At 60.2% G+C, this 56,835-nt stretch carries 51 protein-coding genes and 2 pseudogenes (2 of these 53 only partly in view); 18 read left to right on the top strand and 35 right to left on the bottom strand.

What is annotated here, in order from left to right; all coding sequences use genetic code 11:
• Positions 1 to 253 carry the final stretch of an SDR family NAD(P)-dependent oxidoreductase gene (locus WBQ96_RS08250; protein WP_336549074.1) on the top strand. It extends 707 nt beyond the left edge of the window, so 253 of the gene's 960 nt are visible here — the last part of the coding sequence; the start codon falls outside the window, past its left edge; the stop codon is at positions 251 to 253.
• Between the two features lie 21 nt (positions 254 to 274).
• Here the strand turns inward: WBQ96_RS08250 and WBQ96_RS08255 are convergent, their stop codons facing one another.
• The 11 genes from WBQ96_RS08255 to WBQ96_RS08305 form a co-directional block, all read right to left on the bottom strand.
• Positions 275 to 1,123 carry an SDR family NAD(P)-dependent oxidoreductase gene (locus tag WBQ96_RS08255; RefSeq protein ID WP_336549076.1) on the bottom strand — a complete coding sequence of 283 codons (849 nt, stop codon included), beginning with the start codon at positions 1,121 to 1,123 and terminating at the stop codon, positions 275 to 277.
• A 41-nt stretch (positions 1,124 to 1,164) separates the two neighbouring features.
• Complete coding sequence (locus tag WBQ96_RS08260; protein WP_336549078.1) at positions 1,165 to 2,406, bottom strand: cytochrome P450; 1,242 nt, start codon at positions 2,404 to 2,406, stop codon at positions 1,165 to 1,167.
• Positions 2,407 to 2,425: 19 nt separating this feature from the next.
• The gene (locus WBQ96_RS08265) at positions 2,426 to 2,761 is read right to left on the bottom strand and encodes a 2Fe-2S iron-sulfur cluster-binding protein (protein WP_336549080.1); all 336 of its coding nucleotides are present in this window, start codon (positions 2,759 to 2,761) and stop codon (positions 2,426 to 2,428) included.
• A gap of 41 nt (positions 2,762 to 2,802) precedes the next feature.
• A complete protein-coding gene (locus WBQ96_RS08270; RefSeq protein ID WP_336549081.1) occupies positions 2,803 to 3,576 on the bottom strand; it encodes an enoyl-CoA hydratase/isomerase family protein in 774 nt (257 codons plus the stop codon).
• A gap of 87 nt (positions 3,577 to 3,663) precedes the next feature.
• A complete protein-coding gene (locus tag WBQ96_RS08275; protein ID WP_336549083.1) occupies positions 3,664 to 4,785 on the bottom strand; it encodes an ABC transporter substrate-binding protein in 1,122 nt (373 codons plus the stop codon).
• A 91-nt stretch (positions 4,786 to 4,876) separates the two neighbouring features.
• Positions 4,877 to 5,593, bottom strand: coding sequence for an ABC transporter ATP-binding protein (locus WBQ96_RS08280; protein WP_165119330.1), 717 nt, complete (start codon positions 5,591 to 5,593; stop codon positions 4,877 to 4,879).
• On the bottom strand, positions 5,580 to 6,350 hold the full coding sequence (locus tag WBQ96_RS08285; protein ID WP_165119329.1) for an ABC transporter ATP-binding protein: 771 nt from the start codon (positions 6,348 to 6,350) through the stop codon (positions 5,580 to 5,582). Before WBQ96_RS08285 ends, WBQ96_RS08280 begins: the two co-directional genes overlap by 14 nt.
• Positions 6,331 to 7,215 (bottom strand): branched-chain amino acid ABC transporter permease, encoded by an 885-nt coding sequence (locus tag WBQ96_RS08290; RefSeq protein WP_165119328.1) that lies wholly within the window; start codon positions 7,213 to 7,215, stop codon positions 6,331 to 6,333. The genes WBQ96_RS08285 and WBQ96_RS08290 overlap by 20 nt, the downstream gene beginning before the upstream one ends.
• The gene (locus WBQ96_RS08295) at positions 7,212 to 8,111 is read right to left on the bottom strand and encodes a branched-chain amino acid ABC transporter permease (protein WP_165119327.1); all 900 of its coding nucleotides are present in this window, start codon (positions 8,109 to 8,111) and stop codon (positions 7,212 to 7,214) included. Before WBQ96_RS08295 ends, WBQ96_RS08290 begins: the two co-directional genes overlap by 4 nt.
• A gap of 302 nt (positions 8,112 to 8,413) precedes the next feature.
• Positions 8,414 to 9,319: a LysR substrate-binding domain-containing protein gene (locus WBQ96_RS08300; protein WP_281354001.1), complete on the bottom strand. Its 906-nt coding sequence runs from the start codon at positions 9,317 to 9,319 to the stop codon at positions 8,414 to 8,416.
• 282 nt (positions 9,320 to 9,601) lie between these two features.
• On the bottom strand, positions 9,602 to 11,671 hold the full coding sequence (locus tag WBQ96_RS08305; protein WP_336549089.1) for an oxidoreductase: 2,070 nt from the start codon (positions 11,669 to 11,671) through the stop codon (positions 9,602 to 9,604).
• Positions 11,672 to 11,929: 258 nt separating this feature from the next.
• On the opposite strand from WBQ96_RS08305, the gene argE reads away from it, so the two are divergent.
• From argE to WBQ96_RS08320, 3 genes and pseudogenes are all read left to right on the top strand, one after another.
• A complete protein-coding gene (gene argE / locus WBQ96_RS08310; RefSeq protein ID WP_336549091.1) occupies positions 11,930 to 13,087 on the top strand; it encodes an acetylornithine deacetylase in 1,158 nt (385 codons plus the stop codon).
• Positions 13,088 to 13,155: 68 nt separating this feature from the next.
• A pseudogene (locus WBQ96_RS08315) lies at positions 13,156 to 13,245 on the top strand (IS6 family transposase); the annotation flags it as partial.
• Between the two features lie 201 nt (positions 13,246 to 13,446).
• Positions 13,447 to 14,478 carry a hydroxyacid dehydrogenase gene (locus WBQ96_RS08320; RefSeq protein ID WP_336549094.1) on the top strand — a complete coding sequence of 344 codons (1,032 nt, stop codon included), beginning with the start codon at positions 13,447 to 13,449 and terminating at the stop codon, positions 14,476 to 14,478.
• Positions 14,479 to 14,480: 2 nt separating this feature from the next.
• On the opposite strand, the gene WBQ96_RS08325 is transcribed toward WBQ96_RS08320, so the two are convergent.
• Positions 14,481 to 15,479 (bottom strand): ABC transporter permease, encoded by a 999-nt coding sequence (locus WBQ96_RS08325; RefSeq protein ID WP_336549096.1) that lies wholly within the window; start codon positions 15,477 to 15,479, stop codon positions 14,481 to 14,483.
• Between the two features lie 42 nt (positions 15,480 to 15,521).
• On the bottom strand, positions 15,522 to 16,262 hold the full coding sequence (locus WBQ96_RS08330) for an ATP-binding cassette domain-containing protein (RefSeq protein ID WP_336549098.1): 741 nt from the start codon (positions 16,260 to 16,262) through the stop codon (positions 15,522 to 15,524).
• Positions 16,263 to 16,788: 526 nt separating this feature from the next.
• Between WBQ96_RS08330 and WBQ96_RS08335 the strand changes: the two genes are divergently transcribed.
• A complete protein-coding gene (locus WBQ96_RS08335) occupies positions 16,789 to 17,775 on the top strand; it encodes a substrate-binding domain-containing protein (RefSeq protein WP_165119320.1) in 987 nt (328 codons plus the stop codon).
• Between the two features lie 76 nt (positions 17,776 to 17,851).
• Here the strand turns inward: WBQ96_RS08335 and WBQ96_RS08340 are convergent, their stop codons facing one another.
• On the bottom strand, positions 17,852 to 18,778 hold the full coding sequence (locus tag WBQ96_RS08340) for an NAD(P)-dependent oxidoreductase (RefSeq protein WP_165119319.1): 927 nt from the start codon (positions 18,776 to 18,778) through the stop codon (positions 17,852 to 17,854).
• A 150-nt stretch (positions 18,779 to 18,928) separates the two neighbouring features.
• Here WBQ96_RS08340 and WBQ96_RS08345 point away from each other — a divergent pair, with 150 nt between their 5' ends.
• Both WBQ96_RS08345 and WBQ96_RS08350 read left to right on the top strand, forming a co-directional pair.
• Positions 18,929 to 19,825, top strand: a complete 897-nt coding sequence (locus tag WBQ96_RS08345; protein ID WP_336549102.1) for an NAD-dependent epimerase/dehydratase family protein — start codon at positions 18,929 to 18,931, stop codon at positions 19,823 to 19,825.
• A gap of 66 nt (positions 19,826 to 19,891) precedes the next feature.
• Positions 19,892 to 20,674, top strand: coding sequence for a FadR/GntR family transcriptional regulator (locus WBQ96_RS08350; RefSeq protein WP_336549103.1), 783 nt, complete (start codon positions 19,892 to 19,894; stop codon positions 20,672 to 20,674).
• Between the two features lie 131 nt (positions 20,675 to 20,805).
• Here WBQ96_RS08350 and WBQ96_RS08355 read toward each other — a convergent pair whose 3' ends face one another.
• The 5 genes from WBQ96_RS08355 to WBQ96_RS08375 are packed head-to-tail and all read right to left on the bottom strand — an operon-like array spanning position 20,806 to position 24,937.
• On the bottom strand, positions 20,806 to 21,510 hold the full coding sequence (locus WBQ96_RS08355) for a fumarylacetoacetate hydrolase family protein (RefSeq protein WP_336549104.1): 705 nt from the start codon (positions 21,508 to 21,510) through the stop codon (positions 20,806 to 20,808).
• Positions 21,510 to 22,262, bottom strand: coding sequence for an ABC transporter permease (locus tag WBQ96_RS08360; RefSeq protein ID WP_336549106.1), 753 nt, complete (start codon positions 22,260 to 22,262; stop codon positions 21,510 to 21,512). The genes WBQ96_RS08355 and WBQ96_RS08360 overlap by 1 nt, the downstream gene beginning before the upstream one ends.
• A 9-nt stretch (positions 22,263 to 22,271) precedes the next feature.
• Positions 22,272 to 23,072 (bottom strand): ABC transporter ATP-binding protein, encoded by an 801-nt coding sequence (locus WBQ96_RS08365; protein WP_336549108.1) that lies wholly within the window; start codon positions 23,070 to 23,072, stop codon positions 22,272 to 22,274.
• A gap of 1 nt (position 23,073) precedes the next feature.
• A complete protein-coding gene (locus WBQ96_RS08370; protein ID WP_336549111.1) occupies positions 23,074 to 23,907 on the bottom strand; it encodes an ABC transporter permease in 834 nt (277 codons plus the stop codon).
• A gap of 10 nt (positions 23,908 to 23,917) precedes the next feature.
• On the bottom strand, positions 23,918 to 24,937 hold the full coding sequence (locus WBQ96_RS08375; protein WP_336549118.1) for an ABC transporter substrate-binding protein: 1,020 nt from the start codon (positions 24,935 to 24,937) through the stop codon (positions 23,918 to 23,920).
• A 252-nt stretch (positions 24,938 to 25,189) separates the two neighbouring features.
• On the opposite strand from WBQ96_RS08375, the gene WBQ96_RS08380 reads away from it, so the two are divergent.
• Positions 25,190 to 25,873 (top strand): FadR/GntR family transcriptional regulator, encoded by a 684-nt coding sequence (locus WBQ96_RS08380; protein ID WP_165119312.1) that lies wholly within the window; start codon positions 25,190 to 25,192, stop codon positions 25,871 to 25,873.
• Between the two features lie 28 nt (positions 25,874 to 25,901).
• Here WBQ96_RS08380 and WBQ96_RS08385 read toward each other — a convergent pair whose 3' ends face one another.
• Entirely contained in the window at positions 25,902 to 26,876 is a 975-nt protein-coding gene (locus WBQ96_RS08385; RefSeq protein ID WP_165119311.1) for a LysR family transcriptional regulator, read from the bottom strand.
• Between the two features lie 259 nt (positions 26,877 to 27,135).
• On the opposite strand from WBQ96_RS08385, the gene chvE reads away from it, so the two are divergent.
• The 9 genes from chvE (at position 27,136) to WBQ96_RS08430 (ending at position 35,580) form a co-directional block, all read left to right on the top strand.
• Positions 27,136 to 28,203, top strand: a complete 1,068-nt coding sequence (gene chvE, locus WBQ96_RS08390; protein WP_091911137.1) for a multiple monosaccharide ABC transporter substrate-binding protein — start codon at positions 27,136 to 27,138, stop codon at positions 28,201 to 28,203.
• Between the two features lie 121 nt (positions 28,204 to 28,324).
• A complete protein-coding gene (gene mmsA, locus WBQ96_RS08395; RefSeq protein ID WP_165119310.1) occupies positions 28,325 to 29,878 on the top strand; it encodes a multiple monosaccharide ABC transporter ATP-binding protein in 1,554 nt (517 codons plus the stop codon).
• A complete protein-coding gene (gene mmsB, locus WBQ96_RS08400; RefSeq protein WP_165119309.1) occupies positions 29,875 to 31,128 on the top strand; it encodes a multiple monosaccharide ABC transporter permease in 1,254 nt (417 codons plus the stop codon). Before mmsA ends, mmsB begins: the two co-directional genes overlap by 4 nt.
• 213 nt (positions 31,129 to 31,341) lie before the next feature.
• Entirely contained in the window at positions 31,342 to 32,328 is a 987-nt protein-coding gene (araD1, locus tag WBQ96_RS08405) for an AraD1 family protein (protein WP_165119308.1), read from the top strand.
• 10 nt (positions 32,329 to 32,338) lie between these two features.
• Complete coding sequence (locus WBQ96_RS08410; protein ID WP_165119307.1) at positions 32,339 to 33,100, top strand: SDR family NAD(P)-dependent oxidoreductase; 762 nt, start codon at positions 32,339 to 32,341, stop codon at positions 33,098 to 33,100.
• Positions 33,101 to 33,337: 237 nt separating this feature from the next.
• A complete protein-coding gene (locus WBQ96_RS08415; RefSeq protein ID WP_165119306.1) occupies positions 33,338 to 33,592 on the top strand; it encodes a DUF982 domain-containing protein in 255 nt (84 codons plus the stop codon).
• A 56-nt stretch (positions 33,593 to 33,648) separates the two neighbouring features.
• A complete protein-coding gene (locus tag WBQ96_RS08420; protein WP_336549123.1) occupies positions 33,649 to 33,894 on the top strand; it encodes a DUF982 domain-containing protein in 246 nt (81 codons plus the stop codon).
• 243 nt (positions 33,895 to 34,137) lie between these two features.
• Positions 34,138 to 34,440 (top strand): DUF982 domain-containing protein, encoded by a 303-nt coding sequence (locus tag WBQ96_RS08425; RefSeq protein WP_336549125.1) that lies wholly within the window; start codon positions 34,138 to 34,140, stop codon positions 34,438 to 34,440.
• Positions 34,441 to 34,872: 432 nt separating this feature from the next.
• On the top strand, positions 34,873 to 35,580 hold the full coding sequence (locus WBQ96_RS08430; protein WP_336549129.1) for a Crp/Fnr family transcriptional regulator: 708 nt from the start codon (positions 34,873 to 34,875) through the stop codon (positions 35,578 to 35,580).
• 12 nt (positions 35,581 to 35,592) lie between these two features.
• Here WBQ96_RS08430 and WBQ96_RS08435 read toward each other — a convergent pair whose 3' ends face one another.
• Positions 35,593 to 39,768, bottom strand: coding sequence for a cytochrome P450 (locus WBQ96_RS08435; protein ID WP_336549131.1), 4,176 nt, complete (start codon positions 39,766 to 39,768; stop codon positions 35,593 to 35,595).
• A 108-nt stretch (positions 39,769 to 39,876) separates the two neighbouring features.
• Complete coding sequence (locus WBQ96_RS08440; RefSeq protein WP_336549133.1) at positions 39,877 to 41,643, bottom strand: adenylate/guanylate cyclase domain-containing protein; 1,767 nt, start codon at positions 41,641 to 41,643, stop codon at positions 39,877 to 39,879.
• 594 nt (positions 41,644 to 42,237) lie between these two features.
• Here WBQ96_RS08440 and WBQ96_RS08445 point away from each other — a divergent pair.
• Positions 42,238 to 42,681, top strand: a complete 444-nt coding sequence (locus WBQ96_RS08445) for a response regulator transcription factor (RefSeq protein ID WP_312857893.1) — start codon at positions 42,238 to 42,240, stop codon at positions 42,679 to 42,681.
• A gap of 140 nt (positions 42,682 to 42,821) precedes the next feature.
• Here WBQ96_RS08445 and WBQ96_RS28290 read toward each other — a convergent pair whose 3' ends face one another.
• From WBQ96_RS28290 to WBQ96_RS08505, 13 genes and pseudogenes are all read right to left on the bottom strand, one after another.
• Positions 42,822 to 43,064, bottom strand: a complete 243-nt coding sequence (locus WBQ96_RS28290; protein WP_376767728.1) for a TOBE domain-containing protein — start codon at positions 43,062 to 43,064, stop codon at positions 42,822 to 42,824.
• Between the two features lie 116 nt (positions 43,065 to 43,180).
• Positions 43,181 to 43,907: pseudogene (locus WBQ96_RS08450) on the bottom strand (ABC transporter ATP-binding protein); the annotation flags it as partial.
• On the bottom strand, positions 43,904 to 44,704 hold the full coding sequence (locus WBQ96_RS08455) for an ABC transporter permease (RefSeq protein WP_336549138.1): 801 nt from the start codon (positions 44,702 to 44,704) through the stop codon (positions 43,904 to 43,906). The pseudogene WBQ96_RS08450 and the gene WBQ96_RS08455, both read right to left, overlap by 4 nt.
• A gap of 4 nt (positions 44,705 to 44,708) precedes the next feature.
• Positions 44,709 to 45,581: an ABC transporter permease gene (locus WBQ96_RS08460; protein WP_336549140.1), complete on the bottom strand. Its 873-nt coding sequence runs from the start codon at positions 45,579 to 45,581 to the stop codon at positions 44,709 to 44,711.
• A gap of 98 nt (positions 45,582 to 45,679) precedes the next feature.
• The gene (locus tag WBQ96_RS08465) at positions 45,680 to 46,690 is read right to left on the bottom strand and encodes an ABC transporter substrate-binding protein (RefSeq protein ID WP_336549142.1); all 1,011 of its coding nucleotides are present in this window, start codon (positions 46,688 to 46,690) and stop codon (positions 45,680 to 45,682) included.
• Positions 46,691 to 46,759: 69 nt separating this feature from the next.
• On the bottom strand, positions 46,760 to 48,223 hold the full coding sequence (locus WBQ96_RS08470; protein ID WP_336549144.1) for an aldehyde dehydrogenase: 1,464 nt from the start codon (positions 48,221 to 48,223) through the stop codon (positions 46,760 to 46,762).
• A gap of 4 nt (positions 48,224 to 48,227) precedes the next feature.
• On the bottom strand, positions 48,228 to 49,268 hold the full coding sequence (locus tag WBQ96_RS08475) for an LLM class flavin-dependent oxidoreductase (RefSeq protein WP_336549146.1): 1,041 nt from the start codon (positions 49,266 to 49,268) through the stop codon (positions 48,228 to 48,230).
• On the bottom strand, positions 49,265 to 50,200 hold the full coding sequence (locus tag WBQ96_RS08480) for a flavin reductase (protein WP_336549148.1): 936 nt from the start codon (positions 50,198 to 50,200) through the stop codon (positions 49,265 to 49,267). The genes WBQ96_RS08475 and WBQ96_RS08480 overlap by 4 nt, the downstream gene beginning before the upstream one ends.
• Positions 50,200 to 51,000 (bottom strand): alpha/beta fold hydrolase, encoded by an 801-nt coding sequence (locus WBQ96_RS08485; protein ID WP_336549522.1) that lies wholly within the window; start codon positions 50,998 to 51,000, stop codon positions 50,200 to 50,202. Before WBQ96_RS08485 ends, WBQ96_RS08480 begins: the two co-directional genes overlap by 1 nt.
• Positions 50,975 to 51,577 (bottom strand): amino acid synthesis family protein, encoded by a 603-nt coding sequence (locus tag WBQ96_RS08490; RefSeq protein WP_336549149.1) that lies wholly within the window; start codon positions 51,575 to 51,577, stop codon positions 50,975 to 50,977. The genes WBQ96_RS08485 and WBQ96_RS08490 overlap by 26 nt, the downstream gene beginning before the upstream one ends.
• A 123-nt stretch (positions 51,578 to 51,700) precedes the next feature.
• Positions 51,701 to 52,387: a GntR family transcriptional regulator gene (locus WBQ96_RS08495; protein ID WP_336549151.1), complete on the bottom strand. Its 687-nt coding sequence runs from the start codon at positions 52,385 to 52,387 to the stop codon at positions 51,701 to 51,703.
• A 205-nt stretch (positions 52,388 to 52,592) separates the two neighbouring features.
• The gene (locus tag WBQ96_RS08500; RefSeq protein ID WP_336549153.1) at positions 52,593 to 55,781 is read right to left on the bottom strand and encodes an efflux RND transporter permease subunit; all 3,189 of its coding nucleotides are present in this window, start codon (positions 55,779 to 55,781) and stop codon (positions 52,593 to 52,595) included.
• Between the two features lie 230 nt (positions 55,782 to 56,011).
• Positions 56,012 to 56,835: the 3' portion of an efflux RND transporter periplasmic adaptor subunit gene (locus WBQ96_RS08505; protein WP_336549154.1), read on the bottom strand. Its footprint extends 394 nt past the window's final position; only the last 824 of its 1,218 coding nucleotides appear in the window; its start codon lies beyond the right edge, outside the window; the stop codon is at positions 56,012 to 56,014.

Raw genomic sequence — 56,835 nt, forward strand, 5'->3', positions numbered from 1 at the left:
TTACCTCGCCAGCGAGGAATGCGCCGTCACCGGCGAATGCATCTCCGCGCAGGCCGGACGCTATGCGCGTGTCCATCGCGGCCTCAATGCAGGCTGGATGGCGGACCGGATCGAGGGTATCGGGCCCGAGGCCGTGCGGGATCACATAGCGGAGATCGTCTCTCCGGGCGGCGAAGAAGAAATGAAGTCCATGACGGATGAGTTCCGTTCCGTCAGAAACCGGGTCTACACGCGCGAAGGCAAACCCCTCTGAAGGACAACCATCGCCGGTCATTCATCGACCGACGATGGTCTCTGCCATGACGATCGGCATGACCGCAGTCGTGCCACCGTCCACCGGCAGCGTGTGGGCGGTAACGTAGCCGGCCTCGTCGCTGGCAAGGAACAGCACGGCATAGGCGACGTGCCAGCCGGTGCCTTCCGTTCCGAGCAGGCTCGCGCGGGCCCGCTTTTGCCGGATGGCGTCGCTTCCAGCCCCGTCCCAACCCTTGAAGTTTAGCCCCATCGGGATCGCGACATGGCCGGGCGCGACATTGTTCACGCGGATACCGAACCGGCCATATTCAAAGGCTTGCGCCTTCGTCATCGCGATCATGCCGCCCTTCGACGCCGAATAGGCGATGCCGCCGCCAGCCACCATACCGGCGACCGAGGAGACGTGCACAATCGAACCGGCGCCTGCCGACTTCATGCCCGGCACGACGGCGTCCGACATCAGCTTGGCCCCCTTGAGGTTGATGTCCATAATCCGATCCCAGAGGGATTCGAGATTCTCCTGCTCGCCGGGAGCAATGGCGGCATTGTTGACGAGAATATCTACCGTCCCGAAAGATTCGGTCGCCCGGCGGATAGCCGCGGCACATTGATCGGCCTTCGTGATGTCGGTGACGGCAACGATCGCAGTGCCGCCCTGTTGCTCGATGACACGCAACGTATTGTGCGCCCGCTCTTCGTCGATATCGACCAGCACCACCTTCGCGCCCTTGGCCGCAAAGAGAATGGAGATATCCGCACCGGTGCCAAACAATGCGCCGGCCGAGCCCGCGCCGGTCACTACCGCAACCTTGTCCTTCAGCCGCTCATCGCGCGCAATGAGCGGCAGGTCGATAGTCTGTTCGTTCATGTCGGCCATCCTCATGCCACGCGTTTACGCCGACGGGCGCCTCAAGCGACTGCCCGCAACGGAAGCGCCGTCAGCGTCCGCAACGTGTTGATGCGCCGGTATTCGACAGGTCCGCTTCCGACGAACTCCAGCCGGTCCATGCGCGCAACGACGGCGCGGATCAGGGCCTCGGCCTCGTAGCGCGCGACCAGGAGGCCAATACATTTGTGCGCACCGTGGCCGAACGCCAGATGTTCGTTGACGGCGGCGCGCGACGGATCGAAGCGATCGGCTTGCGGCCACTTGCGCGGATCGCGGTTCGCGGCCTCCATGAAGATCGCCACCTTACGGTCGCCATCGAGGCGATAGCCGCCGAAGTCGCAGCCGTCGGGAACCGTGACCCGGTGCGAGACGCGGAACGGCGAAACGTGGCGGAGCGCCTCGTCAAAAGCATTCAGCGCCTTGTCGGGATTCTGCTTGATGTAGTTCCAGGCCGTCTCATCCTGCGACAGGGACAAGAGAGCGCCGTTGATGCCGGCGATCGTCGTGTCGAAGCCGCCGCGAAAGAGAACGCGAACGAAGCCAAGCGCCGTTCCCGGTTCGAATATGCCAGCATCCTCGGCCTCGTAGAGTTGCGCGCCCATGCCGCCCGGCTGCATGTTCTCCTTGCGGAAGGACCTCTCGAAATCCGGGAGATAGGGAGAGACCCGCTCCAGCGCGCCGCGATAAAGGTCGTTCATCGGCCCGTTCGCGTTGAAGTTCAGGTCACCGAACAGTAGCACGGTCTCTGGATTGATCTTGATGCCGACCGTTTCAGGAAACACGTCGAGGATGAAGGGCTCGACCAGTTCATGAACGCCGTCGAAGGTTCCCCGGGCGATTACCCTGTCCACATAAGCGTTGGCTTTTTCCTCGAAGCGGCCGCGATAGCTTCGCATGGCGGCCGGAGACAATATCTTCATTATGCTGGAGCGAACGCGACGGTGCACTTCCGGCTCGACTTCCATAAGGGGGTTCTTGTCGCGCAGAGACTCCGGCTTGCGGATGTCCGTCAATCCGACCCCGGCCGTGCAGAGAAAACGGCTGTCGTCGGAGAACGCCTCCTGAGCCTCGCTGAACCGGCCAACGGCATAGCATCCGTATTTCCGGAGCCATGCGACCGGCCCGGCTTCCCGCAGGATCTCGTCGAACGGATAGGGATTGTCGATCACATCGACCGCATAGGGGTCGATGTCCAGAACCGGGATGCGGGGATCGCCGGGACGCTCTTCATTGTCCGGCGCCTGATTGACTGCCATGTTCATTGGCTCTCTCCTCAAATATCTATGCAAGCGCGCTCACGGTAGGCACGCGCAATACGATCCCGTCCAGTTCACGCCTCGCCCGGATCTGACAGGACAGGCGCGAGCTCGGTTCGGCAGGGGCTTCGGCAAAATCCAGCATGTCGGCCTCGGTGCCAGATTTCTCTTCCAACGGCACGGGCGTTTCCTCGACGACGACATGACAGGTCGCGCAGGCAAGAGCGCCCCCGCAGTCTCCGATGACACCGGGGACGCTGTTGTAAACCGCTGCTTCCATCAGGGAATGACCAAGTGGCACGTCTGCGATGGTCCGCGTTCCGTCGCTGCCGATCCAGGTCACGGAGATCGTTTCTGTCATATCTCAATCCTCGTCATATCACCGGCCCATCGGGGGCTCGTTCATTTGTCGTCCAGTTCGACTGGCACTTCTCCGCGATGAGGTCTGTTCGAATAGGCGGCGCCCTGAAGGGCCAGTCCCATGGCCAGGCCGTCCTCTATCGCCTTGCGCAAGGGCCGGATCAGGGCGGTGCGGGTGTTGCGAGCAACGACCGAAGGCTTTGCCGCCAAACGACGGGCATGGACGAAGGCGCGCTCCAGGAGTTCTTCCGGCGGATGGATTTCGGCTACCATCCCAACGTCCAGCGCTTCCTGCGCCGACAGGATCTGCTCCCCCATCAGAAGGTAGCGGCTGCGGTTGGGACCGAGCAGCGCCGACCAGATGATGTGGGTGCCGTCGCCGGGCACGACGTTGCGGGGCAGATGGGCGGAATCTCCGAACGTCGCGGTCGGCGAGGCGAGGACGATGTCGCTCATCAGTGCGATTTCCGCGTGGATTGTGCAACGCCCGTGAACCGCTGCGATAACTGGAATTTCGAGGTCGAGCATGGCCCGGAAGTAGCGTTTCGCTTCCCAGGTCATTACGTCCCAGCTGATCCCCCGGAAACTCGGCAGGTCGATCGAGTTGATCCAGTTGTCGCCGGTTGCGCTGAGGACGAGCACGCGGTTGGCGCGGTCCATATCGAGGTCGTGCATGACCTCGCTGATGGCGCGGTGGCCTTCCGCCGACCAGATCCACTCACCGCCATTCGTATGAAAGCGGAGGTGAACGACGCCGTCATCGCGAGAAAGCGCGAATTCGGGATATTTGGCACTGTAGTCTGAAAACTGGGTCATCGGCTCGAACCTGCTTGTATTTCCGGACGGCAGTTCAGCACTGCCGTCCTATCTGATCAACGATCGGCGCGGGGCCGACCGGCAGCATCACTGCGCGTTGACGAAACTGCCGTCTTTGACCTTGATGATGGCCGCGTCGTATTCTGGAAGGCGGTCGGTGATCGACATGGTGCCCTTTGCACCGAGGATCGTCGGTACGTCCTTGACGTTGCGGATCGCATCCAGGAGCGTCTCTCGGGTCGCAGACGAACCCGCTTGCTTCAGGCCATAGGCAATCAGCTTCATCTGGGCATAGCCTACGGCCGACCAGTTTTCGGCGGGCGACTCGAAAGCAGCCTCATAATCGGTCGAAAACTTCTTGCCTTCCTCATTGACGCCACCCGGCACGAAATCGGCAGAGACCACGACATTCTCGACGGCGGCGCCACCGACCTTCATAAGCTGCTGGTTGGCAAAGCCCGCTCCGGCGAAAATCTGCGTTGCCGGGTCCATGCCGGCCTGCAGCGCCTGGGTGATCAGGTTTGCCCCGCCGGGCGCCGTCATCGAGATATGGAGGCAATCTGGCGCGAGGGCGGTGATTTTCGTGGCGAGGGCGGAGAAGTCCGTATCCTGCAGCGAGACTGCCTCCTCACCGATAAACTCGATGCCCTGCTTCTCGGCATATTCGCGGAATGTCTTGTACTGCGCGATAAAGCCCGGATTGTCATTGGCATAGATGATCAGACAGCGCTTCGGCTTTGCAACATCCGTAACGTACCGGGCCAGCGAGATGGTGTGGCTGTCGTCGGAAGATGTGATCTTCACCGAGTACGGCCCCGGCTTCAGGAGGTCCACCGAGTAGACCATGCCCATCAGCGGCACCTTCAACTCGTTGGCGAGCGGTGCGATCGAATGGGAAACATAACCGGTCGCCGTACCTATTATGGCGATGCTTCCCGATGCATTGGCCTGGTTCACCAGAAGAGCTGCCTGCCCGCGGTCACTGCCGTTGTCGAGCTGGACGAGCTTGATCTTGTCTTCGCCAAGATACCCGGACGCATTGATCTCGTCGGCAGCCAGCTTCATGCCGCGCGAAAGGGGAACGCCCTGCGAAGCGAGGCTACCGGTTAATTCCGTAATCGACGTAATCAGAAATTCTGCAGCAGTCGCCGTCTGGGACGCAAGCGTCCCGGCGACGACAGTCATAGCGGCAAGCATTGGTAATTTCATGGTCGACTCCTCCCATTTGCCCCTTCCCGCCTTTGCGGGACTAGGGTTGCATTTCGGCCCGCTTGCTCCCGACGGGCCATGTCGTCCTCGTTCAGGCCGTTGCAGGCTCCTGGCCGAGATAATGCTGGATCAGGCTGTCATCCGTCGCGAGATCGGCGCTTGCGCCCTGATGCACGACCTGTCCCTGGTCAATGACATAGCCGCGCTGGGTCACTTCCAGCGCGCGATGAACATTCTGCTCGATCAGCAGGATCGACAGGCCACGCGAATGAAGCTGCACAAGGGCCGAAAAGACATGATCCGCCATCAGCGGGGAAAGTCCGAGGCTGGGCTCGTCCAGAAGCAGCACCTTCGGCGCACCCATCAGAGCCCGGCCGATAGCCAGCATCTGCTGTTCGCCGCCGGACATGGTGCCGGCGGGCTGCTTCAGCCGTTCCTCGAGCCGGGGAAAAAGCTTCAAGATGCCTTCGATATCGAAGTCCGGCGTCCGGCCATGCCTGGCCAGCGCGCCCAGGCGGAGATTCTCGTGGACCGTCAGGTCGGGCAGTATCTGTCGGCCTTCCGGAACCTGCAACAATCCCGAACGGGCGATGACATGGGCCGGCTTCCCCTCGAGCTGATGGCCGTCCAGCGCAACCGTTCCCGATGTCGGACGAATGATACCGGAGATAGCATTGAGCAGAGTGGATTTGCCCGCGCCGTTCGCGCCTATAACAGCAACGAACTCGCCGCCGGCAACGTCGATGCTGACCCCGCGCAGCGCCCGGATTCCCGAATAGCCGGCGACGAGGTTCTCAACCTTGAGCATGCTTGTCTCCGAGGTAGGCAGCAACGACTTTCGGGTCCTGCATGACGGCACCGGGGCGGCCTTCGCTGATCATCCGGCCCGACGCCATGACATAGACGTGCTCGCACATACGGGTGACAAACCGGACATTGTGCTCGATCATAAGGAGGCCTATGCCGGATGCGGCCAGCTCCTGATAAAGGTCGCCGAGTTCGCCCGCCTCGACATCGTTCATGCCGGCAACCGGCTCGTCGAGAAGTAGTATCTTCGGGTCCGTCGCAACGGCTCTCGCCATTTCCACGCGCCTCTGGTGGCCGTAGGACAGGTTGCCTGCGGGCATATCCGCATAACGCAGCAGCCCGAACCGCTGGAGCAGCTCCGCGCTCTTCGCACGAATGTCCGCCGTCTCGCGACGCGCGGCCCCAAGGCCCAAAAGACCCGAGACGAACGAGGCCTTCTCGTGGCGGTGGAACCCGATCATGACATTGTCGAGGACCGTCGCTTCGGCCAGCAGCCGGATATTCTGGAACGTCCGCGAAATACCGTGACGGGCGATGGCGTCGGGCTCCGCCGTAGTCAGGTCGCTGTCCCCGAGACAGACCCGACCGTCGGTGAGACTGAGGGTGCCAGTGATCAGGTTGATGACCGTGGTCTTGCCGGCGCCATTCGGGCCGATCAGGCCGGTGATCTTCCCAACAGGGGTGGACAGCGTGATATCCGAGACGGCCCGGAGACCGCCGAAGGATTTGGAGACACCCTCAAGACGCAGAGCGGACATGTGTGCCTCCCTCTACCAAGTTGCCCTGCCGCTTCCTGCGCTTGAGGGACAAGATGAAGGTGTCGGCAAGGCCGAGCGGAAGGAAGATCATGACGGCAATCATGACAATCCCGGTAACGATCGGCCGGTACTCTGCCAGTCCCCGCGAAAGCTCGGGAAGAAGCGTCAGAAAAGCGACGCCGACCACCGGGCCCCAGGCGGAACGCCGGCCACCCACCACGATATAGCCGAGAACCATGATGACGAAGGTGAAGGAAAAGCTGCTGGGCGTCAGCGTATAGGTATTCAGCGACTGAAGTCCGCCGAACAGTCCGGCAATCGCGCCCGAAATCGTGAAGGCGAGAGCGTGATAGCGACGGATCGACACACCGAGAACCGCCGCAACCGTCTCCTCCTGCTGGATCGCATCAAACGCACGGCCGATGCCCGATCGCTGCATCGCAAACATGACGTATCCGGTGATGATAGCGGCGGCGAGCAGCGTGCCCGTTCCGACGGACTTCGGAATGCTGTTGATCCCGAGCCCCCCGCCGGTGATGGACGTTGCGAACAACATCACAGCGATGACGACCTGTACGAAGGCAAGCGTCGCTATGGCCTGGTAGATGCCCCGGAGCCGCGCCAGCGGCAGGGAAAGACACCATCCGGCAGCCGTTCCGAACAGCAGTGATGCCGCGATCGCCGCGGGGGCCGGCCATCCGTAGGTCGTGACCAGGATTGCCGAGCAATAGGCGCCGAGCGACGCAAATCCTGCTGTTGCAACCGAGAAGACGCCGGCGCGAAGCACGACCTGCTGGCTGAAGGCAAACCCAAGGGCCAGGAGGAAAATGTCGGCAAGCGGGAGGTACTGACTGAAATAGTTCATGCGCGACGTCCCACTATGCTGATCGCTGCGGCACTTCCCATCAGGCCGGACGGCTTGACGAGCAACACAAGGAACAGCAAGGAGTAGAGGATAATGTCGGGCGCCCCCGGCGGGAGGTAGACGACACAGAGGGTCTGGGCGACCCCGAAGAAAATCGCCGCCATGACGCAGCCGGGAATGCTGCCAAGCCCACCGAGAACGATGATGACGAAAGCCTTAAGCATGTAAGGCTCGCCCATGTGGGCGCTGATCGAATTGAACGACAGTGCGATCAGGACGCCGGCGATCCCCGCCATCACGCCGGAAATGAAAAAGGTCTGGAGATAGACCGCATCCGGATTGACGCCCATGAGCCTGGCGGCCTTCTCGCTGGATGCGACAGCGCGCAGCTTGAGGCCAACCGGAGTCCGGTAGAGATAATACATCAGGAACAGAAGCATCGCGCCGACCGTCAGCAGCACCGCGATCTGCAGGAAGGATATTCTCAGCCCGAGCAGATTGAAGAACACATTCGGGAAGGTTCCAAAGGGAAAGCGTACCGTCTGAGCGTCGGTCAGCTTGTGGCCGATATTGATGATGACGATGTCGGCACCGAGTGTCGTGATCAGCGCGGCGAACTCCATCACATGAGGCGGGAACCGACGCAGGCGGCGAAGCGCCACGATCTCGATGAGGCCGGAAACGACCCCGCCCGCGAGCGCGGCAGCAACCGCTGCGACCCATATCGAGACACCCGAGGTGACAAGGTAATAGGCAAAGAGTGCGGACACCATGAACACGCCGCCATGGGCGAGGTTCAGGACCCGGTGAACACTGAAAACAAGCGTGAAGCCCAGCGCGAACAACGCGTAAATGGACCCGGTGATTACACCATTCAAAATCTGCTGGGCAATCATTTGGACAATATGACCTCCTCCAGGTCGCGACGCCGTTTCCGTCGGGCGCTTTAATTATGAAAGAACCCGACCTCGGATCACTCGCCTCCGCGGTAATCCGGATCATGATTTTGGTATAATATATGATAGGAAAATGTCAAACGAAAATCGTTTAAATATTATTGTGAACTTCTGAGGTCTTACGGGCTGAAGCTGTCGTGGCAGCGGGCGACAGGCGCGGCAATATCCGCTCCGAACGGGCGCGTGAAGCTGGCTGCCGCTCTCTTGACAAGGTCGATCTGTCCGATCGACGATCTGGATGATTACAGGCGAGCCCGCAGGATGGCCGGCCCCTCGGCGAGAATGTAGTCGCGGAAGCGTTGGGCCGTCACCGACAGCGCGCTCTCATTGTAGATGGCCTGAACCTCGATATCGACGCTACGTTTAACCGGCCTTGCGATCAGACGACCATCGGCGTCATCCAGCGGCGCAAAGGGGTTAACAAGGGCAATGCCCATTCCATTGGCTACAAGGGCACAGACCGCATGATGCGACGTGGCCTCGACATGCAGGTTGCGGTCGACTTTGGCACGGTCAAACAGGCCGTCGATGAGGAAACGCAAAGCCTGACCGCGCGGAAAGCTGACAAAGGGCTCCTGATGGAAATCCTTCAGTTCGAGCACGCTCTTGGCCGCCAGCCGGTGATCCCGGGGCATGACGCAATGCGCCTGATGGGAGGCGAGCGCCACGGCCGTCAAGTCTGATTTCGCGACCGCCTGAATGGCAAAGCCGATATCGGCCCGACCGGACGAGACCCAATCGATGACCTGCTCGTGCGCCTGAATGTGGTAGGCGATCGCAACGCCGGGATGCCGTCGCTTGAACTCAGCGACCATGGCCGGCAGGAAACCGGATGCGTGCGAATTCGTCGCCGAGACAGTCAGCCGGCCCGTTTGCAGCGTGCTGATGGCGTTGATCTGCTGCCGCAGTTCTTCCAGTCCGGTGAAGAGCTTGTCGACCTGCTCGAACAGCAGCTGCCCGTCGGGGGTCGGTTCAGCGCTGTTGCGTGATTTGCTGAAAAGCCGAAACCCAACCGTTTCCTGAAAATCAGCCATGAGGCGGCTGACGGCGGGCTGGGATATCCCCAGAAGCTCGGCCGCCTTTGTCATGCTGCGCAGCGTCACAACGGCACGAAATGCTTCGACCTGACGAACATGAAGATTGAGCATGCACACCTCTTCGGCAACGACGCAGCTGGGGAATCAGCCGGCATCACGGCCTCTTGCTATAATTAAATTGATCATACCGTAAGAGAGATTACCGTATCAAGTTATAGAGACCGAAAAGAACCTCGGCCAACTGATCAGCGTTAGCCTGTGCTATCCTTCAAATGGGCGGGCCAAACGTTTCACTGAGAATCGATCCAGCATTTCCACCGAGAGTTTTCGCTGGAATCAACAGCGCAGTGGGCCGGTCTGCGTGTCACGCACCAGAACGACAGGCCAATTTTCCTAATCCAAAGCGAGAGCTGTGATCTCCCGGCGGAATGGCAGCGCGTCGCCGATGTCTGCCTCGTCCAGCTCACGCGCATATCGATGACCTGCATAGGTTGCCCAGGCGATCGGGCCCGGAGCTTCTGCATCGCCGATCACCTTGATCGAATGAATGCCATTGCCGGCCCACTCTTCGCGCCGCGCCTGAAGCTCGCGCCAGACCCCGTCGTCCTGCTGCCGGGACGTGACCAGCAAGACCGCATCCGCCTCCATGTCGCGCTCCGCGCCCGTATAGGTACAGGCGGTTGCGACGCCGCCCGAAACAATGCGCGTAACGGTCCTGTTCAGAACGATTTCAACGCCGAGATCGGCCAACCGACGATGAATAGCGCCCTGCTCCAGCGTGTTGCGCGTCCAGTCCGATACATAAGCAGATGGCGTGACCAACGTCACCTTCACGCCCTGACACGCCATAAGTTCGGCGAGAACGCCACCCATATAATAGTGGTCGTCATCGAAGAGCACGACATTTCCCGTAGGCACCTTGCCGTCCATCAGATCGTCCGGCGTATAGACCGGCATAGCGGGGGCCATCGGCATCGGCACGACATGCGCCCGCGCCACGCCGTCACGCCGCCATGCGGACCCCGTCGCAATGGCGATATTGTCAAAGCCGAAACCCAGAATGTCATCGGCCGAAAGCCGGCTTTCGAAATAAATGTCGACGTTCGGCATCTGGCTGAGCTGGTACTGGCGATAGTCGCGCACACGGCCCCAGGCCGACAGGCCAGGCAGACGGCATTCTCGTGCCACACGGCCGCCAAGCTCGGTGCCCGCCTCGGCAACCGCCACCCGATAACCACGCAGTCCGAGCGCGCGCGCCGCTTCAAGTCCGGCAGGGCCGGCGCCGACGATGAGCACGCTCTCGGTGGAACCTTTGGCCTGCATGCGTTCGGGATGCCAACCCTTGCGCCACTCTTCCATGAAAGTCGGGTTCTGCGTGCAGCGCGAGATTGACATCGTCATGTCGCCGGTGATGCAGATGTTGCATCCGATGCATTCACGAATGTCCTCGATGCGGCCTTCCTCCACCTTTCTCGGCAGAAAGGGATCTGCAATCGAAGGTCGCGCGCAACCGATAAAGTCGAGCGTACCGGACTTGATCATCTTCACCATCACATCGGGAGACGTGAAGCGGCCGACACCGACCACCGGCTTCGAAGTCAGCTTTTTGATGCCGGAGACAAGGTCTTCCTGAGCGGCTTCCCCCTTGAACCGGGACGGGCCTGAGCAATCCTCCCATGCCCCGTGGGCCAGATCCCAGAGGTCAGGCAGGTCGGCATGCATTTCGATCATGTCGCGCACTTCGGAATTCGCAAAGCCGAGGTCACCGATCATCTCGTCGAGCGAAAGGCGCAGGGTCAGGCCGCAGGTGTCGCCAATGGCGTCGCGTCCTTCCTCGATCAGTTCGCGCATCAGGCGCGAGCGGTTCTCCAGCGAACCGCCATATTCGTCGGTGCGCTGGTTGGTAGCGGTCGACAGGAAATGCTGGATGATGCCGAACCCATGCGCGCCATAGAGGCAGACCAGATCGAACCCGGCCTGCTTAGCGCGCTTGAAGGCGTTGCGGTGCCAACGGCGCAGATCGCGGATATCCTGCTTGTCCATGGCGCGCGCCTGCACCGGATCGTTGGTGAAGGTGCGGATCGGCAAGGCGCTAGGCCCGCGCGGCACTTCTTTCGTATAGAGGTTCGGTCCATTGATCCCCGAATAGGCCAGCTGGATGCCAGCCAGAGCGCCATATTGCTTCATCGCTTTTGCCATCTTCGCCAGCATGGGAATATCGGCGTCGTCCCACAATCTCAGTTCGATGAACGGAGTGATCTCCGAGGTATGATGCATCTCGGTCTGTTCGGTGAAGATAACACCCCAGCCGCCCTCCGATTTTATGCGACGCATCTCGGCCGCGGCTGAAGGGTCGCGATAGCCGCCGCCATTGCAATGCGGAACCTGGTAGAAGCGGTTCTTTGCCGTGACCGGCCCGATCTTCATGGGCTCGAACAGAACGTCGTAGCGGGGATCACGCATCTATTTTCCCTTCCTGAAACCGCTGTTCGAGCAATATGCGGTCTGGCACGAGGCCGTTGGGTTGGATCAATTTCCTTACTCTTATGGTGAGGCGTGCGGCGTGAAACTAGAGATTTCTTCCGCACCGGTTAGGAACCGCCTAATCGTCAAAACCCGGCCGGGATCGTAAGTTTCGATGCCGTAATGAAGCAAATGCGCCTTTAGAGGAACGATCGCATCGTGTTAGACAGGCGCGATCGAAAAGTGAGATTTCCACGCATGAACAGCATTCAAATTTTGGAGAAACTGATCGGCTTCCCGACCGTCAGCCGGGATTCCAATCTGGACCTCATCAACTTCGTCGCCGAATTGCTGGATACGCATGGTATAGCCTCCACGATCATCACCAATGACGATGGCACCAAGGCTAACCTCTACGCGACGGTCGGACCGGACGACGTCCCGGGCATCATGCTTTCCGGTCACACCGACGTCGTTCCCATAGACGGGCAGAACTGGACAAAGCCGCCCTTCGAGATGACCGAAGGCGACGGGCGTCTCTATGGACGCGGCACGGCAGACATGAAGGGCTTCGTTGCTGCAGCCATCGCTGCGTGCGTCAAGGCATCGAAGGTCAAGCTGGCAACACCGCTGCATCTGGCCTTGTCCTATGATGAAGAACTTGGTTGCCTTGGCGTGCACAGCCTCATCGACATGCTGAAAGCAGCACCCCAAAAGCCGCTGCTGTGCATCATCGGAGAACCGACGAGCATGCAGGTCGCTACCGGCCACAAGGGCAAGGTCGGGGCGCGCGCGATCTGCACGGGCCGTGAGGGTCACTCGGCACTCGCCCCGCTGGCGCTGAACGCCATTCATCTCGGGTGCGACTTCGTGGACGTTCTGCGCAACGAGCAGGCTCGACTTGTTGAAGAAGGCGCGCGCGACGGCGACTACGACATCTCCTATTCGACGGTGCATGTGGGCAAGATGAATGCCGGCGTGGCGCTGAACATCGTTCCCAATCACTGCCAGATCGACTTCGAAATCCGCAATGTCGCGGCTGACGATCCGAACGAAATTCTGGATCGCATCAAGGGCGGAGCCAAGCGCATCGTTTCCGAAGCGTCCGCAATCGCGCCGGAGGCGGCGATCGACATCAACATCTTCAACACCTATCCGGGCCTCGATACGCCGACGGATTCCAAGGCTGTCGCCTTCGTGAAATCGCTCACCGGTGCAAATGGCACGATCAAGGTGGCATTCGGCACGGAAGGCGGGCTGTTCAGCCGCGATCTTGGCACACCGACCGTGGTCTGCGGGCCTGGCTCCATGGCGCAAGGTCACAAGCCGGACGAGTTCGTCAGCATCGAGCAGATGGACCGCTGCGACGACATGCTGGACAAGCTTCTGGAAAGGCTCGTCGAAGGCGGACTTTAGAAGGCTTTGTCGCAAACCATTTTCAACCTTGGCTGAGGCATGAGAGTTCCTCCCTTTCAGAGAAGCGTATTCATGTTTCAGGCCGCCATCTCAACCGTTCGGTGATCCTGTGCGTACGCTGGTATCTGGCGTACAACCTCAGCCTTCGACAGGCGAGGTACGCCTACAATCCGGCACCATCGCTCGCCGGGCAGTTTGAAAACCTCGCTGCCTGAATACCGTATCTGATCGGCTTGTCAGCCACCGCGACACACCGGAGGATCTGCTCCCCTCCCAAGGGAGGCATGTTTTCAATGCACACAGCTGATACAACACGGAAACATGGAAAGGCGTAACCTGATTTCGCCGGGAGGAGGATCATGTCTGACAGCAAACGGCCGCTGGTCATCAGCGCGCCCGAACCACGTACGCTCGACCTGATCTTCACGCCCTCGGCGCGGAAGATTTTCGGCGACCGCTACGAAATCTTCGAGGTCGAGGCGGTGCAAGTCGATCGCCTGCCGGATGCCATTCTGGAACAGGCGCGCTACATCGTTGGCCAGCCGCCATTGTCACGGCAGACGTTGGAGAAAATGCGTTCCCTGCGATGCATCTTCAATGTCGAGAGCAACCTGTTCAACAATATGCCCTATGAATTTCTGTTCGAGCGGGGCGTCCATGTCGTGACGACCGGCGCGGTTTTTGCCGAGCCGGTGGCGGAGCTGGGTCTGGCGCTGGCGCTGAATCTTGCCCGCGGTATCGTCGATGCGGATATCGACTTCCGTGCAGGCAAGGAGCTCTGGGGCGGCGACGGCAACAGAAAGGCGCGGTTGCTCTCGGGATCGGATGTCGGCATCATCGGCTTCGGCGATCTCGGCAAGGCGCTCAACCGGGTGCTGTCCGGCTTCAGGACGCGCATAAAGGTTTTCGACCCCTGGATGCCGCCATCGATCCTTATCGAACATGGCGTTCAGCCGGCTTCGCTGAGTGAGGTGCTTTCGCAGAGCGATTTCGTTTTCGTCGTCGCCTCCGTGACCAGCGAGAACGAAGGGTTTCTCGGCGCGGATGCTTTCGCCTCAATGCGGCCGGGTGCGGCCTTCATCCTGCTCAGCCGCGCCGGCGTTGTCGATTTTCCGGCATTGATGGAAGCGGTGCGAAGCGGCCATATCGTGGCTGCCAGCGACGTCTTTCCCGAGGAGCCGCTGGCCGGAGACCATCCTGTCCGCTCGCTGCCCGGCTTCCTCCGCTCCGCCCATCGCGCCGGCGCGCTGGATATCGCCTTTACCCGCATGGGCGACATGGTGCTGGAGGACATGGATCTTGTCGACCGTGGGCTGCCGCCGATGCGCAGCAAGCGGGCGGAACGCGAAACCGTTTCGCGCATGCGCTCAAAGCCGGTCGACAAGAACTGAGACTATTCGCTCTGCCGAAAGTTGCGGATGCGATCGAACAGAACGGCAAACACGATAGCACCGCCGATGAAGGTGCCCTGCCAGAACGCGTTGATGCCGAGCAGGCCAAGGCTGTTGCGAATGACCTCGATCAACGCCGCCCCTATGAGCGCCCCAAAGGCCGTGCCTGCCCCGCCTGCCAAATTGGCACCGCCGATGACGGCAGCGGCAATGACCTGCAGTTCCATTCCGGCGCCGATATTGGTGGTCACCGCGCCGAGCCAACCCGTTTGAATGATGCCGGCAATGCCTGCCGACAGAGCGGAAATCATGTAGACGGCAACCTTGATCCTTTTCACCGGGACACCGGTAAGCGTTGCCGCATGTTCATTGCCGCCGATGGCGAAGACGTAGCGGCCGAACCTGGTCCAGCGCAGCACGAAGCCGGTAATGAGCGCCAGAACGATCATGTAGAGCACCGGATTGGCGATGCCGAAAAACCAGGCCCCGCCGCCCAGCGCCAGCAGCTTGTCGTGATCGGGTCCGAACTCGAAGACGACGGTATTGTTGGATGCGACCATCGCCAGACTGCGGGCGATCGACAGCATGCCGAGCGTGACGACGAATGGCGGAAAGCCGAGATAGGCGATCAATATGCCGTTGAATGCCCCGATCAGAAGCGCCGTGCCGATCGAGGCGGCAATGCCGACCTCGATGCCGTAGCCGGCATGCATGACGACGGCCAGCACCATGCTGCACAGGCAAAGCACGGAGCCGACGGACAGATCGATGCCGCCGGTGATGATGACCAGCGTCATGCCGAGCGCGATGATCGCGACGAAAGTGACGTTGCGGGTGATGTTGTAGAGGTTCTTCGTCGTGGCAAAGGAGTCGGTGGCGAAAGACAGGAAAATGCAGGCCAGGATGACGGCGATCAGCACCCAGAAAGTCTGGCTGCCCAGTATAGCCGCAAGCCAGCTCTGCTGCTTCTGTCCAATCGTCTGGTCAAGGGTGATAGCCATCGTCGACCTTCGTTTCTTTCCGAGCCCCATGAACAGCGTCGATCACACCTGTTCGATGGCACCGGTGATAAGTCCCGTCACTTCCTCAGGCGAACTCGCCCCGATCTGCTTGTCCGCAACTTTCCTGCCTCGCCGCATGACGATGACCCGGTCGGCAACGTCGAACACGTCCGGCATGCGATGGCTGATCAAAACGACCGCGATGCCCCGATCGCGCAGGTGGCGGATCAGGTTCAGCACTTCCGCCACCTGACGCACCGAAATCGCCGCCGTCGGCTCGTCCATCAGCACGATCTTTGCTTCCGACAGCATGGTGCGCGCAATCGCCACCGCCTGCCTCTGGCCGCCCGACATCTGCCTGACAAGATCGCGCGGGCGCGTCTCGGACTTCAGCTCCCTGAATATTTCACCGGCGCGGCTGTACATCGCCTTGTAGTCGAGCACGCGCAGCGGCCCGAAGCCGCGGCGCAATTCGCGTCCAAGAAAGACATTGGCCGCAGCCGTCAGATTGTTGCAGAGCGCAAGGTCCTGATGAACGATCTCGATGCCATGCTGCCGCGCTTCAACCGGCCGATGCAAAATGAGCTCGGCACCGTCGAGTTGCATAGTGCCGTGGCTGGGCCGGAAATTGCCGGCAATCATCTTGACCAGGGTGGACTTGCCGGCCCCGTTGTCGCCCATCAGGCCAACCACCTGGCCTGCCTCGATCGAAAACGAAACATCATTCACCGCCTGGATGGCGCCGAAATGTTTGGAAATGTTGGTCAGTTCGAGAACCGCCACGCGCCTTCCAGCCTCCCGAAACCTGCAAGCCCGCCACCGCTTTCAAGCGGATAGTCTTTGACGCGGAGCCGTCGCGATCTCGCTTTCCCGGTCTCCTCCCAGGTGGGCGATAGCGTGCATTTACGCAAAACCGCGCCACAGCGTCAATCAATTGTCTGATAAATCGAAGGGCGTAAGGCAGAAAGCTCATTTGTAGGACAAATAGCCGTTGACGTGCGAAGCACACCGTTATTAGCTGACCCCTACGAGGAAGAGCATGCCAAGGCTTGCCGCCGTCGCTCGGGCAAGGCGTGGAGCGTATTTTCAAGGCCTCGGCTCCACCTGAATATCAAGCGCGTCGACTATCGACGCAAAGCTTGCAAGAAAATCAGATGCCGGCCGTACCGGCAGACTTAATACGATCTGGAAATGCTTATCGGCTCAGCCTGGCACTGCGGGCTTTCGAAAAGATCGTCGCATTGCCTGGCATCCGGTTTGATTTTGAGTAGCGGACACGCGGTGTCCGTCTTTTTCAAGGGAGGAACCAATGAGGAAGGCATTACTGCTCGCAACCGCCGTTCTGGCACTCAGTGCCGGACAGGCGCTGGCCAAGAAACAGCTCGTCATCGTTGTGAAGGGCCTGGACAATCCATTCTTCGAGGCCATCAACCAGGGCTGCCAGAAGTGGAACAAGGAAAACGCGGACGCGGAATATGAGTGCTTCTACACCGGTCCGGCATCGACCTCGGACGAGGCCGGTGAGGCGCAGATCGTGCAAGACATGCTGGGCAAGGCGGACACCGCCGCGATTGCCATCTCGCCGTCCAACGCCAAGCTGATTGCCCAGACCCTGAAGACGGCCAATCCGTCAGTTCCGGTCATGACGCTCGACGCCGATCTCGCCGCCGAAGATTCCGCACTGCGCAAAACCTATCTCGGCACCGACAACTACCTGATGGGTGCGCGCATCGGCGAATACATCAAGAAGGGCAAGCCGAAGGGCGGCAAGATCTGCACGATCGAAGGCAATCCGGGCGCCGACAACATCCTGCGCCGCGCCCAGGGTATGCGCGATACACTCACCGGCCAGAAGGGCCTGACCGAACTGAAGGGCGAAGGCGGCTGGACGGAAGTCGCAGGCTGCCCGGTCTTCACCAATGACGATGGCGCCAAGGGCGTCCAGGCCATGACCGACATCCTCGCCGCAAATCCTGACCTGGATGCCTTCGGTATCATGGGCGGCTGGCCATTGTTCGGGGCACCGCAGCCCTATCGCGATCTGTTCAAGCCATTGGCCGACAAGATCGCCAGCAATGAATTCGTCATCGGTGCGGCCGACACCATCGGCGACGAAGTGGCAATTGCCAAGGAAGGCCTTGTCACGGCACTCGTCGGCCAGCGTCCGTTCGAGATGGGTTACAAGGCACCGACGGTGATGATGGATCTCATTGCCGGCAAGCCGGTCGAAGATCCGGTTTTCACCGGCCTCGACGAATGCACCAAGGACACGGTCGACACCTGCATTCAGAAGTAGCTCCATTCCGTTTCGGGCGTCTGTGTTTCCAGACGCCCGAACCGACGCTTTCGATATCGTGGTCACGCAGGCTGCTTCAAGCCGGCTTTGATGGCGACAGGTCGACACCGTTGACGCTGCCGATATGCGTAGCCAGCATTGGAACGAACTGGTCGGCTTTGCCTGCAGCAGATGCTCCAGCAAAGGAGTTCTTGGCGGCGTTGCCGAGCGGATTTGCCATGCCGACGGATTCAGCCATTGCCTCCAGATAGGTCATATCCTTCAAGGCGTTGGCGATGGAGAACTTATGAGCATCACGATCGCCTTCCAGCGTCCAGCGCATGAAGGTCTGATAGAAGCCGCAATCCATGCGTCCGTTGCGTATGACGCTGTCGAAGCGCGATGGCGAAATACCCACTTTCTGCGCCAGCGCCAAGGCTTCGGCGTAAAGCGCGGCATAGCCGAGCGAGACGAAATTGTTCAGGAGCTTCATGCGATGGCCATCGCCCGTTCCGCCGATATGAACGACGCGCCCGGCCCATGTGTCCAGTACCGGCTTCAACCGCTTAAAGAGTTCGTCGGAAGCGCCGACCATCGTGTCCAGCGTGCCTTCCCAGGCCTCCTTCGGCGTACGGCTCAAAGGCGCGTCGACATAGGCGATATCAAGCTCGGCGAGCTCAGTGGCAAGCGCCATCGTCGAAACCGGATCGGCTGTAGAGCAGTCGACCACAACCGATCCGGGCTTCAGTCCGGCCTTGAGCCCGCCCGCTCCGCGAATGATCTCTTCCACCTGCCGCGAACCGGTGACGCATATGAAGACAACGGTGGAGCGCGCCGCGACCTCGGTCGGCGAGGAGGCCTCGGTTGCACCACGGGCGATCATATCCTCGGCTGGCGCACGGTTCTTGCGGCCCAGGAATGTCAGCGGATAGCCCTTTTCGACGATGTTCTTCGCCATGCCGTGGCCCATGAGGCCAAGGCCGATGAAACCGATTTGTTCGCTTGCGTTCGCAGTCATGCTCATCTTCCTTGCTTACCTTGTCGCACGTTGGATTCAGCTCTGGCATCGCCGGCGTTCTTCCACTTCATGCTCGCGGCCTGCGACGAAGTGGTGCTCCCGGAAACCGTGTTTGTCTGACAATATCTACCGATCGCGCAGAATGTGGAGGACAAAATGTCGAAGAGGATCATATTCACCGGAGGCAGCGGCAAGGCCGGGCGGCACGTCGTCCAGTACCTTGTCGAACAAGGCCATCAGGTGCTCAATCTCGACACCAAGCCGCTCGACAATCCCAAGGTCCGCACACTCATCACAGACATCACCGACAGCGGGCAGGTTTTCAATGCGCTGTCGAGCTATACCGGGCTGCACGAGTTCGACCCATCATTGCGGCCGCAACCCATCGACGCCGTCGTTCATTTTGCCGCGATCCCCCGCATCATGATCACGCCGGACAACGAAGTCTTCCGCATCAACGCGCTCGGCACCTACAATGTGATCGAGGCGGCGGTGAAGCTCGGCGTCCGCAAGATCGTCATAGCATCGAGCGAGACCACCTATGGGCTTGTCTTTGCCAACGAGCCGCGTAGCCCGCGCTATTTCCCCCTCGACGAGGAATATGACGTCGATCCGATGGACAGCTATGCGCTCTCCAAGATCGTCAACGAGCAGACCGCACGCGCCTTTGCCCTGCGCAGCGGTGCCGACATCTATGCCTTGCGCATAGGCAACGTAATCGAGCCGCATGAATATGACCTGTTTCCGAAATGGTTTGCCGATCCCGGTTTTCGCAAAAGGATCGCCTGGAGCTATATCGACGCACGCGACCTCGGCCAGATCACCAATCTTGCGGTTGAGAAGGATGGTCTCGGCTATCAGGTGTTCAATGCGGCCAATGATGACACGTCGTCGGACCTGCCCACCAGGGAGTTGCTCGACCGCTTCTATCCTGGGGTGCCGTTGAAGCGCGAGATCGGCGAATTCGAGACGCTGCTGGCGGACCGCAAGGTCAGGGAATTGCTCGGTTTCCGGCCCCAGCACAGTTGGCGGAAATACGTGCGGCAGAGTTGATCTGCACCATATCTATCCCGCCAGCTGCGTGCTGCGGCACAAACTTGCAAGGACAATTGAGTAAATATGGCGGAGCCGAAATCCAGAAAGGCCAGGAAGCCAGCTAGCGCTGCGATCACGGACAAGCCGCGTCCGAAGGGCGGTTCGAACTCCGATCGCGTCGCAAAATCTAGCGTGCCCGCGTCACTGGCCAGCGAGATCGGGCTGCGCATCGTTCGTGGCGACTACCCGCCGGGCACCATCCTGCCGAACGAGGCGAACTGGACCGAGATGTTCAACGCCAGCCGCTCGGCGGTACGCGAAGCCATCAAGATGCTGATGGCCAAGGGCCTGCTCAGCTCACGCCCGAAAATCGGCAGCCGGGTCCAGCCCCGTGATCGCTGGAACCTCTTGGATCGCGATGTTTTGAGCTGGTACGCCGCCTCGCCGGACCGCGAAGTCTTTCTCCGGACGGTGCAGGAATTCCGGCACATCATAGAGCCCGAAGCGACCGCCTTGGCAGCACAGCGCCGCACCGACGAACAAATGGCTGAGATCAGCCAGGCGCTGCACGATATGGAGCACGCCGGGTCGCTTCAGCAGCGAACCCAGGCGGATACGAGGTTCCATGTAGCCATCCTGCGTGCGTCAGGCAACGATCTGCTCGTGCCGCTCGGCGTGCTGATCGAATCCGCGCTCAACCACCTCTTCGTGCATGTCACCCGAGAGGGGGAAAGCCTGCAACGCGCGCAGAGGCTCCATGAAAACATCGAGAAGAGCATTCGCTTGCAGCGGCCCAATACGGCGCGCAACGCGGTCCGCAAATTGCTGGCGAATACCGACGAGGTCATAGGGCAAGGATCTCCATGATCCTTGCCCTAGATTGAGGTGACGTTTCCTTGAATCGTCATCTCACTCTAGGATATTGATTTTGAAGCATGATCTTGTCCGAAAAGTCTGCAACTTTTCGGGATCATGCTCTATCTGGATCGCTCTGAAAGTCAGGCGACGCGGGTGTGGATTTCGCCAACGCCTTCGACAGCGCCGTGCATCTCGTCGCCGCGCACCACCGCACCGACGCCGGCAGGCGTTCCCGCAAAGATCAGATCGCCGGCCTGCAGCGTGAACAGCCCGGACAGATAGGAAATCATTTCCGGCACCTTCCAGATCATCTGGTTGAGATCGCCGCTCTGGCGAAGCTGGCCGTTGACCTTGACCCAGATCGCACCTTCCGTCGGATGACCGATCTTTGAGGCCGGAACGAGCGGCGTGCACGGTGCCGACGCTTCGAATGCCTTGCCGGTTTCCCACGGACGCCCGAGCTTCTTGGCCTCGCCCTGCAGGTCGCGGCGCGTCATGTCGAGACCGACACCATAGCCGAAGACATGGTCCATCGCGCTTTCCAGCGGAATGTTGGTGCCACCCTTGTTCAGCGCCACGACCAGTTCGATCTCGTGATGGACGTCGCTGGTCTGGGAAGGATAGGGGAAATCCTGGCCGGAAAGCACAAGCGTATCCGGGTTCTTCTGGAAGAAGAAGGGCGGCTCGCGGTTGGGATCATGGCCCATCTCGATGGCATGGTCGGCAAAGTTGCGCCCGACGCAATAGATACGGTGAACCGGAAACAGCGCATCGCTTCCGACGATTGGCAGCGTCGGCACCGCCAGCGGCGCAAACAGATAGTTGGTTGGGGTATGCACGTTCATTATCTCGCTCCTGCGTAGTATTCGATGCGTTTTTCGAAGGTTTCTATGAGCGCGGACAGAAGCATCGCTGCCGCGAAGAGGATGATGGTCAGGGCCCAGAAGCTTTCCATTTCAAAGCTGCGGGAGAAGAGTTCGAACAGTTCGCCATAGCCGAGGATCGAGACGAGGATCTGGCCGATGACGACGCCTTTGACACCGCGGATAAGTCCGATGCGGATGCCTGCCAGTATCTCCGGCAAGGCAGACAGAAGGATGATCTTGCTGAACAACACCCAGCCATTCGCGCCATAGCTTCGGCCCATCTCGACAAGCGAAGGCGGCACCTGCATCACCCCTGCCCGCGCGTCAAGAACGATGATCCAGACCGCGAACAGAAATACCGTGACGACCACGGTCGTTTCGCCGAGACCGAAGAGGATCATCAGCACCGGAACCAGTGCCGACAGCGGCGCGCTGACGAACATGTTGACCCACAGGCCCATCAGATTGTCGACCGCCTTGAACCGTCCCATCAATATGCCGAGCGGGACGCCGATGCCGATCGCCAGTGCCATGCCGATGGCAAAGCTGCGCAGGGTGATGATGGAGGCATTCTGCCAGGAATTGGTCTGGACCAGATGCACACCGGTTTCGATGATGGAACTCATCGGCGGGATCAGGAAAATCAGGTCGAGCCGACCGACGATCTCCCAAAGGATCGCCCACACGATGAGCGAGGCCATCATCGGAACACGAAAACCGAAAATCGTCATGACCGCGCCTCAATCCACATAATGCCTGAGCCCGTCCCAGATTTCCTCGACGGTGTTGAGGTAGCCTGGGTCGCGGCGGATGTCGTCGGGCGAAGCGCTTCGGTCGATTTTCGGATCTATGATCTGCGATATGCGGCCCGGCCGCGGCGACAGAAGCACGATGCGGTCGGAGACATAGACGGCCTCCTCGATGGAGTGTGTGACGAAGATAAAAGTCTTCTTCTCCAGATCCACCAGCCGCAGGAGATCTTCCTGAAACTTGCGGCGGTTCTGCTCATCAACTGCCGAGAACGGCTCGTCGAGCAGCAGAACGTCGGCGTTGACCGAGAAAGCTCTTGCGATGCCGACGCGCTGGCGCATGCCGCCGGAAAGCTCATGCGGATACTTGTCCTCGAAGCCGACGAGACCGACTTCCTCGATATAGTGGGTCGCTATGCGCTTGCGTTCGGCAGCGTTGACACCGCGCAGCTCAAGGCCGAACGCCACGTTGCGCATGACGGTCGCCCACGGCATCAGGGCAAAATCCTGGAACACAAAGGCGCGTTCGGGGCCGGGACCGGTCACGACGCGGCCGTTGACCCGGATTTCGCCGGCAGTCGCAGGCACCAGGCCGGCTATGATCTTGAGCAGCGTGGTCTTGCCGCAGCCGGACGGACCCAGCAGCGTGGTCAGCTTGCCGCGCGAGAATTCCAGATCGACGTTACGCAATGCCTCTATGTCGCCGTAGGTCTTGTCGATGCCGCGAACCTGAACGATCGCCTCATCGTTTGTAGTGGCAGCTTTTATGGTGGAGCGAGCAGCTTGCTGCATGTCACCTCTTCCTTTTTTCGGGGCGCAGGAACCGAATCTCGAACCACTGCAGGGCTGCAAGCGTCACGGTCGATACGACGATGATAGACGCCACCGCCGCATACATATGTGCGTAGTTCGCGATGGACCGGTGATAGGTTATGAGGTCGCCGACGCCGGTCGGCGTGATCAGCAGCTCGGCCAGCATGACGCCGATGAAGCCGGCGGCGATGCCCAGCCGCAGCCCGGCAAAAATGACCGGAGACGCGTCAGGGATGATGATCTTCATGATCTGCTGGAAGCGCGTTCCCTGAAACGAGCGGCACATGGCCACCAGCGATGGATTGACGTGGCGAACGGCCTTGTAGGAATTCAGCACGATCACGGGCAATGCCAGCATGATGACCGCCAATGTCTTCGCCGTCAGCCCGATGCCGTAGATGAACGTCACCAGCGGCACCAGCGCTGCCATCGGCGCGGCCTGCAGCACGATGAAGACGGGTGCCAGCAACCACTCGGCCTTGAGCGACAGTCCCATCAGAATGCCGAGCACGATACCCAGCACCGCCGAGACGGCAACGCCGAGCAGCAATGGCTGCAAGGTCAGGAAGTATGCGTGACCCATCGTACCATCGAGAACCATCTCCACGAAGACGGCGACAGTCGAGGTAAAGGTCGGAAAGGCGATGCTGATCGGGACCAGCCCGGCAATCTCCCAGGCTCCGAACAGAAGAGCCAAGGACGCCAGCGTCCATAGTGCCGGCACTTTTTCGAATAAGCGACCGAGAGCTTGGCCGATATTGACCGGGGCTTTGTCGGCCCCGGTCACATCGATCAGTTTGAGCGATGAAGACATTCCGCCTGCCCTATTTCGTGCCGAGCTTGGCGATAGCGGTATCGAGCGGTCCGAGCGCCCAGAAGTCCTCGACCTTGAGTTCCTCGGCCTTGCCTTCGAGAGCACCCGAGATCGTGTAGAACTCGAAATCGTCCTTGGCAGCGTCCGCGCCACCGCCATTCACCGGCAGGCCGAGGGCGGCTGCCTCGGTGAAATAGGGTTCGATGTCGGCCACCATATCCGAGGTGGCGTCCGGCAGCAGATTGTATTTTTCGCGCAGCGCGACGATCGACTTGGGATCAGCGGCAATATCGCGCCAGGTCGAAAGAATGGCTTCGACCAGCTTAGCCACGTCTTCAGGATTTTTCTCCAGGAACGCCGTGTTGGCAAACAGCGCTTCGTCGGTGGCGCTCACGTCGCCGAGCGGCAGGAAGACGAATTTGCCCGGCGCCTTGTCTTCAAGGATGCGCTTGCCTGACGAGTCCACGATTGTCGCCTTGACGTTGCCTTGCAGGAGAGCGCCGGTACGCACTTCGGCACCCGGCACATAGGAGATGTTGGAATATTTGATGCCGTGCGTATCGGCCATCAGGCGCATGATCGCTTCGGTGCCCGAACCGCGCGAGTGGACGGCGATTTCCTGGCCGTCTAGATCTTTCCAGTCCTTGTAGAACTCTGAATTGACCACCGGGTAGAACCGCAACTGGCTCAGCTGCAGGAACATGCGGACGGGCGCCTTGACCTTCTGGATAAGCGAGTAAGGCCCACCGACACCAATGTCTGCTTGCCCGCCGACCACGGCCTGAGCCGCAATGTCTTCGGATTTGAGATACGTCACCTGAAGGTCCACACCGGCTTCCTTGGCGCGTTCGAAGGCGACCAGCAGATGCAGTGATTCAACCGTCGCAATATCGCCGAAGGCGATCCGAACCGGATCGGCCAGCGCAGACACCGGCGCGGCAACCAAAAGAGTTCCAAACGTGAAGACGGCTGTAATGTTTCTAAACTTGTCGATCAACCCGTGCATGTTTTCTCCTCCCAGCTTGAACATCGAACGCTCCTCCAAGACCAATTCGATATCAATTACAGATTAATCTAGATTGATTTTTCACGGCATGTCAACGTCGCGATGTCGGCGCATGACGTAGATCGATTGCCTGCATTGCCTTAGAGCGATAATAGGTAAATATAATCAATAAGATAATAAGTTTACAAAGTCAGCGACCAACTCTTCACTGACGTGATTGACAGCCAATTGGAGGCCGGCTATATATCAAACCAATATAGTAATTGGTTTTGAAAAATGCCTAGAAAGAGCGTCACTCTGGCCGACACGGCAGCCGCAACGAAACTGCGCCAATTCCTTGCAAGCATGGAGTTGCCCAGCGATGGCCGGCTACCGCCCGAACGCGAGCTGGCCGAAACGCTCGATCTGGGGCGCGCCGCGTTGCGCAAGGCGCTGGCGGCGCTTGAGGCCGAAGGGCAGTTGTGGCGTCATGTCGGCAAGGGCACCTTTACCGGCAGCCGGCCCATCGACACGGTGGCCGATGTCACCGCTATGGCACGACGCACCAATCCGATCGAAGTTATGGGCGCACGCATCGCCTTCGAGCCTGAGATCGCCCGGTGCGCAGCGCTCAACGCAACGCCTGCATTGGTGGCGGAAATGCGCAATTGCGTCACCCGCACGAGGCAGGCGCCCAGTTGGCGGCATTATGAGCTGTGGGACAACAAGCTTCATCGCACCATCGGCGAGGCAACGCAGAACAGCCTTCTGCTCGGTCTTCTCGACACGCTTAATGCCGTGCGCCGGGAAGTGACGTGGGGCCGGCTGCGCGAAAACCCGGTGCGCCCGCCGGACGATCACCACAGTTTCGCCGAGCATGACCAGATCGTGGAAGCCATCGCCCATCGCGACACAGCGGGCGCCGCAGCCGCAATGCGCATTCATCTGCAGAGCGTAGAGCGGCATCTGCGCAATTCCTGACGCTTCAGGCTTTCGAGGGCGGCAGCCGTCAAATCTCCCGCAATATCTGCTCGTAAAGCATTTCGGCAGTTGGGGAGAGCGTCCGGTCGCGAACCTTGATCAGGCTGTAGGGCTGCACATTGATCTCGAAGGGTATGGGCAAAATGTCGATGGAGCCGGCAAGCCCTGACCGACTGTTGACGAAGCGCGCGACATCGATGGCGATCGGCGCGATCGCGTCGGACTGGGCGATCATCACAAGGGTCAGAAGCAGCGAGCTCGTGTTGAGGATGCGGTCCGGCAGCGGCGCGCCCTGGCTGACGAAAATGCCTTCCACAGTCTGCCTGAGCAGCGAGCCGCTGGGCTGGAAAACCCAGTCATAGTGGCTGAGCTGATCCAGATCGATGGTCTTGCCGGTCGAAAGCGGATGACCGCGGCGCGCAATCAGGCATGCCTTTTCGACGCCTATGATACGCGCCTCGAACAGCCTCGGGTTCAGATCGTCAGGGATGCGCGCGATGATGAAATCATGTCGTGACGCCAGCAGTTCACGGGCCAGTACCGCGCTGGTCTCGATCTGCACGCTGATCTCGATGCGCGGATGACGTTGCCTGACCTTCCTGATGGCCGGCACTGCGAGCTCGATTGCCGGAGCCGTGACGGCGCCGAGAAAAACCGACCCGCCCGTGCCCTGCTTCAAGCCCGAAATTTCCCTGTCCACCTCGCGCATCTCAAGCAGAATTGTCCGCGCGCGCCGCGCCAGAACCTCGCCGAATGGCGTCAGCCGGATGCCGCGTGGCAGCCGCTCACATATTTCGACGCCGAGGATCGCTTCGATTTCAGCGATCATGCGCGACGCTGCCGGCTGCGAAATATTCATGACATGCGCCGCAGCGCTGATCTGGCCGTGCTCTTCGAGTGCTGCCGTCAGGCGCAAATGACGGAGCTTCAACCCGCTTCGCAGCAGGCCTTCATCGCTCTCATAGCTGTTCTGGACACGCCCCTGCTTCGGACCGGTTGGCATAAGCCCTTACTCCGCTATGTGATCCCTACGACGGCATAAGTATATCGATTTTGATATATCATGCCATCGAAATTGCATTTGACAGTTATATCGAAATCCTGAACCTTCGGGCCCGTCGCTTGCTGCACGAAGGAGGAATTCGTAGCTCGTGGCCAAATGGGAGTTTGCTTCACAGAGTTTTCAGCCCGAGCCTTAAGTGGCCGGGATGAGCCGCACCGGCGGCAATGCCGGCTGCGATTTTCACAAGGGAGAGATTAAAGTGAAGATCATCAAGACGTTAGTCGGTGCGCTCGCGCTCGGCCTCGCCGCCATGACCTATACCGCCTCGGCACAGGAAAAGGGCCTCGTGGGTATCGCCATGCCGACAAAGTCCTCGCTGCGCTGGATCAGCGACGGCAATGAACTGAAGGCCGCGCTGGAGTCGAAGGGCTATACCGTCGACCTGCAATACGCCGAAGACGATATCCCGAACCAGCTCGCCCAGATCGAGAACATGGTCACCAAGGACGCCAAGGCGCTGGTTGTCGCCTCGATCGACGGCACCACGCTGTCGGCCGTGCTGCAGCAGGCCGCCGACAAGGGCGTCAAGGTCGTCGCCTATGACCGCCTGATCCGCGACAGTGGCAATGTCGACTATTACACCACCTTCGACAACTTCAAGGTCGGCGTGCTTCAGGCCGAATCGATCCTCAAGGGCCTCGGCTATCCGGAGAAGAAGGGTCCGTTCAACATCGAACTGTTTGGTGGTTCGCCGGACGACAACAATGCGTTCTTCTTCTATGACGGCGCCATGAGCGTCCTTCAGCCGCTGATCGACAAGGGCGACTTCGTCGTCAAGTCAGGCCAGACGGGCATGGAGAAGGTCGGCACGCTGCGCTGGGACGCAGCGGTCGCGCAGGCCCGCATGGATAACATCCTGTCGGCCAACTACTCCGATGGCAGCCGCGTCGATGCGGTTCTTGCTCCCTATGACGGCCTGTCGCGTGGCATCATCTCGTCGCTGCGTGGCGTCGGCTACGGCTCTGCCGAGCAGCCATGGCCGATCATCTCCGGCCAGGACGCCGAGGTGCCTTCGGTCAAGGCAATCATCACCGGCGAACAGTATTCGACCGTGTTCAAGGACACGCGCGAACTGGCAAAGGTCACCGCGAACCTGGTGGACGCCGTTCTTTCGGGCGGTAAGCCCGAAATCAACGACGAAAAGACCTACAACAACGGCGTCAAGGTGGTTCCGTCCTACCTGCTCGTCCCGGTGTCGGTCGACAAGTCGAACTACGAGCAGATCGTGGTCGGCTCCGGCTACATCAAGGCTGAAGACCTGAAGTAATCGACAAACGCCGGGAGGCCCGTAAGCGGGCCTTCCGGTATCCCCTTGCCTTGTGTACGCTGCGGTCGCGACGACGTGCGTGGCCTGCGGCAGCTGAGGATGGGAGCAGGACAGCAGGACGATGAACGACATAATCCTCGAAATGCGCGATATCACGAAGACGTTTCCAGGCGTCAAGGCGCTGGAAAACGTCAACCTGAAGGTTCGCCGCGGCGACATCCACGCGATCTGTGGCGAGAACGGAGCCGGCAAGTCGACGCTGATGAAGGTCCTGTCCGGCGTTTACCCGTACGGCAGCTATGAAGGCGAAACCCACTACGAAGGCAAGGAATGCCGCTTCAACGGCATCCATGACAGCGAGAAGGTCGGTATCGTCATCATCCATCAGGAACTGGCGCTGGTGCCGCTGCTGTCGATCGGCGAAAACATATTTCTCGGCAACGAGCAGGCAACGAACGGCGTCATCAATTGGAACACCGTGCGCCGCCGCTCTTCGGAATTGCTGCGGAAAGTGGGCTTGCGCGAAGATCCCGACACGCTGGTCACCAACATCGGCACCGGCAAGCAACAGCTGGTCGAGATCGCCAAGGCGCTCTCCAAGGAAGTGAAGCTGCTGATCCTCGACGAGCCGACCGCAAGTCTCAGTGAAAAAGACAGTGATGCGCTGCTCGACCTTTTGCTCGAGTTCAAGGCGCAAGGCATGACCTCGATCATGATCTCGCACAAGCTGAACGAGATTCAGCGCATCGCCGACCAGATCACCGTCATCCGCGACGGGCAGTCGATCGAGACGATGGACAAGGCCGACATCACGGAGGACCGCATCGTGACGTCGATGGTCGGCCGCTCGATCGAGAACCGCTATCCATCGCGCACGCCGAAGATCGGAGAGACGATCTTCGAGGTGAAGAACTGGTCGGTCTACCACCCGCTGCATCCGGAGCGGCAGGTTATCAAGAACATCAATCTCAATGTCCGCAAGGGCGAAGTCGTGGGCATTGCCGGGCTGATGGGCGCCGGGCGCACCGAATTCGCCATGAGCGTGTTCGGGAAAACCTACGGCACCAACATCAGCGGCGAGGTGTTCCTGCACGGCAAGCGCGCCGATACCTCGACCGTCGGCAAGGCGGTCGCCGGCGGCCTCGCCTATGCCACCGAGGACCGCAAGGTCTACGGGCTGAACCTGATCGACCACATCAAGCACAATGTGACTATCGCCAATCTGCCGGGCGTCTCCAGAAGCGGCGTCATCGATGACATGGCCGAACTGAAGGTCGCCAACGAGTACCGCAAGAAGACGAACATCCGCTCGTCCAGCGTCTACCAGATCGCCGGCAACCTTTCGGGCGGCAACCAGCAGAAAGTGGTGCTGTCGAAATGGCTGTTCGCCAATCCTGACATGCTGATCCTCGACGAGCCGACGCGTGGCATCGATGTCGGCGCGAAATATGAGATCTACACGATCATCAACAAGCTGGCTGACGAGGGTAAGGGCATCCTTGTCATCTCGTCGGAAATGCCGGAACTGCTGGGTATCTGCGACCGTATCTACGTGCTGAACGAGGGTCGTATCGTCGGCGAACTGGCAAGCCACGAAGCCAGCCAGGAAAAGATCATGCGGGCGATCGTGCGCGGCACGGCCCGGGAAGAACAGTTGGAAAGGGCAGCCTCATGAGCACCGAAGCCACACCGGGCGTAAGTGCCGCAAGGGCATCGATGCAGCAGGCAATGAAGGAGAACCTGCGCGAGTACGGGCTCGTTCTCGCGCTGGTCGCCATCATGGTCTTCTTCCAGGTCATGACCAACGGCATCCTGTTCCTGCCGGTGAACCTGACGAATATCGTCCTTCAGAACTCCTACATCATCGTCATGGCGCTGGGCATGCTGCTGGTGATCGTCGCCGGCCACATCGACCTTTCGGTCGGCGCCGTCGCGGGATTCATCGGCGCTGTCGCGGCGATTCTGATGGTCGACTACGGCATGAATCCGCTGCTGGCCGGCTTCCTGTGCATCGCGGCTGGTGCTGTCATCGGCGGCATACAGGGCTACTTCATCGCCTTCATGAAGATCCCCTCCTTCATCGTGACGCTGGCAGGCATGCTGGTGTTCAAGGGCCTGCTGCTCAACGTGCTCAGCGGCCGTTCCGTCGGGCCCTTTCCGCCGCTGTTCCAGCTTCTGAGCGCCGGGTTCATCCCCGACGTCATAGGGCCGTTGCGGCTCGTCGCGCCGACGCTCAATGCCGCCGGCGCGCCGATACCCAACACCGGCATCGTCCTCCATTCGACGACAATGGTGATCGGCATCCTCATCGTTCTGGCGATGCTCTACTTCGCCTTGAAAAGCCGCAGGGACCGCGAGAGCCATGGCTACGATGCCGAGCCATTCGCCTTCTTCGTCATCAAGAATCTGGTGATGGCCGGCATCCTGCTGTTCCTGATGTACAAGTTCGCGTCGTTCAAAGGCTTGCCGAACGTGCTGGTGGTCATGGGCATCCTGATCGCGCTGTTCGTCTTCATCACCAAGCGCATGACCTTCGGCCGGCGCATCTACGCGATGGGCGGCAACGTCAAGGCGGCGGCACTTTCCGGCATCCATACCGAGCGTCTCACCTTCTACATCTTCGTCATCATGGGCATGCTGGCCGCACTTGCCGGCCTGATCTACTCGGCACGCCTCAACATGGCGACGCCGAAGGCCGGCGCCGGCCTCGAACTCGACGTCATCGCGGCTGTCTTCGTCGGCGGCGCATCGGCGCTGGGCGGCGTTGGACAGGTGACCGGCGCAGTGATCGGCGCTTTTATCATGGGCATCATGAATAACGGCATGGGCGTAATGGGCATCAATATCGACTGGCAGCAGGTCATCAAGGGAATGGTCCTGCTCGGCGCGGTCGTATTCGACGTCTACAACAAGAATAAGGCTTGAGCCGGCAGGAGGTAGCCGCAAGCAGCAATTAAGAAACGGCAGCGCCAGTGCAAAAGAGCGGATAGAAGCCCGGCGAACAAGTCGGATCGGCGTGACCGGAATCGTTACTGCAAAAATATGAGCGCGCGGCGGCAAGCGTCCGCTGCGCGGTGGCGAAGTATTGCGTCCTGCATGCCCAACGGCATGGCAGGCGCTGGAAAAGACGGAGGCGAGATGCTTATTTCCCAGATTTCAGGTCCCGACGGATTGAGTTCCGTAGTGGTTCGCGACAATGGCGAGGCCCGTTTGGTCAAGGGGGCGAAATCGGTCTATGCGCTTGCGCTTGAGGCCGTGCGCGCCGGCAAGCCGCTGGATGCCGTCATAGAAGAGCGTGGCCGAGGCGAAGCGGTGGATCTCGAAGCGGCTTATCGCGAAGGCCGCGTCATGTCGCCGATCCGTCATCCTGATCCCGCACATCTCTATGTAACAGGAACAGGTCTTACGCATCTCGGGTCCGCCGCGACGCGCGACGCCATGCATAAGACGGTGAATGCGGAGGAAAAGCTCACCGATTCCATGAAGATGTTCCGCATGGGGGTCGAGGGCGGCAAGCCGGCCGATGGCAAGCCCGGCGTGCAACCGGAATGGTTCTACAAGGGCAACGGCACGATGATCGTCGATCCGGGAAAGCCGCTGTCGTCGCCCGCCTTCGCACTCGATGCCGGCGAGGAGCCGGAAGTCGCCGGCATCTATATCATCGGCGATGATGGAACGCCGTTCCGGATAGGCTTCGCGCTTTCAAACGAGTTCTCCGATCACGTCACCGAGCGGATCAACTATCTCTATCTCGCGCATTCCAAACTGCGCAATGCCTCCATAGGGCCGGAAATTCTGGTCGGAAAACTGCCCGACGATCTGCACGGCACATCCCGGATTCTGCGGGGAGGAAAGACCCTCTGGGAAAAGCCGTTCCTATCGGGCGAGGCGAACATGTCTCATACGATAACCAATTTGGAGCATCATCACTTCAAGTACGACCTGTTCCGGCAGCCTGGCGATGTTCATGTCCACATGTTCGGGACTGCGACACTGTCTTTTGCCGACGGCGTAAAGACCGAAGCGGGCGATGTTTTCGAGATAGAGGCCAGAGGCTTCGGCCTGCCCTTGCGCAATGCTCTTAAACTTGACGCCGACACGCCGACCGAAGTCCGCGCCCTGTAAGGAGCATTCGATGAAAGAGGCAACATATCCGAGCCTTGACGGGCTTCCCGTAGTCATTTCGGGCGGCGCAAGCGGCATCGGCGAGGCGCTGGTGCGGGCTTTCGCGGCACAAGGCGCCAAGGTCGGGTTCGTCGATCTGGCCGAAGCCGACGGCACTGCGCTAAGCGCCGAGCTTTCGGAGCAGGGCGGCAGCGTGATGTTCCAGCGCTGCGACGTCACCGACATCGACGCCTATCGCGCGGCGATCGGCGCGATCGAGGTGGCGCACGGTCCGACGCTTGCATTGGTCAACAACGCGGCAAACGACACGCGCCACGACTGGCGGGACGTGACGCCCGACTATTTCGACACCCGCATCGCCGTCAACCTGCGCCACGCTTTCTTTGCTATCCAGGCTGTGGCGCCCGGCATGATTGCGGCGGGCGGTGGCTCGATCGTCAATTTCGGTTCCGTCGGCTGGATGATGGCGAGCGGCGGCTACCCGGGTTACGCCGCTTCAAAGGCTGCCACGCATGGCATGACGCGTTCCTTCGCACGCGATCTCGGCAAGCATGGCATCCGCGTCAACACGCTGGTGCCGGGATGGGTGATGACGAAGCGGCAGCTCGATCTCTGGGTGGACGATGCGGCCAATGAACTGATCGACCGAAGCCAGTGCCTCACTGGCCGGGTCATGCCCGACGATATTGCGCGCATGGCTTTGTTTCTGGCGTCTGACGATTCAAGAATGTGTTCGGCCCAGAATTTTGTCGTAGACGGCGGCTGGGTGTAACCGCCGAGCCGGGTTGGACTGATTTCCGCCGACCGGCTTGCTTCGCTTGCATAAGGAACGGCCGGCCGGCTGACCGTATCTGTTCATTTTGATGTACGCCTTATCCCAATGAGGGTCGCCTGATCTTCCCCTTCCCGGTGTTATAAATGAGCTGGTCGGGAAATTCTTTCTTCCAGGCAGGAACCAGAAGCTCTACCGCGAGTTTCGATCCGCCGAGAGCAAGTCGGGAGGTCTGTGTTGAACCATCAGTTCGTTGCACCGGTAGCGGTAGCAGACGCGCCTAATTCGTCGGTTCATGTCATCGAGAATGCCGACAGCGCGGCTGAATTCCTTTCCAAGAAATGGCCGGCTTTTCGCGGTCCCCGCCATGCCGACGCCTACGCAGCCTCCGTCATGGCTATTGCCGGAAGAGAAACCCTTCTGGTTGCCCGCGATGCTTTCATAGCCGCCGCCCGCGAGGCCGATATTTTGGTCGAAGGCGGGCAGGTCTGACCGGACCGATTTTCCGGAACTCCGATGCGGCAATCGATTCAGCGCAGGACCAAGAAATGAGCGACCATGTTTTTCCCGTTCCTGTTGAAGTCAACCTGGACGCGGAGCATCGGCGCATCATCGCTACGGCATGGGAAGGCATCGAATTCCTGTCGCAGAACAGGCCGGCGATGCCCGGTCCGAAATACCAGGCCGCACTGCGCATTTGCCAGGACACGCTCGATGGGTGGCAGCCTGTGCGCAAAGCACGGCGGGCATTCATCGCCGCGGCGCGCGAGGCTCATATCCTCGCCAAGGGCTGAGCGTCAAACAACCCGCCTGGCCGCGAATTTTCTTTTCCTGCCCCTGCAACTTAGCCGGCGATTCAGCGTTGAGTTCTATCGCGGACTCCGCGACAGAATTGCTGTGCAACGACAAGCGACCAATCAGTCGATTCCTATCAGAGCAACTGTTTGTGTTTGGCTATCGATAGTTCGCTAAAAGTCGAGCAATGCAGCAAAAAGGATGATAATCTGAACGTGCAATGCGTTTCTGGGAGGAAACACATGGATAGGTTGCAATTTTTCATGCCGGTCCGGGTCGTTGCCGAAGTCGACCAAATCGTGACTGAAATCTATAGCGTCGATCAGGCACTCGACTTTCTGCAGGCGTGGCCCGCCGGCCGACAGGGCCCGGTCTATCGCACGGCGCTGAGAGCGTGCTCGGCTGCCATGATCGACCAGGTGACTGCGGAAGATGCGAGACGATCCTTCATGGCCTTTTCCCGCATGACCGGTCTGCTTTCGCGGGATGCCACCATCCCGCCGACGCCGGATAATGTTACCTGGACAAGGCCTGTCGCCAAGTAGAGTGCATCGGAATTCAGGGACTGGCAGGCCTTTCGCGCGTACCTGCAGAAGCCGGGTCGCTCCGTGCAGAGCGTCACTGGTCAGGAGGGTTTTTGACCACCGACCGTGCTGCAAGATGCGGCAAGTTGGTCAGCCTCGTGCGGCGGTTGCTGGAGTTGCCGCACCCCACCGGGCACGAACATTGCTATAACATCGCCGGCACGCGCTATCTGGACGCGCCGCGCCATTCTGGCTTGCCGGCATAAGGCCACACGAAACAACGTGCCCTTGCCGGCAACAAAAGATGTTATAATCCATTGAACGCTGATTCAGCATACCGACAAATGAAGCTGACCTTACGCGGTTGACCGTGTATGGACTGACCCGATATCCGCAAGGTAGGAAATCGCTCGACGCAGCGGTTTCTTCCCTGAATGACGAGTTAACGCCCAGATGCTGTCAGAAGACAATCGAAGGCCGAGCACCGACATCGACAGGCAGAACGATTCAAGCGCGCGCGCCGTCAGGCTTGGTCCGGGTCTTTTCAACCTGCTGTTCAAGGATTGCAAATCCGAGCGCTATCGCGCCGGCGAACATCTTTTCATGCAGGAGGATATGCCGGATCGCCTCTATGGCGTCCTGAGCGGCACTGTCGAGATTTCCATCTATTCCTCCAGCGGGAAAAAGCTCGTCGCCAATATGGAACTGTCGCAGAGCCTGATCGGCGAGATCGGCGTGCTGGACGGTCAGCCCCGCACGGCGACGGCGACATGTCTCACCGATTGCGAGCTGGTTTCCGTCAGCCGCAACCAGCTCTTCGACAGGATCGAAAAGAACCCTCCCCTTGCCCGCGCCATAATCGAATTGCTTTGCGCCCGCCTGCGATGGGTAAGCGGCGAGTTGGGAGATCACGCGCTCCTGAAGATCGAGGCGCGCCTTGCGAAGCGCTTGAACTTCCTTTCCGGGCATATGGGCGATTCCGGAGGATGGATACTGATATCGCAGACCGAGCTTGCCGAATTTCTCGGCGCGACCCGGGAATCGGTGAACAAGATCCTGAACGACTGGCGCGGCCGCTCCCTGATCGAAATGAAGCGGGGCGGCATTCGCGTCAAGGACCGGCAGGCGCTGCAGGACATCGCCGATTTTGAGGACGGCTGATCGGCCAAAGGCTTACAGCCGTGAAATCAGATACTGCATGGCTGAGCGGCTCGGCATGAAGAAATAACCCCCGCCGCGCGTAGTCACAAAACTCGGAAGCTTCTCCAGCACGATGCTTCCCTCAGGCGACGGGATCGAAAAGCGGCCTGCATCGTCTTTCTGCGTGCCGATTGCCGGGTCCTTTTCCTGCAGGCCATTGAACGAGACGGCGGAAACCCAACTCTGCTGCATGAACTCGTATTGACGCTCGATATCGGCGTTGAGGCACATGAACAGCAGGCCCTTTTCGCCATCCTTCTCATAGGTTCTGCCGACGCGCAATATGCGGTGGCGTTTGTTGATCTTGATCTGGGTCTCCCGGTCCTCACCCAGTGAATCGCGCGGGTTCGACCGGCGCACATGCGAGCCCAGCGGGCATTGCAATCCTTGCGGATCCTCATCAGCAAAGGAGAAATCATTGTCCGGTTCACGCGCACCACGGGCGTTTGGATTGCGCACCAGCGATGTCCCATCCTGCCAGCGCCCGACTATCTTGGCAGCGATCCAGTGAGGCGTTATGGCGGCATTGTTCGACTTGCGCCGGTGTTCCTTCGCCGCCGCCTGGCAGAAGCCGTGGAACTTTTCGACATGCTGCTCTATTTGGCGCATGACGACGAAAGTACCGTTCCGGCCAAAATCGCGAAGATCGGATTCGCAGCCGAACAGCGGCAATTCCTCTTTCTCGATCTCCGGCAAAATACCGGTTCGATCGAGCGACGACGGGATTGTCGGCGTCGGAGGATAGAAGCCGAGCTCGTCCTTGTAGCCGAAGAGGAACTCGCCCGGCGCAACCTGATGCATCGGATCGACCGGCTTGCTCGAGCGCGGGGTGCCGTTGATTACCGGCTGCGAGATGCCGTCGGCAAAGCCGAAATGCTCGAAGGCCAGGTCTCCCTTACGCTTGACTGCAAGCGGCAACTGCGCGGCAATTATCATTCCGGCCGCTTTCGTCTCCTTCTCGAACGCAGCAACCTTTTCCCTGAGGACCTTCTCATCGTCGGCGTAGAACACCACCACCGCATCCACGGGCTTTTCGGGCGAGCCCCAGTCCCACTTTTCCGGTGCGCTGTTTCCGATGTCATCGAGAACGCGGCTTCGGGCCGGGCTGCCCATCCCTTGCCGAAAGACGGACGGGAATGTCGAGAGGCCCCCGTTTGCAGCGGCATCGTCAAGTCCGAGACGCACCAGGCCTTGCGGGCCGAACATGGCGACCGTCGCGCAATCCTTCGGCAATTGGTTCGCGAAGCTAGTTCTAAGGGCAACGTATTTCAGCCATGCCCTGCGCTTTGTGCGCGGAAGTCCATCCGGTATGCGCACGGCAACCATCTGGCCGAGATGCAGCGGCCCTAACGGGCCGAAGAAGATCGTTTGTATCTCTCTCGTTTCCAGCGTGCCAAGCGGACGGGGCGTGGAGCCGAACAGGCCAAGCCAATCGCGCGCCTCGCTTTCCGTCTCGGCCTTGGCGATGCCCGAGCGAATGAGCGAGTTCATGCGTATGCGGCCGGTGTTGAGTTCCGGATAGGCGGAGTACCAAAACAATGTCGGTATCTGCTGCAACCGCGCCCAACGCTTGAACCGGTCGCCATCCGTCGCACCCTTCCAGAAGAGCGCACGCGCACGCGGAAAGCCGAGCGTGTTGCTCCAGACACCCGTCAGGCCGAAATGGGCCTTGGCTATGAAGTCCTCCAGATAGCTTTCCCAGCTGCCGCCGTAATTGCTGAAAAACATAAGCTTGTTGGTGCCTGGCAGAAGCACCCATCGAGCGAAATGGATGGTGTTGATGCCGGAGAGAAAGCCGGGTCGATAGATGCTCTTCGCCGAGATGGAGATTATGTAGAAGGCCAGCCGCAATGCGAGCCTTCTCATCGTGCTGGGCTTCATGACCGAGATCGCGGTCAGATTGTTCTGCAGGATATGGTTTTCGCGTGAGATTATCGTTTCGAGACGGTCTGGATCGACAGAGGTTTCGCTCGGCACATCGCGTTTTTCGAGGCGTCTCAACCCCAGGTAAAGCAGCCCACCTATTATGCCGAAGAATACGATAAGCCCGCCAAGGGTAAGTCCCAATGCGAGGATGCTAAGGAAGGCGATCCGAATGACACCGCCCCCGAGACCAAAGGTCAAATTGAAGGTCATCCACCATAGGACAAGCAGCATGATCACCGTCGGGAAAAATACCCATGGCGCCTTGAAAGTCATCCAGGCGGCACGCCAGCCGCTGCCTCCGGGCAATTCCAGCAAACCTTCGGCAGGCTCCAGCGCCCAGCCATAGTCCTTGCTTTCAGCCAGGCGCTCTCTGACCTTGGCCAGCGTCTTGCCTGCATTCTCGCCGCCGGGCCTGTCCATCGTTGCTATGATCTGCCGCGCCGCGTTTTCAAGCTTTGCCTCGGCGTGAATGCGCGCAACCGAATGCCCCGGCGTGCCGGAGAAGACCAGACCGGCGTTGCTGCCAAACAATTGCGAAATCTTGACCGCATGCTTGCGCATGAACGCTTCGAGCGTTTCCGCGCTGCTTAGGCCGCAAGCTTCTTCGAATATACCCCTGACAAGAGGGCCGGCAGTCGCGGCGAAATTGTCCATCACGGCGTCATCCGTCCCATCTCCGGACAGCTCAAGGACAAGATGCGCTTCATCATCGCTCTTCTCATCCGCAGGTTCCGCCTTGCAGGCCACGGCAAGGCTCGCGAAATGAATGGAGCCATTCGCATCGAGTGCGGCAGCAATCTGGCCAGTGGCGGGATTGCCAAACGCGGCAACCTTTTCGCGCAAGACTTTCAATGAGACGCCAGGTTCGACCTTGCAGATTACGGTGACCATGGAATGGGTCACGGTCTTCGAAAGCGGAGAGGTCTCGAAATCGACCTTCAGGCTCTCCGGATAGGCTCCGAGAGAGTTGAGCTTGCCTGCCCTTCCCTTTGCCCGCCGCACACCCTTCTTCGTGAACAGGGCGCGAAATGCCTCGGCGATCTGTATCTTCGCCATTGCAGCGCCGATGCACTGATGGATGCCGTGACCGAAGAGAAGATAGTCGCGGGCGGGTCGATTGGTGTCGAACTCATCCGGCCGTTCGACGGCGTCGGAATCAAACATTGCCGAGAACGTCGCCGGCATAACGGACGTCCCCGCCTTGACCGTGCGCTCGCGGGACGTTCCCTTTGCAATGACAACGTCTTGCGCCGTGTAGCGGAATGGCCCGAACCAGATCGGCTTGAAGCGCATCGCTTCGCGGATCGCCCGGTCGAGTTGTTCGTTGTCACCATCGGCTACGGCATCTTCGACTGCTTTCTGCGCTTCCGGGCGCGAAAGGATCACATCGAGGCAATTGCCCGCCGCCAGAAGATTCGTCGGCGCAAAACCGGCGATCATGCCGAGCATAATGGAATGAACTTCGCCCAGGCTCACCGCCGGTGTGTCACGGTCGAGCATTTCGACGAGACGGCCGAGCGGCGTTTCCCGATCCGTGCGCCCCTCGCGAACCGCCTGGATCGAGAGATCCACCGCCCTTGTCATATGGGCCGCAGCGACGACTGCGAGTTCGCGGACTATCGGCTTTCCGCCCGGATCGCCGAAGAAAAGCCCGCTCAGCGCATTCGACCAGTCGACGAACTCATTGTCGTCGTCGATCGTCATTCCGTAATAGTCCCGGCAGATGCGCGCCGGCACGATCTTCAACAGATGGCGCACGACATCGAAGCCCGGCCCGGCCCGCTGCATGATTTCCTGTGAATGTTGTGCCGCGATCTCCCTTACCTTCCAGCCGATCTCGTCCACGGGAAAGGCACTGAGGACCGTTGACTTCATGCGCCGGTATGTTGGCCCATCCTGCATGCCAAGGATGAAGTTGAACCCGCCGGCGATTTCCGTCATTTCGGGGCCGTAGGGGGTTTCGAAGACATCCTGCCGCTCAAGGATTTCCCGGACATCGGCATTTCTCGTCACCAGCAGGAATTTGCCGATTCTCAGCATGGGCCAAAAGCGCCGGAGGACGCGGAACACCGTACGCGGTTCCGGGGCAAGCGGGCTCAGAACTCGTCCGATCAGGCTCTTGGTGGTGCGAAGGCGCTCGATGTTGAAGGCCGGCAGTTCCGCAACGGGACGCTGCGTCTTCTGCGCCTCGAGAATGCCGTCATAATACTTGGTTTTGATCATCGCCTCAAAGCCCCGGCGTCTTCAGCCATTTGGATGCCCAACGATGTGATCTATGGCGGCGCAACTGCAACGTATGTGAGTTGCTTCACAGTGCTGCCCGGCCTTGCCTCAATCTCGTTGCGCCAACTCGAAATTCTCGATCAGATAGGTGTTTGCCGACTTTTCGGTGAAGGGTATCCACGCCACGCGATCAATCGAAAAATCCGGATGGCGCGTCTCGAAAATAGCGCGTTCCCGCTTCGCCTCGTTTATCCTTCCGCTTCGCGCGAGCGCGCCAACCTTGAGAAAGCGGGCATAGAAATACCCCGGAGAAAGGTCGAGCGACCGGTTGGCGGTCTCGATCGCGGCGTCCCACTCATGCATGAAGGAGTGCGCTGCGGTCAGTTCCCCGAGATTGTGGAAGCCATAGATATCGAAGGGGCTCAGCCGTTCGGCGTCGAGCAGCAGCGGCATCGCCTGCCTCGCCTGCCCGAGAAGAAGGTGGGCGCTGCCCATGGCTGAACGCGCGAAGGCAAAGCTCGGATTGATATGGAGCGCTTCGCCAAGATGCTCCAGAGCCAGTTTCGGGCGTCCGCGCATGATTTCCGTGATGCCGAGATGAGCGTGCGGCCGCGCATCCTGGCTGTCCATCAACAGCGCCTTGCGCGAGAAATCGACCACCTTGGCAAGGTCCTCGATGTGGCCGAAGCGCAGCCAGGCCCGCCAGAAATACCACCAGGCAAGTTCGTTGAGCACTGCCGAGGAATTCGGATCTTCCACAAACGCCTTCTCGAAAAACTCGAGCGCGAGCTTGGTGTCCTCGCTTGTGCGCCGCTGCATGTGCCAGCGCCCGCGCCGGACGAGCTGCCACGTTTCCATGCTTTCCCAAGGCACCTGGAACGTGCGCACCTGCTCTGCCCGGTCGACCTCCTTTTCCAGGATGGAAACGATTTCGCCACCGATCTCGTCCTGAAGGTCGATAATGCCGGTGAAATCGCGGTCGAAGCGCCGCGACCAGACCTGCCGCCCGTTGGAAGCATCGGCAAGATTGACGTGAACACGTATCTTGCCGCCGCCATGGGCAAGCTTTCCGCTGACGATGTAGCGCGCGCCCAAGGCGTTGCCTACAAGCCGCGTGCCGAGTGTATCGTCGCGAAACTGGAAACTGGAGCTCCTGGCAATCACCGGCAGCCATCTGGTATTCGAAAGGCCTTGGATGATGTCTTCGGCGATACCTTCGGCCATATATTCGATTTCGCGACCGTCACCCTCGATACCGAATGGCAATACCGCGACTGCAGGCGGTCCGCTCGGCGCCGGGTTTGATCGGGCTGACCCATATAGACCCGCAATCGCAGGAGACGGCTTGCCTCCGCGCGCGGCGATGAAGACCTGAACCGGCAAGGCGATATTCTTGAGCGAGAATTCACCAAGGTCCGTGAATTCGGCGACGGACTTGTCCCTCACGTGATGCCAGGTCGTCTTGGATATCGCGAGGCCATCATGCGGCGCGAATTCCTGAATGCGGGCGGCGATGTTCACATCATCGCCGTAGAGGCTTTCATCCCGCACGATCACATTGCCCGTGTTGATACCTGCGCGAAACGGCATACGTATCTCCTCGGGAGCCGAAGCATTGATCGCTGCTATCTTCTCCTGAAAGTCAAACGCCGCCCGCAAGGCGTCGATCGGCGTGCCGAACTCGGCCATGATACTGTCGCCGGCGGCGCCGAAGGTTCGGCCGCCAAAGGAAGTGCAACTCTCGACAATCACTCCTCTCCGTTCCTCGAACGCGGAAACAGCGGCCTCGTCGTTGAGGCCCATCAGGCGTGAGAAGCCCACCGCATCGATGGAAATTATAGTCGCGAGCTGACGCGTATACTGCCGCTCAGCCATATCCCCCTGTTACCTTTTCGTCCCCGGTATGAAAAGTTACCGCCTTGATCTGCAAGCCGCAATCGAAATTGCTCATTTGACCTTGCTTTCTTCAAGTCACGAATCTGTTTCAATGCTTGGTTATTCTTCAATCTGCATTTCGGAAAATCACCCACCGATAACAAAATCAATGAATGTAACAAGCTTCACATACGAATCTCCGCAGGAGATGCATCGTGCGCTGAGCCTGGGAAAGAAATTCCCGGCAAACCGGATATATATGAGGAAGTAAGCCACATGATATCTATTTCAGCACACAGCAGCGCGAGGTATCCTACCAGCCCTGCAATCACCCCTTCTTCGGAAGAGATCAACCTTGAACGGCAACCTACGGAAGATCGATCGCTTGTTCTGATCGATTGCCGCGCACTTACCCGGGAATGTCTGTCACGCAGCCTGGCGGGACAGGGCAGCCTTCGGGAAGTCGCAGCATATAGCTCGCTTGAAGACTGGCGGGAAAACACCGATCTCCACCTGCCTCCGGCCGCGATTCTCCTGCATATCGGTGCAAACAAGGTCACGGATGCCGAAGTCAGCGCGGAAATCCGGGAAGTCGTGTCCGAGTTCAAGTCGATACCGGTCGTGATTCTTGCCGATCTCGACGACCTCACGCAGGTCTTCACCGCTCTCGATTGCGGGGTCAAAGGTTATATCCCGGCGTCCGTTGGCGTTGAGATATGCGTCGAGGCGATAAAGCTGGCATTGGCCGGCGGGGTTTTCGTGCCGGTGAGCAGCGTGCTTGCCATGCAGGACGCCTTCCTGTCCGCTAAGCCGAAGCGTTCGGCGATCGCGGATCTGTTCACGCCGCGTCAGGCAGACGTCGCCGAAGCCCTGCGCCGCGGCAAGGCAAACAAGGTCATCGCCTATGAACTGAACCTGCGCGAAAGCACGGTGAAGGTTCATATCCGCAACATCATGCGGAAGCTGAAAGCGACGAACCGCACCGAAGTCGCCTATAAGATGAAGGATATTCTGCCGTTCGAAACAGCTTCCGCCTGACCATAAAAAGCGCTGGACAAAATGCGCACGAAATTTCGACTTAGGGGTTTTTACAACTACACACGGCCTGCGCGCTTCGCTGAGAGCGTGCTGTCGTTCATTTGCCTATGCGATCAGCCGAACGAAAAACGCACCGTTCGCTAAGTGCAGAACGCGTGAGCTGATGACGAATCCCAGCTCACCCAGACCGGTTGGCCCGGTCGCAGGCTGCCAGCAGCCTCATGGCCGAAAGGCAAGCGCACTGAAAGCACTTCTTGCGTAGCAGTCTCGGTCAGCACATGCGTATTATTGCCGAGAAATGTCACGTCCTTGACCGTGGCCGCAAGGCTTCCGGCAGTTGAAACCGGCGTCGACGACAGAGTGAGCCGTTCAGGCCGCAACATCACCGCAGCTTCATTTCCAGGCCGTGCGCTACCATGGACCGACACCGCCGGAAGGACGAGGTGCTCACCGATGCGAATGTCGGCGCTCTTCCCGTCCGTGGCTTCGATCCTGCCCTTGAGGAAATCGCTGTCGCCAATGAATTCCGCCACGAACCGGGTTGCCGGATTGGCGTAGAGCTCGGTGCCAGTACCAACCTGGTCGATAACGCCCTTGCTGAACACCGCGATGCGGTCCGACAAGCGTAGCGCCTCTTCCTGATCATGGGTGACATAAAGGATGGTAACGCCGGTCTCTTGATGAATGCGCCGGATTTCGTACTGAATCTCCTCGCGTAGCTTCTTGTCGAGCGCCGACAATGGCTCGTCCATCAGGAGCACCGGCGGATCGTAGGCCAGCGCACGCGCGAGCGCCACGCGCTGCTGCTGACCGCCCGACATCTTTGCCGGCATCCGATCCTCGAAACCTTCCAGCCGCACCAATTTGAGCGCCCGGCGCACAGCCGCATCGACTTCCGCCTTCGGCTTGCGGCGAACGCGCAGCGGAAAAGCGATGTTCTCGCCCACCGACAAATGCGGGAAAAGCGTGTAGCGCTGGAACACCATGCCGATATTGCGCTTGTGCGGCGGCGTATCGAGTAATGTGCGCCCGTCCAGCAAAATATCGCCGGAAGTCGGGTTTTGAAGACCCGCCAGTATATAGAGCGTCGTGCTCTTCCCCGAGCCGGACGGTCCCAGGAAGGTCATGAACTCGCCCTGCGCTATGTCGAGCGTGACGTCGTTTACCGCAGTGACGTCGCCATATGCCTTCCGGATGTTCCGGATCTGGAGAAAGGGCGTCGTCATTTTTTCATTCCTTTGCGCACAAGGGCGGCAAGTAGCATCAGCGCTATCGTGAAGAGAACCAGCAGCGTGGAAGCAGCCGCGATGACCGGAGTGAGATCCTGCCGCAGCGTGGTCCATATCTTGACGGGCAATGTCTGCAGGGTTGGGCTCGCCATGAAGATCGCGACCACCACCTCGTCCCACGAAACGAGAAAGGAGAAGATCGCGGCCGCAAAGAGCCCATGGCTGATCGCAGGTAGCGTTACCCTGAACCGCGCCTCCCATGGACTTGCCCCGCAAAGAATGGCCGCGTCTTCGATCGATTTGTCGAAGCCTTCAAGCGCGTTGCTGATCGAGATGACCGAGAACGGCAGGGCCAGAACAAGGTGTGCGAGAATGAAGCCTAAGAATGTGCCGTTCAGCCCAATTTTCAGGAAGAACGCATAAAGCGCTACGGCCAGCACGACGACCGGCAGGATCATCGGCGTGATGAAGAATGCCCGCAGCACTTCGCGGCCACGGAAGTTTCCGCGCGTGAGCGCAAGCGATGCCAACAACCCAAGAATGACCGAGAGGACCGTGACCGCGATTGCGATCCGGGCGCTGGTCCAGGCTGCCTCCAGCCATCGCGGGTCGGCAAGCAGGTCGCGATACCAGCGCAGCGTCCAGCCCGGAGGCGGGAAAATCAGCCATTGCGAGTCGCCGAAGGACAAGGCCGCGATGAAGACGATAGGCAGCAGAAGAAACAGCGCGACCAGCGCGGTGATCGTGACCAGCACCCATTTCCAGCCACCAAGGCGGTCGAAATCAAGAAGCATTGGTCTATGCCCCCTGGCCGAGACGGCCCGCGCCGAAGAGGCGCAGCTGGATACCGTAGATGCAGAGCGTCACCACCAGCAGCACGAAGGCGGCAGCGCCACCCATGCCCCAGTTGACCAGCGACTGGACGAATTGTGCGATCATCTCGGCAAGCATCATGTTCGCGGTGCCGCCGAGCAATGCTGGCGTTACGAAGTATCCGAGCGACATCACGAAAACCATCAGGGCGCCGGCCGCGACACCCGGAAGCGCAAGCGGTATCAGCACGCGTGTCAGGCACTGCCAGCGTGTCGCGCCGCACAGTGAAGCGGCCTGAAGAATGGCGGGGTCGATTGCCTTGATGACACCGCGCAGCGGCAGGATCACGAAGGGCAGCATGATATAGGTCATGCCGATCGTCACGCCGACCAGATTGTTGACCAGCGCCAGCGGCTGGTCGATCAGGCCGAGGTTCATGAGCATCTTGTTGATGACACCGGTGCGCTGGAGCAGAACCATCCAGGCATAGGTTCTTGCGAGCAGGTTCGTCCACATTGACAGGAGGAGGATTGCGAACACCACCGAAGCCCAGCGTGATGGCATGATGGCCAGCATCCAAGCCACCGGAAAGCCGATGACCACCGAAAGAGCAGTTACGACTGCGGACACCATAAAGGTGTTCAGGAAGATGCGCAGATAGGTCGAGGAACCGAAAAGCGTCGCGTAGTTGCCTAACCCCGGTTCAGGCTCGAGAACGCTGCGAAGGAGGAGCCCTACCACCGGCACGACGAAAAATACCAGCAGCAGCAACAGCGCCGGCAGCGCATAGGCCCAGCCGCTCGACCCGCGCGTGCGTTCCGAGTTTCCTGACGCCGTTGTTTCCGTCACTGCCGACATGCTGACTCCCAGGGTTGATGGAGCGGACATATCCGCTCAACATCAGGTCGGGCTTTACGATTGCCGCCGCATCCTCGACAGGCGCGGCGGCAAACCGGCTACTGCGCCTGCCAGGCGTACCAGCGCGTGCCGATAGCGTCGCGATTTGCCGCCCAGTAGTTCATGTCGGCATTCACCTGACTTGCCGACTGTGCATCGGGCAGAGTCTTGCGCATCGCCTCATCCATGAGAGCCGCCGAGCCGAGGTTCGTCGGCGCATAACCCGTGGCGATGGAAAAGTCCTTCTGCGCCTCGGCGCTAGTTGCAAGCGCAATGAACTTCATCGCCGCATCCTTGTTCTTGGAGCCTTTGGGCACCACGAGCGAATCCGCCGCCGTGATGTTCTGCTCCCAGGAGACGCCGACCTTGACACCAGTCTGCTCCAGCGCCGTCAGGCGACCGTTCCAGAACATGCCGTATGGGGCCTCAGCGGAAGCGAGAAGCTGCTGCGACTGCGCCCCGCCGGTCCACCAGACGATGTCACCCTTTATGGTGTCGAGCTTCTTGAAGGCGCGATCGAGATCGAGAGGATAGAGCTTGTCCGCAGCCACACCGTCGGCCAGCAATGCCGCCTCGATCACGCCGGGTGCAGACCATTTGTAAAAGGTGCGCTTTCCGGGAAATTTCTGCGTGTCGAACAGGTCGGCCCAGGTCTTCGGGCCTTCGCTGACGGTGTCGGCGTTGTAGCCGATGACGAACGAATAGTAGAAGCTGCCGACGCTATAGTCCGTGACGAAGCGCGGATCGAGCTTCGATTTGTCGATGACGTTGAAGTCCAGTTTTTCGAGAAGGCCGTTCTGTCCCGCCTGCACGGCATAATCGCCTTCCGCGTCGACCACATCCCAAGAGACGCTTCCGGCCTCGACCATGGCCTTGATCTTACCGTAGTCGGTCGGGCCGTCCATCAGGACATTCGCACCCGTAGCACTGGCGAATTTGTCCGCCCATGCCGCTTTCTGCGCATCCTGGGTGGTTCCGCCCCAACTTGTGAATACAAGATCCGCTGCCGAGGCAGCACCAGTCAAACTCAACGCGGCAGCAACCACTGCCATCTTGATTATTTTACGCATGTTCCCTTGTTCCCATTTTTGTTGTGTTGGTCAGTCATGTCGTTCGTCCGCGCCAAGGCGCGGATTCGTTCACCGCATCACGAATGGGTCGGGGATCGGTTCGTCCGATGTCCTCAGCCAGACGGTCTTGGTGCGCGTGAAGTCGAGTGCCGCGGCAAGTCCGCCCTCGCGGCCGTGTCCTGATTGGCCATAGCCGCCGAACGGCGCGATCGGCGAAACGGCCCGATAGGTGTTCACCCACACGACCCCGGCATGGATGCGCTTGATCATGCGGTGAGCCCGCGTAAGGTTCTGCGTGAAAAGGCCGGAGGCGAGGCCGAACGGCGTGTCGTTCGCGAGCGCCAGCGCCTCTTCCTCGCTCGTAAAGCTCAGCACCGACAGGACGGGGCCGAACAGTTCCCGTTCGACCGACGGCGCCTTTACCTTCGTGCAGTCGATGATGGTGGGCGGATAGTAGAAGCCTGGTGTCTCGGGCATATGCCCGCCAGTGACAAGCTCGGCGCCAGCCGCAACCGAACGCGCGACGATCTCGCCGATAAGCTCGCGCTGACGGTTGGTGCACAGCGGCCCCACTTCAGTCGCCATATCGAGCGGCGAGCCGATCTTCACCGCCTCGGCCTTTACCTTGAGAATGGAGAGGAAACGGTCCTTCACGGATGCCTCGACGAGCAGCCGCGAGCCGGCAACACAACTCTGCCCCGTTGCGGCGAAAATGCCTGCGACCTGCGCATTGGCAGCACTTTCGAGATCGGCATCGGCAAAGACGATGAACGGCGACTTGCCGCCGAGCTCAAGCGAAGTGCTGGCCAGGTTCTCGGCCGAATTGCGCACCACCTGTCTCGCCGTTTCCGGCCCGCCGGTGAAGGCGATATGCGCGACCTTCGGATGCCGGGTAAGTGCTGCGCCACAGGTCGGTCCGAAGCCAGTCAGCACATTCACGACGCCCGCCGGGAACCCTGCCTCATGCACGAGGCGCGCAAATTCGAGCAGAGGCGCGGGACCATCCTCCGACGCCTTGACGACAAGCGTGCAGCCGGCAGCCAAGGCTGGCCCAATCTTGACGGCGGCAAGAAACAACTGGCTGTTCCAGGGAACGACCGCCGCGACCACGCCAACCGGCTCGCGCCGAAGCCAGACATCCATGTCCGGCTTGTCTATGGCGAGATGCGAGCCCTCGATCTTGTCGGCTAGCCCGGCATAGTAGCGGTAGTATTCGGCGACATAGGCGATTTGGGCCGAGGTCTCGCGAATGATCTTGCCGGTATCCTGCGTCTCGAGTTCAGCCAGCTTGGCAGCATTGCTAGCTACCAGATCGGCAAGCCGATAAAGCAGCTTGCCGCGCGCGGTCGCGGTCAATGCCGGCCACGCACCGTCGTGGAGAGCCTTATGCGCTGCATCAACGGCCCTGTCGACATCGGCTTCACGCGCTTCGGGCATTTCGGCCCACGCGATCCCGGTTGCCGGGTCGAGGCTTTCGAAAGAATGCCCGCCATCCTCGAAATTGCCGTCGATATAGTGCTGGAAGCGTCTCATCGCCCTACCCTGCAAAGGCCGGCATGACGTCGGCGATGAAGCGTTCCAGCGACGCCTTCTTGCGCTCGAAGCTCATGCCGGTGTCGATCCAGAAGGAATATTCGTCGTAGCCGAGCGCCTCGTAGTGCTTGAGCCGAGAGATCACCTCGGCAGGCGCGCCCACCACATTGTTGCGGCGCATCGCCTCCGGGGCATAGGTTGCGTTTGCGGCAATTTCTTCCGCGCTCAACCGTTCGATCAGCCCCTGGCTGATCGGCTTCTCGTTTTTGAACCATGCGCCGAAGTAATTGTAATAGACGCTGATCTCACGCGCCGCCTGCTCGATGTCTGCCTCATCAGTGCCGACATAGGTGTGGCGCAGCACCATGATCTTCGGCCGCGCAATTTCGGGATACTTCTCGCAGGCGTCATTGAAGCGGCCCATCAAGCTTTCAACTTCCTCATCCCCGAACCAGAGCGGCGTCACCTGCACGTTGCAGCCATTGGCGACCGCGAATTCATGCGAGTTCGGATCGCGCGCCGCGACCCAGATCGGTGGGTGTGGCTGCTGCAAAGGCTTCGGCGCAGAGGTCGTCGACGGGAACGACCAGAACTCGCCTTCGTGAGAATAGTCTCCCGCCCAAAGCCCCTTGATGGCCGGGATTATCTCCCTGAGCCGCTGGCCAGCGGCCCACGCGTCGAGACCGGGGGAAAGCCGCTGATACTCGAAATTATAGGCGCCGCGCGCGATACCGATATCAAGCCGCCCGTCGCTGATGATGTCGGTCATCGCAGCCTCGCCGGCGAGCTTGATCGGATGCCAGAAAGGCGCAACGACAGTGCCGGTGCCGAGGCGGACATTCTTGGTGCGCCGGGCAAGATCGGCGAGATTGATGAAAGGGTTGGGCGCGATGGTAAAATCCATGCCGTGGTGTTCACCGGTCCAGATCGCATGCATGCCGCCGCGGTCGGCAATCTCGCAGAGCTCGATGAACTCGTCATAAAGGCTCTGCTGGCTCTGGTCCGCGTCCAGCCGCTCCATATGCACGAACAGCGAAAACTTCATGGCTGGACCTTTCCGGCGACCGGGTGGACGCGGCCGCTGCGTTCATTGCCGACATACATGCCGAAATTGCCGAGCACGCTCTCGGCAGCGTAGCGCCGCAGAATATCGACCGTCGCAGCGTCGGCAATCGCGGTAAGCGGCAAGGCGTCAACGGCAAAGAAGCGGCCGCCCGCCGGTTCACCTGTTCCTAGCTGGCAGCGGTAGACGATATGCTGCTTTGAAGCCGTGGTATCCTCGTAGACGGAATAGATGAACCCGATCGAAGCCGGCAGATGCGTTGCCTCTGACAGATACTTTTGCAGTCGTTCCGGGCCGTCTCCCGAAACAAGTTCGCAAGACGGCAGCGCGTAGACGCCTGCTTCTTTCTCGACGAGCAAGACCTCGCCATCCCGGGCGGCCACGGCTCCAGCAATGACGGTCGCTTCGGAGCCCGCAGCCGAAACCGCCTTCTGCGCGAGCGACGGCGTAAAATAGCTGCCGCGTGCATAGCCGAGACCGTTCGACTTGCCGTTTTCGAAGGCTTCGACCTTGCCGATCAAAATCACGTGGTCTCCGCCATCCACGATCGTTTCGGTCGAGCAATCAAACCAGGCGGCGACTTCGGAAAACACCGGCGCGCCATGCGGCCCGCGTTTCCATTCAACGGTTGCAAACCGATCTTCTACCGGGCGCGCAAAAGTGTTCGAGATATCCTTTTGCGTCTCCGACAATATGTTGATCGCGAAGCCCTGCGCCTTGGTCAGCGTTTCGAAATTCCGTGAACTGCGTGCCAGGCACACCAGCAGCAAGGGCGGATCGAGCGATACACTGGTGAAGGAATTCGCGGTAAATCCGACCGGCTGCCCGGCAGTATCATGCGTCGTAACGACGGTGACGCCCGTCAAAAACGCCCCGAATGCGTCGCGCAGTGCCCTTGGATCGATTGCGGCCATCAGGCGGGAACCTCCTCGCGGGAAAGCCATTCGGCCAGCAGGGCGTCCACAGTTTCGGGCGCAGTCAGGTTCACCATATGCCGGTGCTCCGCAATGATCCTGGCTTGCCCCGAAGGTGCCGCCGCTGCCATGGCCTTCGCCATCGCCGGCGTGGAGTTGGGGTCGTGTTCACCGGTCAGGAAAAGTGCCGGACACGCAATACTCGGCCACGCATCGGCATAGGTGGCATCGCCTTGCGCGAAAGCGGCGTATGCCGTGGCGTAAGCTTCAGGATCAACCTGGGAAAGCCATTCCCGCGTCAAGCGGTATGCTGGTGAGTCCTCATTACCTTCGCCGAACCAGCGGCGCAGCGGACCATCCCTGTCGATACGGCCCTCGCGGATGGAATCGACGCGGGCAAGCACTGCGGCTCGCGCTTCGGGATCGCGCCGGTAGACACCGTTGAGTAGTGCGACGCGCTTCACCCGCGCCCCAAAACTTGCAGCCATGCCCCCCGCAATCAGCGCGCCCATCGAATGGCCTGCCACATTGACGCTCTCGAGGCGAAGATCATCCAGAACCTTACCGAACCAGGTAACGAAATCCGGCAGCAGTGCCCCTGCGGCTATCCTGTCGCTTTCGCCGTGCCCCGGCATGTCGACCGCAATGACGCGGTGCGCATGACTGAGCGCACCTATCTGCGGCGTCCACGCCTCGAGCCGCATGCCGACGCCGTGGATGAGAAGCAAAGGCTCTCCCGAACCTTGCTCCACATAGGCCGCGCCGCCCGGCGTTCTAGACCGCTGCGGGATTGGCGACATCACGGCCCAGCTCTTTCAGGTCTTCGTAGCGATTGCCGATGCGGTGGTGCGGACGCCCACCGACCGAGGCACCCAGTGCGATCACGATCTCATCCGCTGCCGGCGCGTCGGGTATCGATGTGTGTATCGTGAGGTAGTGCGAGCGCCGGCCCTCGTCGGACTTGTCCATGAGCGGGATCATGATCGGCGCATTGCCGGGACCGCGCGTATTGGTGAATGCGAGGTAGGTCTTGGCGCCGACCGCCTCGCGAAAATGATTTCCGAACCGCAAGGTGTGGATGAGCGCTGATGCGTGCTCCACCTCACCCGCAAGCCCGACCACAGCCGCCTTGCCATAACCTTCAACAATCGCACCGGAGCCGACAGCGTCAACGATCATGCCTGTCAGAAGCTCGCCGAGTACAGGAGCAACGGCATGAATCTCCGGCTTGAGATCTTCCACGAAACCGCGCCCTGCCCAGGGATTGATGATCACGGCCATGGCTGCATAGAGCTTCAGCGGCTGCCCTGCCTTTTTGCCGCCTTCGACGAACGTCGTTTCGACCTGCAGCATTGTCTTGCGGATGGCGATCGGCACCGGTTGCTCCATATGCTAATATCTCAAACCATATTATGGTATACCAAACTTTTGGATGTCAAGAGCCCCTTGCCTCCTTCTTTCTGCTTGAGGCGACGGCTTGATTTTTTCGGTAAGTTTTTGCTAGGCGCCCGCCGCCTCGGCCAGCAGTTGGCGGGCTATGGACGAGGCTAGGGTGATATGGTCCTGCGCCGCGCGATAGGCACCTTCACCATCACCGCCGCGGATGGCATCGACGATATGCTGCATCTGTTTCGGGCCTTCGACATCGCGGCCTTCCGTTTTGATAGTCATCGAGCGAAGCCTGTTGATGCGCGCGGTCAGCGAGCTGACGATCCCCCACGCAACCTCCCGCTCGGCGCCAGCGAATAGGATGCGGTAGAACTCCGTCGTCTCGGCAAGAACCCGGTCCATCTTCTTCTTCTGATAGCCGACTTTGATGCGCTCTAGTGCGGCCTGAAGCTCTTCGCTTATGCGCTCGTCCCGCTTTTGCGCGCAAAGCTTGGCGGCCATGCCCTCGAGCGCACCCCGGATTTCGTAGATCTGCAACGCCTGGTCCGCTGTCGTCTCGGCAACCACGGGGCCTCTCGTGCCAACCGTCGCAACGAGACCTTCGGACTCGAGATGCCTCAAGACCTCACGAACGATCGTACGGCTGACGCCGAGCTGGGTGCAGAGATCACGCTCCACCAATCGCGCACCGGGCTTGAAATGCGAGTCCAGAATGGCATCGCGCAGGCTCTCCAAGGCGAGTTCCCGCAGCGTTTTTTCAGGACGGTCCACACGCAACGAACGTTTGGCAATGGTCATCTATGGTCCTCCCTGATGTCGCACGGTTCTTGGAATACCATATTATACCAATTGGGCAAGGTTCATTCCCGCCAGTTGGCTGGCCAGGTCACAAGTGAAAAACGAGTACAGACAAACAGCGAAGCCGAACCGTGCCTCGGGCACAGTTCGGCTTATGACAGGAAGGGAAAGCAGCCGCAGGAGACCTTCCTGCGGCTGCGAAGTTTCAGTGAGGCGCCTCGGTAACGGGCGCCGGAAGCGTCGCTTCGCCGCTCTGCTTGAGCGGCCGGTTGCCGGTCAGTCCACGCATCATCACGTAGAAGACCGGCGTCAGGAAGATGCCGAAGGCCGTCACGCCGATCATGCCGGCGAACACCGCGACACCCATGGCCGACCGCATTTCCGCGCCCGCACCGGTGGAGTAGACCAGCGGCACGACGCCCATGATGAAGGCCATGGAGGTCATCAGGATCGGGCGCAATCTCAGCCTGCTCGCCTCGACCGCAGCCTCCCTTGGCGTCATCCCGGAAAACTCCAGTTCGCGTGCGAACTCGACGATCAGGATGGCGTTCTTGGCGGACAAGCCAACGAGAACGATGAGGCCGATCTGGGTGAAGATGTTGTTGTCGCCATTGGTCAGCCAGACGCCGGTGAGAGCCGCCAGAATACCCATCGGCACGATCATGATGATCGCGATCGGCAGAGCCAGGCTCTCATAGAGTGCGGCCAGCACCAGGAACACCAGGACCAGCGCCAGCGGGAAGACGAGCACGCCCGAATTGCCGGCGAGGATTTCCTGATAGGTCAGGTCGGTCCATTCGAAGGCAATGCCCTTCGGCAAGGTCTCCGCGGCGATGCGCTCGGCGGCAGCCTGCGCCTCACCCGACGAATAGCCCGGCGCCGGCCCGCCATTGATGTCTGCCGACAGGAAGCCATTGTAGCGGATCGCCCGTTCCGGCCCCGCACTCGGCTTGACGTTGAGCAAGGCCGACAGCGGTATCATCTCGCCCGATTGCGACCTGACCTCCAATCGCCCGATGTCGTCGGCGCGGCCACGGTAGGCGGCATCGGCCTGGACACGCACCGAGTAGGTGCGGCCGAACTGGTTGAAGTCGTTGACATAGAGCGAGCCGAGATAGATCTGCAGCGTATCGAAGACATCCGTCACCGCGACGCCGAGCTGATGCGCCTTGGTCCGGTCGAGATCGGCATAGAGCTGCGGAACATTGACCTGGAATCCGGTGAACATCCCGGTTAACTCAGGCGCGGCATAGGCTTTTGCCAGAAAGGCCTTGGTCGCCTCGTCCAGTGCCTGATAGCCAAGCCCATTGCGGTCCTCGATCTGCATCTTGAAGCCGCCGACCACGCCAAGACCCTGCACCGGCGGTGGCGGGAATATGGCGATGAAGGCTTCCTGAATACCGCCGAACTGACCATTTAGCGCCTGCGCGATGGCACCGCCCGAAAGATCTGGCGTCTTGCGTTCCTCGAATGGCTTCAGCGAAAGGAAGATGATGCCGGCATTGGAACTGTTGGTGAAACCGTTGATCGACAGGCCCGGAAAAGCAATGGCGCTTTCGACGCCAGGCTGCTTCAGGGCAATGTCGCCCATGCGCCGGATCACCTCCTCGGTACGGTCGAGCGTGGCACCATCGGGCAACTGCGCGAAGCCGACGAGATACTGCTTGTCCTGCGCCGGCACGAAGCCACCGGGCACGGTTTTGAACATGCCGAAGGTGGCAGCCACTAGCACAATATAGAGGCCCATGATCACGGTCTTGCGCGACAGAAGCCGCCTCACGCCACCGCTATAGGCCTTGGAGCCGCTGCCGAAGGCACGGTTGAAACCGCGGAAGAACCAGCCGAACGTCTTGTCCATCGCGCGGGTTAGCCAATCCTTCGGCGCATCGTGTCCACGCAGCAGGAGGGCCGCCAGGGCCGGCGAAAGCGTCAGCGAATTGAATGCGGAAATCACCGTCGAGATTGCGATGGTCAAGGCGAACTGCTTGTAGAACTGACCGCTCAGACCGGAAATGAAGGCCAGCGGCACGAACACCGCAACCAGCACCATGGCGATCGCAACGATCGGCCCGGAAACCTCACGCATGGCGCGGTATGTCGCATCGCGGGGTGAGAGCCCTTCCTCGATATTGCGCTCGACATTTTCGACGACGACGATGGCGTCATCGACGACGATACCGATGGCGAGCACCAGCCCGAACAGCGTGAGCGCGTTGATGGAGAAGCCGAAGACATACATCACCGCGAAGGTGCCGATGATCGAGACAGGCACCGCGACCAGCGGGATGATCGAGGCACGCCAGGTCTGCAGGAACAGGATGACGACGAGCACGACGAGCACTATGGCTTCAAGAAGCGTATCGACCACCGCCTCGATCGAAGCGCGGACGAATTGCGTCGTGTCGTAGACGATCTTGTATTCCACGCCGTCGGGCATTGTCTCCTGAAGCTCTTCCATCACCTTCTGGACATTGTCGGAAATTTCGATGGCGTTGGAACCGGGTGCCTGAAACACTGGAATGGCGACGGCCGACTTGTTGTCGAGCAGCGAGCGCAGCGCATATTCGGCAGCGCCCAATTCGATGCGGGCAACGTCGCGAAGGCGTGTTACCTCGCCATTCGCGCCGGTCTTGACGATGATGTTGCCGAACTCTTCGACACTCTGCAGGCGTCCTTGAGCGTTGACGGAAAGCTGCAGGTCGAGGCCGGGCGCTCCCGGCGAAGCGCCGACGACACCGGCGGCAGCCTGAATGTTCTGCTCGCGGATCGCCTGGACGACATCGCTTGCGGAGAGGTCGCGCTTGGCCACCTTCTGCGGATCGAGCCAGACGCGCATGGAATAGTCGCCTGAGCCGAAGACCTGCACCTGGCCGACACCGTCGATGCGGGCGAGCCGGTCCTTGACGTTGATAACGGCATAGTTGCGCAGATAGGTGATGTCATAGCGGTCATTCGGCGACAGAAGGTGCACGACCATCATCAGGTCGGGCGAGCTCTTGACCGTTGTGACGCCGAGACGCCTCACCTCCTCCGGCAGACGCGGCTCGGCCTGGCTGACGCGGTTCTGCACGAGCTGCTGTGCCTTGTCCGGGTCGGTGCCGAGTTTGAAGGTCACGGTCAACGTCATCAGGCCGTCCGTGGTGCCCTGGCTCGACATGTAAAGCATGTCTTCGACGCCATTGATGGCCTCCTCGATCGGTGTCGCCACCGTTTCGGCGATGACGGTCGGGTTGGCGCCTGGATATTGCGCCCTGACCACGATGGAGGGCGGCACGACATCGGGATATTCCGAAATCGGCAAAGCGCGGAGGCCAAGCAGGCCGCCAATCAAAATCAGGACCGAAAGCACGCCGGCAAAGACCGGCCGGTCAACGAAAAATCTGGAAAAATTCATGTCAAATCCCGCCTTCCGGGCGCAAATGGGCGGATAGCCCTCGACAAAGCCTTTCGGCATTGGGGCCATCGGCAAAATTCAATGTGTCGACTGCCGGCGGAAACGGGTGGGAAGCCCCCATTTCCGCCGGTCTGTCAGATCGCAGCGCTTCCCTTCGGAGGCACGAAGCACGACCCAACGTTCTGAATGAGCACCGGAATATTCGAAGAAACGGTACTCACTTTTCTGCTCTACTGCGCTACCGCGTTGGCTTCGGCCAGCGCCTGTTCATTTGGCACCATGGCAACCAGCTGGGGATCGACCAGGGCACCCGGGCGAACCCGCTGCAGGCCGTTGACGACGATCCGCTCGCCGGACTTGAGCCCGCTCTTGACGATGCGCAGCCCTTCGACCGAAGCGCCGAGCGCAACCTCGCGGTAGGCGACCTTGTTGTCCGCCTCGACTACCAGAACGAACTTCTTGTCCTGATCGGTCCCGACTGCCCGCTCGCTGACGGTCAGCTCAGGCGCCGGCTTCGGCTGACCCATGCGCACCCGCACGAACTGGCCCGGGATCAGGCGGCCATTGGGGTTGTCGAAGACTGCCCTGACCCGCATGGTGCCGCTGGCCGTATCGACCTCGTTGTCGATGAGCTGAAGCTTGCCCCGGATCGGCGTGCCGTCGTCGCTCGCCGTGCCGATCTCCACCGGGATCTGCTCGACCGCCAGCGCTCCGCTTTCCGTCACCGGAAGCTCGGCCGAGGCGCGCGCCAGAAGCTGCTCGTCGATGCTGAAACTTGCATAGATCGGATCGACCGAGACCAGCTTGGCCAGGATCGGCGAACCGGAGCCTGCGGCGACGAGGTTGCCAGTCGTGATCTCGATCCTGCCCAAACGGCCCGAAATCGGCGCGCGAACCTCGGTGTAGCCAAGATCGAGCTTTGCTGTCTGCAAGGCGGCCTGAGCGGACCTGAGATTGGCTTCCGCTTCGTGAGAAGCACTGAGCCGCTGGTCGAGATCGCTTTGCGATACCGTGCGGTTCTCGACGAGCTTGCGGCCACGCTCGAGTTCGAGCC

The organism is Mesorhizobium sp. CCNWLY176, from assembly GCF_037153935.1.
Classification (GTDB): domain Bacteria; phylum Pseudomonadota; class Alphaproteobacteria; order Rhizobiales; family Rhizobiaceae; genus Mesorhizobium_M; species Mesorhizobium_M zhangyense.

What these genes read in the sequence shown, in the direction of transcription:
- WBQ96_RS08370 (WP_336549111.1), bottom strand. Translation starts at nt 23,907, where the DNA reads ATGTCTTCATCGCTCAAACTGATCGATGTGACCGGGGCCGACAAAGCC.
- WBQ96_RS08485 (WP_336549522.1), bottom strand. Translation starts at nt 51,000, where the DNA reads ATGTCGCCAATCCCGCAGCGGTCTAGAACGCCGGGCGGCGCGGCCTAT.
- WBQ96_RS08340 (WP_165119319.1), bottom strand. Translation starts at nt 18,778, where the DNA reads ATGAGCATGACTGCGAACGCAAGCGAACAAATCGGTTTCATCGGCCTT.
- WBQ96_RS08350 (WP_336549103.1), top strand. Translation starts at nt 19,892, where the DNA reads ATGGCGGAGCCGAAATCCAGAAAGGCCAGGAAGCCAGCTAGCGCTGCG.
- mmsB (WP_165119309.1), top strand. Translation starts at nt 29,875, where the DNA reads ATGAGCACCGAAGCCACACCGGGCGTAAGTGCCGCAAGGGCATCGATG.
- WBQ96_RS08425 (WP_336549125.1), top strand. Translation starts at nt 34,138, where the DNA reads ATGGATAGGTTGCAATTTTTCATGCCGGTCCGGGTCGTTGCCGAAGTC.
- WBQ96_RS08305 (WP_336549089.1), bottom strand. Translation starts at nt 11,671, where the DNA reads ATGCGTGATCCCCGCTACGACGTTCTGTTCGAGCCCATGAAGATCGGG.
- mmsA (WP_165119310.1), top strand. Translation starts at nt 28,325, where the DNA reads ATGAACGACATAATCCTCGAAATGCGCGATATCACGAAGACGTTTCCA.
- araD1 (WP_165119308.1), top strand. Translation starts at nt 31,342, where the DNA reads ATGCTTATTTCCCAGATTTCAGGTCCCGACGGATTGAGTTCCGTAGTG.
- WBQ96_RS08380 (WP_165119312.1), top strand. Translation starts at nt 25,190, where the DNA reads ATGCCTAGAAAGAGCGTCACTCTGGCCGACACGGCAGCCGCAACGAAA.
- WBQ96_RS08455 (WP_336549138.1), bottom strand. Translation starts at nt 44,704, where the DNA reads ATGCTTCTTGATTTCGACCGCCTTGGTGGCTGGAAATGGGTGCTGGTC.
- WBQ96_RS08270 (WP_336549081.1), bottom strand. Translation starts at nt 3,576, where the DNA reads ATGACCCAGTTTTCAGACTACAGTGCCAAATATCCCGAATTCGCGCTT.
- WBQ96_RS08480 (WP_336549148.1), bottom strand. Translation starts at nt 50,200, where the DNA reads ATGGCCGCAATCGATCCAAGGGCACTGCGCGACGCATTCGGGGCGTTT.
- WBQ96_RS08355 (WP_336549104.1), bottom strand. Translation starts at nt 21,510, where the DNA reads ATGAACGTGCATACCCCAACCAACTATCTGTTTGCGCCGCTGGCGGTG.
- WBQ96_RS08300 (WP_281354001.1), bottom strand. Translation starts at nt 9,319, where the DNA reads ATGCTCAATCTTCATGTTCGTCAGGTCGAAGCATTTCGTGCCGTTGTG.
- WBQ96_RS08470 (WP_336549144.1), bottom strand. Translation starts at nt 48,223, where the DNA reads ATGAGACGCTTCCAGCACTATATCGACGGCAATTTCGAGGATGGCGGG.
- WBQ96_RS08440 (WP_336549133.1), bottom strand. Translation starts at nt 41,643, where the DNA reads ATGGCTGAGCGGCAGTATACGCGTCAGCTCGCGACTATAATTTCCATC.
- WBQ96_RS08265 (WP_336549080.1), bottom strand. Translation starts at nt 2,761, where the DNA reads ATGACAGAAACGATCTCCGTGACCTGGATCGGCAGCGACGGAACGCGG.
- WBQ96_RS08500 (WP_336549153.1), bottom strand. Translation starts at nt 55,781, where the DNA reads ATGAATTTTTCCAGATTTTTCGTTGACCGGCCGGTCTTTGCCGGCGTG.
- WBQ96_RS08325 (WP_336549096.1), bottom strand. Translation starts at nt 15,479, where the DNA reads ATGGCTATCACCCTTGACCAGACGATTGGACAGAAGCAGCAGAGCTGG.
- WBQ96_RS08260 (WP_336549078.1), bottom strand. Translation starts at nt 2,406, where the DNA reads ATGAACATGGCAGTCAATCAGGCGCCGGACAATGAAGAGCGTCCCGGC.
- WBQ96_RS08365 (WP_336549108.1), bottom strand. Translation starts at nt 23,072, where the DNA reads ATGCAGCAAGCTGCTCGCTCCACCATAAAAGCTGCCACTACAAACGAT.
- WBQ96_RS08295 (WP_165119327.1), bottom strand. Translation starts at nt 8,111, where the DNA reads ATGATTGCCCAGCAGATTTTGAATGGTGTAATCACCGGGTCCATTTAC.
- WBQ96_RS08255 (WP_336549076.1), bottom strand. Translation starts at nt 1,123, where the DNA reads ATGAACGAACAGACTATCGACCTGCCGCTCATTGCGCGCGATGAGCGG.
- WBQ96_RS08465 (WP_336549142.1), bottom strand. Translation starts at nt 46,690, where the DNA reads ATGCGTAAAATAATCAAGATGGCAGTGGTTGCTGCCGCGTTGAGTTTG.
- WBQ96_RS08280 (WP_165119330.1), bottom strand. Translation starts at nt 5,593, where the DNA reads ATGCTCAAGGTTGAGAACCTCGTCGCCGGCTATTCGGGAATCCGGGCG.
- WBQ96_RS08275 (WP_336549083.1), bottom strand. Translation starts at nt 4,785, where the DNA reads ATGAAATTACCAATGCTTGCCGCTATGACTGTCGTCGCCGGGACGCTT.
- WBQ96_RS08385 (WP_165119311.1), bottom strand. Translation starts at nt 26,876, where the DNA reads ATGCCAACCGGTCCGAAGCAGGGGCGTGTCCAGAACAGCTATGAGAGC.
- WBQ96_RS08460 (WP_336549140.1), bottom strand. Translation starts at nt 45,581, where the DNA reads ATGTCGGCAGTGACGGAAACAACGGCGTCAGGAAACTCGGAACGCACG.
- WBQ96_RS08285 (WP_165119329.1), bottom strand. Translation starts at nt 6,350, where the DNA reads ATGTCCGCTCTGCGTCTTGAGGGTGTCTCCAAATCCTTCGGCGGTCTC.
- WBQ96_RS08495 (WP_336549151.1), bottom strand. Translation starts at nt 52,387, where the DNA reads ATGACCATTGCCAAACGTTCGTTGCGTGTGGACCGTCCTGAAAAAACG.
- WBQ96_RS08475 (WP_336549146.1), bottom strand. Translation starts at nt 49,268, where the DNA reads ATGAAGTTTTCGCTGTTCGTGCATATGGAGCGGCTGGACGCGGACCAG.
- WBQ96_RS08320 (WP_336549094.1), top strand. Translation starts at nt 13,447, where the DNA reads ATGTCTGACAGCAAACGGCCGCTGGTCATCAGCGCGCCCGAACCACGT.
- argE (WP_336549091.1), top strand. Translation starts at nt 11,930, where the DNA reads ATGAACAGCATTCAAATTTTGGAGAAACTGATCGGCTTCCCGACCGTC.
- WBQ96_RS08375 (WP_336549118.1), bottom strand. Translation starts at nt 24,937, where the DNA reads ATGTTCAAGCTGGGAGGAGAAAACATGCACGGGTTGATCGACAAGTTT.
- WBQ96_RS08335 (WP_165119320.1), top strand. Translation starts at nt 16,789, where the DNA reads ATGAGGAAGGCATTACTGCTCGCAACCGCCGTTCTGGCACTCAGTGCC.
- WBQ96_RS08430 (WP_336549129.1), top strand. Translation starts at nt 34,873, where the DNA reads ATGCTGTCAGAAGACAATCGAAGGCCGAGCACCGACATCGACAGGCAG.
- WBQ96_RS08360 (WP_336549106.1), bottom strand. Translation starts at nt 22,262, where the DNA reads ATGACGATTTTCGGTTTTCGTGTTCCGATGATGGCCTCGCTCATCGTG.
- WBQ96_RS08345 (WP_336549102.1), top strand. Translation starts at nt 18,929, where the DNA reads ATGTCGAAGAGGATCATATTCACCGGAGGCAGCGGCAAGGCCGGGCGG.
- WBQ96_RS28290 (WP_376767728.1), bottom strand. Translation starts at nt 43,064, where the DNA reads ATGTTGCGGCCTGAACGGCTCACTCTGTCGTCGACGCCGGTTTCAACT.
- WBQ96_RS08290 (WP_165119328.1), bottom strand. Translation starts at nt 7,215, where the DNA reads ATGAACTATTTCAGTCAGTACCTCCCGCTTGCCGACATTTTCCTCCTG.
- WBQ96_RS08420 (WP_336549123.1), top strand. Translation starts at nt 33,649, where the DNA reads ATGAGCGACCATGTTTTTCCCGTTCCTGTTGAAGTCAACCTGGACGCG.
- WBQ96_RS08435 (WP_336549131.1), bottom strand. Translation starts at nt 39,768, where the DNA reads ATGATCAAAACCAAGTATTATGACGGCATTCTCGAGGCGCAGAAGACG.
- WBQ96_RS08410 (WP_165119307.1), top strand. Translation starts at nt 32,339, where the DNA reads ATGAAAGAGGCAACATATCCGAGCCTTGACGGGCTTCCCGTAGTCATT.